This is a genomic window from Nonomuraea turcica, from assembly GCF_030718205.1.
Classification (GTDB): Bacteria; Actinomycetota; Actinomycetes; order Streptosporangiales; family Streptosporangiaceae; genus Nonomuraea.
The window spans coordinates 1-53,566 of record NZ_JAUZQF010000005.1 but is presented as its reverse complement, the minus strand read 5'-3'; the positions used below and the strand labels follow the sequence as shown (position 1 = coordinate 53,566).

The window sequence follows — 53,566 nt, the reverse complement described above, 5'->3', positions numbered from 1 at the left end:
CCAGGCCCGCATCGAGGCGTTGCTGGTGGTCGGGCCGGGCGGCAATACCGATCTGGACCGGTTGAAGAAGCCGGCGCGGCGGGCGAGTTGGTCGAAGTTCAAGGACCAGGTCGCCCACGTGGCGTGGGTGGAGGGGTTGTGCGACGCCGAGTGGGTGCTGGAGGGCATCGCCGCGGGTCGCGTTGCTGGTGTGCCTGGTGCACACCGCCCAAGCGCGGGCGCGTGATGACCTGGCCAAGATGTTGTGCAAGCGGATGGCGGCCACCGCCAAGAAGGCCAAGGCCAAACTGGAGGAGATCCATCAGCGGCAACGGCAGGTGGTGGAAAACCTGATCGGCACCTACCGGGGCGTGCTGCAGGGCCTGGTGCCGGGCGGGCCGGTCGAGGTGGCCGAGGCCGCGGCCGCGCAGATGGTGATGACGGCCTTGACGGCCATGACCGGTCAGGTCGGTGATGTGGGCGAGGACACCGACACCGGCGGCAGTACTGAGGCCGGCGGGGACACCGAGGCATCTGAACACAGGGCCCACCGAGGCATCTGAACACAGGGCCGACTTGGGAGCCGCGGTCGAGGTGTTGGTCAAGGCGGTGCGAATGCAGGTGGCGGGGATGGGGTCGGTCCGCCAGGTGGTGGAGCGGGCCGGCGGCGCGGCCGCGCAGCTGGCCGACATCGAGGAGGTCACCGCCTATCAGCACGACAACCACGAGCTGCTCATCCAGCAGTTCTTCAAAGCCGACCGGTCGACCATGCTCGCCCTGGCCGCCGTGCTGAGGTTCAAGGCGACCTCGGCCGATCGCAGCGTCTGGAGGCCTTGGATCACGCCCTCACCTACTGGAGCAAGACCCGCGACTTCATCCCCGCTCGCGGCACGGATGGCCGTCGCCTGGATCTGGGATTTGCCTCGGCCAACTGGCTGCGCGCCATCCGCGGAGGCGATGGTATTCGCCTACCTGGCCGAGGAGCTGCGCACCGGAGACATCGCGGTCGACGGGGCCGCCGAGTACGGCGACTGGAGCTCCCACCTGCTGACCTTCGATCAGTGTCGGCCCCTGCTGGCGGCCTACTGCGCCGAGGCGGGCCTGCCGGCGACGCAGGCTACGCCGACAACGAGGACCTGACGTTCGCTAAGGATGGCGCCCCGACGACTTCGACCCCGACCTGCCCGAGATCGACTTCACCACCGTGTCCGAGGCGGCGTAGCGGTGGGCCTGCTACGACTGTTGTACGGCTGTCAAAGGCGCAGCCCGAGGGGCGCCGCTCCCACGAGGCCGCCGTCGATAACGAGGTCCTGACCGGTGATGTACGACGCGTCGTCCGAGACCAGGAAGGCGACGGCAGCGGCGACATCGTCCGGATGGCCGAGCGAGCCGAGCGGCACCTCCGCCAGGATGCGGGCCTCCGCGTCGGGGTCGATGGCGGACCGGTACATCTCGGTCTCGATGTAGCCGGGGCTGACGGAGTTGACGCGGATGCCACGCGGCGCGAGGTCGGTGCCGAGCGTGCGGGCGAGATTGTGCACGGCAGCCTTGCTAGCGGCGTAGATCGAGGCCGCCGGGAGGCCGCGGTGCAGGGTCCAGGATGCGTTGATGACGACGGCGCCTCCGTCGCCCATCAGCGGCAGCGCCTTTTGGATCGTGAAGAACACTCCCCTGAAGTTGATTCCGACGGTGTGGTCGAAGTCCTTCGGGGTGAACTCTGGCCTGAAGTCCGCAATACCGGCATTGGCGAAGACCGCGTCGAGGGCACCGCGCCAGGTCTCGACGCGCCGCACGAGGAGATCGAGGTCGGCGTCAACGCTGACGTCCGCGCGGACGGGCAGGACCCGCTCGGAGCCCAGGCGTTCTGCCGCGGTGTCGAGGCGGACCTGGTCGCGACCGGTGATGACGACGTACGCGCCCTCATCGAGAAGCCTGCGCGCGGTCGCGAACCCGATGCCGCTGGTGCCGCCGGTGATCAAAACTGTTTTGTTCGTGAATCGCTTCATGCCGACGATCCTCGAGCGGCGGGAGCTTACGCGGCAGTGTTGGCTGAACCTGGGTCTGACACCACCACCAAGCGCTCCAGCAGGGCCTCCGTTCCCGTCCCAGGCGCGGGGGTGTGCAGCCACAGGCGGTGGCCGGGCAGTTCGGGCAGCGGCAGAGTGGTGGCCTCGAAGGTCAGCGTCCCCAGGCCGGTAATCTCCAGGGCCTTGGTGCCGTGAGTGGGACCGCCCACGGGGAGTTCCGCCCAAATCTCGGCGAAGGCGGGGCTCGCGGCACACATGTCCGCGGCCAGGCGGCCGAATTCGGGATCGTCGGGGTAGCGGGCGGCGTCCGCCCGGAACAGGCCGACCATCGCTCGCGCCGCGTCGTGCCAGTCCACGACTGCCGCACGGTAGCGGGCGTTGGTGAAGAAGCTGACCAGGCAGTTGTGGTCGTACTCGTTGCACTGGAACACGATCTCCGCCGCGCGGTTGGCCGCGAGGACGTTCCAGTGCCGGTCGATGACGTACGCCGGCCGCGGCAGCCAGCCCTCCAGCAGCCGCCGCACGGCATCGGGGACCCGTCCTTCGGACGGCGCCGCCTGCGGCGGGTTGAGGCCGGCGAGGAGGTACAGGTGCTCGCGCTCGGCGGGCTCCAGGCGCAGCACCCTGGCGATGGCGTCCAGGACGTCGGCGGAGACGTTGATGTCGCGTCCCTGCTCGAGCCAGGTATACCAGGACACTCCTACGCCGGCGAGCACCGCCACCTCCTCCCGCCGCAGCCCGGGCGTACGGCGGCCCTCGCCTACCGGCATGCCCACGTCAGCGGGCATCACCCGGGCCCGCCGCGACCGGAGGAACGCGCGCATCTCGGAACTGCGCCGCTGCCGCGCATCTGTGGAGAGCCGGGAAATGCCCATCAGGTCATGCTATGTCGTGATTAACAGACCTCGTCTGTACGGCGCGCCCACGCGTGTCGCTGCCCGGGGTTGCTGCCGGTCGGGCCGCCTCGTGCGCGAGCGCGCTGTGCCGCGGCGTTTTCTGGATAGAGGTTTCTGGGCGGTGTCGCGCCTGGTCGCTAAGGTGTCCGGAAAGGTAAACGTTTCTGGACACCGCCGGCAGGATGGCTAATGACCGTCGGGGCGTACGCACGAGTCTCGACGCGTGACCAGAACCCGCAGCTCCAGCTCGACGCCCTGGCGGACAGCGGCTACGACGAACTGGTCATGGAAAAGGAGTCGGGCAAGCGTGGCGTCGCGCGACCGGCGTGGGAGGCGCTCTTGGCGCTGCCCAAGGCGGGCGACACGCTGAAGTTCTGGAAGTCCGATCGGTGGGGCCGCTCGGCGGGGCACGTGCTGACCACCGTCAACGAGCTGCGCGACCGCGGCATCACGGTGGCGTCGTTGACGGAGAACTTCGATCTGAGCACCAAGGAGGGCCGGTTCATGTTCGCGGTTCTTGCCGCTGCCGCGGAGTACGAGCTGGAGCTGCGCGCCGAGCGTCAGGCGGAGGGGATCGCCGCCGCCAAGCGCCGCGAAGCCACTGGCGCCATGCTGCCCGGCAAGAAGAAGACCGGTCGGCCGCGCGTGATCGGCCCCGCCGAACTGGCCACACTGCGTCGCCTGGTCAACAACGGCGTCTCGGTCACCGAAGCCGCCCGCACTTTGAAGATCGGCCGTTCGACGGCCTACGAGGCCCTGGCGAACACGCAGGATTGATCAATCCTTACCGTTCAGTCCTGCACGGATCCTCCCCGACCCCGGACCTCGCCGGCGACCACACGCGCTGGCTGTCGTCGTACCTGCCGATCCGGCAGCTCACCCGCCCGCTGGGGGACGTTCCGTGGCTGCTCTGGCTGGGATTCGAGGTCTTCACCGGAGCCGGCTGCCTGGCCCTCCTGGCGCTGGTCGCCCTTCGACGGGGACCACGCTCACCTTCGGTGTCGCCTTGGCCGCCCTGCTCGTCACCGCCGTGGCCGGGCTCACCAGCATCCTCTCCCGTCGCTGGGGGTTCACCGTGCCGCTCGACGTCCCGCAGGTCGATCCGGCCGTCTCCCCGCTGTGGTTCACCGCCGCTTGCGTGGTCTCGGCCGGGCTGCTGTGGTGGCTGCGCCTCGCCCGCGGCGTGTGGGCCTCGGGCCTCGTCCACGTCGACATGAGAATCTGATGATGATCTCAAAAAAATTAAGATCAACATCATGAAAGTTTACTTTGAATCAGGTATAACTTTAGATATGACGGAAGAGACGATGGATTGGCAGGAACTTACGAACCTGACCCGGGGCCGGCCGTTCGTCGTCGAGCGGGTGCGCCTGGCAGACAGCGGCGTCGCGATCGAGGGCGGGTTCGAGCTGCCGCAACTGGCTCAGCTCAGCGTCGAGGATCAGGTCTTCGTCACGGCGTTCGTGCGGTGCCACGGTTCCATCAAGGAGATGGAACGCATCTTCGGGGTGAGCTATCCGACGATCAAGGCGCGGCTGAACCGGATCACACAGATGCTTGACTTCGTCGAGACCGATCCGGCGCCGTCGCGGGCCGACATCATCGATCGGCTGCGCCGTGGCGAGATCACCGCACAGCAGGCACTGTCCGAGTTGGAAGGGCCCGCGTGATGCCGCAGTTGGTGACCGTACGGGTCGAACGCCCAGACCATCGTGCCATCCGGATCTGGGTGCCGGTCCTGCCCGTGGTGCTCGTCCTTTCACCGGTCATGGTCCTAGCCGTTCTGGGTGCGGCCGTGGCCTGCCTCGTGTTCAGCATCAGCTTGGTGCGCGCGCTCGGCACTGGCTGGCGCATCGTCTCGGCGTTGCCCGGCACCCGGGTCGACGTCGAATGCCGCCGTACGGCGGTGCTCGTATCCATCCGGTAGGAGAGGTTTCGATGAACGGACAGCGCAAGGACGTCCTCGACATGCTGGTCGAGGGCAAGATCACTGCAGAGGAGGCGGAGCGGCTCCTCGTTGCGCTCGAACGAGACCAGTCGCCGGCGGCTTCGCGCCTCGAGCCCCGGCCGAAAGGCAGGGCGAAGTACCTGCGGCTGGTGATGGAGTTCCTCGAGGACGGTGAGTCAGGGCGGCTCAACGTGCGGGTGCCGCTGCAACTGCTGCGAGCCGGTGTGCAGCTCGTCGCCCTGATCCCGCCGCGGGCGCTGGATCGGGCCAACGCCGAGCTGGTCAAGGCGGGCGTGCCGATCGACCTGACCCAGCTCAAGCCCGCACAGCTCGAGGCGCTCGTGGAGCACCTCGACGAGACGATCGTGGAAATGGAGGCGCCCGATGGCCACCTGCGTGTCTTCTGCGAGTAACGGGAAACCATGACCAGCCGGCAATCCACCCGGACCGGCATGGTGCCGGTCGATGACACCGCGCTGTACGTGCGCGACACCGGCGGGCCCGGCCATCCGGTGGTCTACCTCAACGGCGCCTATGCCGACCAGGCGCACTGGCGGCGCGTCATCGCTGACCTCGGCAGCGACTACCGGCACCTCACCTACGACGAGCGCGCCCGCGGCAAGTCGAAGCGCTCGGTGGACTATTCATTCGAGGGCGCCGTCCGGGACCTGGCCACCGGCACCAGCCACCGTTCCCGATTCACTTCTGAGAAAGAGAGACCATGACCATCAAGCGATCCCCCTGGACCGGCATGCTCCCAGTAGACGATACGGCCTTAGCCGTCACCGACACCGACGGCGACGGTGTCCCCGTGATCTACCTCAACGGCCACGCCGCCGTTCAGCGGCAATGGCGGCGGGTCCTCGCCGAGCTGGGGACGGAGTGGCGGCATATCACCTACGACATGCGGGGGCGTGGTAAGTCGAAGCGTTCGGCGGATTATTCGTTCGAGACGAACATCCGAGATGTCGATGCTGTCCTCGCAGCCCGGGGTGTGGCCCGGGCGGTGGTGGTGGGCTGGTCCTATGGAGCGTTTGTCGCGGCGCACTGGGCCAGCCGGGATCCGGCCCGTACCGTGGGCGCGGTCTTGGTGGAGGGCGCGCAGCCCTACGACTGGTTCGACGAGTCCATGGAACCGGGGATGCGCAAGATATGGAAGCGCATCTGGTGGCCCATGCAGCTGCTGCGCCCGTTCGGTATGGCTCCACGGATGACCGGCGACCAGCTGGCAGACAGCAACATCGAGGTCGGCAAGATCGCCCGCGAGCGTGACCTGGGCCCCGTGCTGGACAGCATCACCGTCCCGGCGCGCTACGTGGTCGCTTCTGGGGAGTCCTTCGGAAGCCAGGGCGGGCACGAACGGGTACGCGCCAGCCTCCCCGCGGTGACTGCCCGCAATCCGAACATCCAAATCAGCGCGAAAGTCGCCAGCAACCACGGTTCGATCCTGCGTAAGGACTATCGCGCCATCGCCGAGGCCGTACGTGAGGTCGCCGCCCTCGACCACGAGGGGAACTGAAGACGCCGCCGTCACGGTGAATCCCGCACGGGAGAATCACCGACCCTTCCTGGCTAACCCCACCGCGGGGCCGCAGCGGAGGGCGGCCTATTGTTTCGATAGCGATCGAACATTTCGGACCTCGGTATGCGCGCTGTGCGAATCGACCGCTTTGGTGAGCCTGCTCGCCCATTCGGTGGCGAGATACCGGTGCGTGTCGTCGCCTCCGCCATCATCGCCCTCGCCTGGTGTGCCGGCATCCTCATCGTCGCGTACGCCTTCGCCATGAACACGTACCGCCGCAAGATCTCCTAGGCGGAAGGACTCAAGACGAACGGAGACCTGATGACGACACGCGCGATCCACGTGCAGGGTCTTGAGAAGACCGGCTCACCCGCGCTGCGCGCGTCCGACGCGGACCGCGACCGGATCATCGAACTGCTGCGCGCCGCCGTCGCCGACGGCCGGCTCGACCCGGTCGAGTTCGACGAGCGGCTGGACGCGCCCGTTTCCGCCATATTCCGGTGGCACCCCTTCTTCGGCGTCATCAACGTCGACGTCGAGGCGAAACCAGCCAAGCTCACACCAGCGGATGGTGGCCGCTGCGGTCCGCGTAAGAGCTGGGGCTGATGCCCGGAGATCGACCGCCGCGCCACCTGGACGAGGCCGGGCGAGCCGATGGCCCACGCACGGCGCGGGCCGTCGTCGTTGCCGGGCACCGGCGGGCTCCGTGACGGGGGGCCGGCGCGGCGGGTCCGGCGTTGGGTCCCGGGAGGTACATGCCGTGGCCGCCGCGGAAGCTCGCGAACGTCTCAGCTGTTCAGTGACGTCCAGAAGTCGTAGCGGTGGTCGCGGGCGAAGTCGGCGGGCTTGATGCCGTCATCGCCCGGGGCCAGGGACTGGATGGCGGCGCGCGCGGTGGTGAAGGGATGCCAGGCGGGTGCGCCGGAGCCGTTGGGGTCGCCGGTGCGGGCGAAGCGGGTCCAGTAGCCGATCATGTGGCCGGCCAGGTGGCGCTGCTGGCCGGTGAGGGGCTGGTTGTAGCCGACGTCGAACAGGTAGGGCAGTTCGGCCGCATGGTAGGCGCCCATGTCGTAGGGCTTGGGGAAGGCGGCGAACCACGGCGCGTTCGCGTCAGCGAACTCGAAGGCGTAGGTCGGCACGTGCCGTGAGAGTGCCCTGCCGGTGTCGAGGGCGGGGCGGGCGTATTCGGCGTCGGTCAGGGCGGTGGCCAGCGCCTGGCTGGGGGAGGCGTAGGCGGACAGGGGGTAGCGGGCCAGGACCTTGCCGGCGTGGGCGCCGAAGGCGGCGTGGACCTCCTCGTCGTAGCGGTCGGCGGGGATTGGGCCTTGGTACTTGGCCATCTCCAGTCCCCAGACGTGCATGCGCTGCTCGTGACGGTTGATGCCGTACAGCACCGGAACCCGGTGGAAGCGGCCGGACGCGATCGCCTGTGCCGGACTCAGAGGGAGGAAGGCGCCGCCGGTGACCGGGCCGAAGCCGGGCTGGGCGGGATCCGAGGCGGCCTTCAGCAGCTTGTCGGCCGGGACCGCGCGCAGCTGCCGGGCGGTCGGTGACGCGCCGAGGTTCAGGCGCTCGACCAGGGCCTGGCCATCGCCTTCTGCCTGCGGGCGGGGGCGCGGGTTGTTGGCCATGGCCAGGGAGGGCGACCAGGGGGCGGTGCAGGGGGCGCTCTGCAGGATCGCCCGGTGGAACAGGCCGGACGATCCGGGTGCGGTCAGGTGGGCGCAGACGCCGATGGCGCCGGAGGACTCGCCGAACAACGTGACATTGCCCGGGTCGCCGCCGAAGGCGGCCGCGTTGCGCCGGACCCAGCGCAGGGCGGCCTGCTGGTCGGCGAGCCCGTAGTTGCCGGACACACCGTCGGCGTCGCGCAGGGCCGGGTGGGCCAGGAAGCCGAAGGCGCCGAGCCGGTAGTTGACGGTCACCACGATCACCTCGCCATGGGCGGCGAGGCGGCGGGCGTCGTACAGGTGGCCGGCCCCGTCCTTGAAGCTGCCGCCGTGGATCCACACCATCACCGGCAGCTTCCGGCCGGACCGGGTGCGGGGAGTGGTCACGTTCAGGTACAGGCAGTCTTCGCTGGTGCTGCCGCCGCCCAGGTGGTCACCGGTCTGCGCGCACATCGGGCCGGGGGTGGTGGCCTGGCGCGGCTGAGTCCAGGCGGGGGCGGGGCGGGGGGCCCGCCAGCGCAGCTCACCCACCGGCGGGGCGGCGTACGGGATGCCCAGGAACGAGCGGTGGTCCTCCGCGACCAGGCCACGCACCGGCCCCCGGTCGGTGCGGACGAGTGCCTCGCTGTCCGCGGCCGCCGCCGTGGGGGTCAGGATCGCTCCCGCAACGCCCAGGGCCGTCAGCCCCGCCGCGAGCTTGCCCCTATCAGTCATCCGTCCATCTCCTCGCATCAGTGATCTGTCCGACGCCGAGAACCGTACAACCGACTTAGGCGATCGCGCAAGACGAACGAATGAGGCAGTCGCCTAAGGCGTTCGTCTGATTCTTGGGGTAGGCTTCGGCCATGGGTAACCGCGAAGATCTCATCGCCGGGGCCAAGCGCTGCCTGTACGACAAGGGTTACGCGCGCACCAGCATCCGCGACATCACCGCCGCCGCCGGTGGGGTCAGCATGGCAGCCATCGGCTACCACTTCGGCTCCAAGGAGGCGCTGCTCAACGAGGCCCTGTCACAGGCTTCGCAGGAATGGGGCGAACAGCTGGCCCAGGCGCTGTCCGCCGTCCCCGACGATCCCGGGGCCGGCCCGCTGCAACGCTTCGAGGCGGCCTGGGCTCAGATCATCAGGTCCTTCGACCTCCACCGGCCGCTGTGGGCCGCCACCTTCGACGTCATCGGGCAGGTCCAGCACGCCGAGCAGGCTCGCGCCTACTTGGCCGCCGGCCTGGAGCACGCCCGCCTCGGCCTTGCCCAGGTGCTCGGCGGCCTCGACCCGGCCAGCCCGAACGCCTGGGCGGTGGGTGGCTTCTACCAGGCGCTGCTGACCGGCGTGATGGCCCAGCACCTGATCGACCCCGAACGAGCCCCCACCAGCCACGACCTGGCCACCGCCTTGGCCTTGATCAGCGGCCGGCCTGTGACCGAACGAGACGCTCCGTGACCCCGCCCGACGTGTCCCAACTGCGCCAAAGCTCACGCTGGCGAACCGCGAGCCGCCCTCGAGGACCCGCACTGGCCCACGTGGAAGACCTCCACGGCCCGGACGGGACTCTGCGCGCGGTCGGTCGCTCGCGTGGGACGGGACGGCGGACGCGGGTGCGGCGCGGCGTTCCGCCGGAGCTGCCGGCACGGATACGGCCCGTGTCGCGATGAGGTGAGGGGAGGCCTGGTTTTACGGAGGTCTTCCACACGGAGATCGGTTGCGTGACTCTCATGACCGAGTGTCGAATGGGATCGGCACATGAGGCGGGACGTCGGCGAACCCCTGGGAGAGGCCATGAGGCCGTTGGCCATCGCATTGGTAGCGATCCTGATGGCCGCGGGCTGTTCGACGCCGAGACGAGACAAGATCACGGTGGCGTGCGGCGCGAGCGAGCGATGGTGCGCGATGATGGTCAAGAGATTCTCCGATGCCACCGGCGTGGAGGCCGACTTCGTCCGGCTGTCGAGTGGAGAGGCGCTGGAGCGGATCAAGGCGGCCAGGGCGCGGCAGGAGTTCGACGTCTGGCATGGCGGTCCTGCCGACTCCTACGTGGCCGCCAAGAGTCTGGGACTGCTCGAGCCGTACAAATCCGAAAAATCCAGTGAAATCCGGCAGGGGTGGGCCGATCGGGAGAACGCCTGGAGCGGGATCTACGCCGGCGTGCTGGCCTTCTGCAACAACACCAAGGAGCTGGCCAAGCGAGGCATGCAGCCGATCCGCTCCTGGCGGGAGCTGCTGGATGAGCGGCTGCGCGGCGGCGTCGCCCTGGCCCATCCGGCCACCTCCGGAACCGCCTACACCGCCCTGTGGACGCACGTGAGGCTCGGCGGCGGCGATCACGACGCGGCGCTCGGCTACCTGCGCAGCCTCCACCCGAACGTGCTGCGATACAACTCTTCCGGCAGCGTAGCCGCCGTGCAGGCGGCCAAGCATGAGGCCGCGGTCGGCGTCGTGTTCTCCCACGACTGCGTCGCCGCCCAGGAGCAGGGTTATCCGAATCTGCAGGTGACCTTCCCGCAGGAGGGCACCGGCTACGAGCTCGGTGGCCTGGCCGTGCTGGCCGGGGCCCACAACCCCGGCAGCGCACGCACGTACGTCGACTGGGCGCTGAGCGGGGCGTCCCAGCAGCTGGGGCCGCTGGTGCAGTTCTACGCCCTGCCCACCAACACCAAGGTGCCGGCGCATTCCAAGGCGGCCGACCCGGCGGCGGTCAAGCTGATCTCCTACGATGTGGAGGTCGCCGGGCGGGCCAAGCAGGCGCTCGTCGACCGGTTCAGCGCGGAGATCGCCCGGCCGCCCGCCTAGGAGCAGCCCTCGAACTGCGGGACCGAGACCACCGACAGGTCGATGCCTGACTTGCCGAACCACTTGTCCAGCAGCATGTGCGCCGTGCCGTCCTGGTACATCTGGGTGATGGCGCGGTTGAGCTCCTCACAGCCGTCGACGTCGCCCTTGCGCACGCCGATCGACGTGCGTTGCTCGTTGAAAGCCGCGCCCACCAGGTGCAGGTCCACGCCCGGCTTGGTGAGCAGCCCCGCCAGGATCTGGCTGTTGGTGGAGATGGCGTCGATCCTGCCGTCCTTGATCATCTCTAGGCAGACGTTGTAGTCGGGTGCCTCGACGGCGATCGCCTCGACCCGGCGCTCGTCGATGATCCGCTGGGCGATGTTCGTGCCCCGCACCCAGCAGATCTTGCGGCCCTTCAGGTCGCGGACGTCGCGGATGACGCCCCTGTCGGCCGGCCGTACCGCGATGTCCTGGAAGTCGACGTGGTACGGCCCGGCGAAGTCGATCACCTTCTTTCGCTCCGGGGTGACCGACATGTGGGCGAAGACCAGGTCGGCACGCCCGTCGGTGAGCACGGTGAGCTGGTCGCCGGCCTTGATCTCCAGCCAGCGGATCTGCTTGCCCAGCCGGGACAGCAGATCCTTGGCCACGTCGATGTTGAAGCCGTCGTAGGCGCCGTCCTGTCCTTTGAAACTGATCAGCGGAACGTCGGAGCGGATCGCGACGACCACCTCGTCGGTGTCCACGAGGGAATCGGGCCGCGCGGTGCCGCAGGCGGTGAGCAGCAGAATCAGGCAGATCAGCAGTTTTCTCACCGGTACTCCCTGAGCCGCGGCCAGACGCCGGCGAGAATGAGCAGGGCGCCGGTGGCCAGCCCGCCCGGGATCGACCGCCACAGCGTGTCCAGGGCGCCGTCGCCGCTGTCGATGGCGCGCTCGAAGTCGGACTCGTGCCGCCGCACCAGCTCCTCCAGCACCGTGTCGTAGCTTTCGTAGGCCTCGGTGAGCTCGCCGTCCCAGAACTTGATCGCCGCCTCGGCCGACATCGTCCGCATCCGCGCGTCGGCCTGCTGGAACCTCTGGTAGGCGGCGAAGAGCCGTTGCCGGTCCTGGCCCGTCAGGCTGCCGAGCAGTCCCTGGAAGTTCGCCTGCAGCTTGCTCTGGTAGTCCGGCAGGCTGGTGGACTCGACGGCTGCGATCGTCCGGGACTTGTCCAGGAAGGTGTGTTCGTAGGTGTCCTTGCGGAAGCGGTCGAGCAGGTAGCGGCTCTGGTCTCCGTGCATGCTCGTGCTGATCGCCCGTGCTCTGGTCAGGGTGAGCACCGCGTCGAAACCGCGGCGCTTGGCCTCCTCCAGCGCCTGGCCCTGCCGGGTGAGCAGGGCGGTGCCGGTCACCAGGCCTGCCGCGGTGAGCATGGTGGCGGCCACCAGAGCCGGCGCGAAGACCCGGCGGAACCTGCGGGTCAGGTAGGCCTGCAGGACCAGCAGGCAGGCCAGCGCGAGCAGCCCGGTGACGATGACGGCGGAGCGGGCCAGCGAGGTGGCCGAGCGCTCGGCGTCGTGCGCGCGCCTGACGATCGTCCCGGTTTCCAGGGTCAGGTTGTAGGCCTGGGGGAGCAGTTCGCGGTGCATGAGGTCGGTGGCCTTCTGATAGGCCTCGACCACATGGTCGGGCGGCTGTCCCGCGGTGTGCTGGGTTTGCATGTCCAGCAGCCGGGCCTGGGTGGCCAGCCGTTCGTAGCGGCCCAGCCCCTCGATCAGCGACTCGACCGTGCGTTGCTCGGAGGGGTCGTCCAGGGCCAGCCGGTAGGCCTTGAGCAGGCTCTCGGAGATCTCCAGCCGCCGCTGGTCATAGCTGGTCAGGTCGGCCTGCTGCTGCGGGCCGTACTCTCTGCCCAGCAGCAGGGTCTCGGCCACCAGCGCGTCCATCTCCGACATCTGCCGATACAGGCCCGTGGTGGCGAGCACCTGCGGCCCGGCGTCATGCCCGATGGTGCGCAGGCCGGAGCCCGTACTCGCCGCGCCGGCCAGGATCGCGGCCAGCAGCAGTGCCAGCGTGAGCAGGGACAGCCCGGCCAGTGTACGCACCCGCCCGGAGACCGACTCCGAACGCCGGACCGGCGGCCTCGCCGTCACCGTCATGGCCTGCTCCGGCGGCAGACGCCGGGATCGTTGGTGCGCACCGCGCGCCTCCCGAGATCGGCTCGTCCTGGGAAATCGAGCATGGCCGCGGGCGCGGCAGGTCCGCAAGAGGGGCCAGGCCCGAAGATCCCGTTCGGGCAGACGATCATCCGAGGACGAGCGGGAGTTTCGCGGCCAGCTCGCCCAGTGCGGCCTTCTCCGCGTCGCTCGGGGCACGCCGTCCGGTGCCGACCAGCAGCGCGTCCTTGTCGGAGAACGACGCGGGGAACGCGGCCCCGGCGATCTTCTCCAGCATCTCGCGGGACCGGCCGAGCCCCTCCGCGGGTGGTCCCGCCACCTCCGGCAGGTGCGCGACCAGGTCGAGGTGGTGCAGCGTCCACTCCAGGACGTACGCCGCGAGATAGTCGCCCGCGGTGAGGACCTCATCGCGGGTGGCGACCCGCAGGCCCGGGTCGGCGAGTTCGGCGGCGCGGCCGGCGGCGGAGCCGACGTCGTCGAGGTGGAACTTGAGCAGCCGAGGCTCCTCATACGCGGCGGCCAGCCGGACGATCAGCGCGTCGAGCGGGTCGTCCCCGGTCGGCGGCGTTTCGGCGACGTCCCAGTAGGTCACCGCGTCGCGGGTCGGTTCCGTCGCGGCGGGGGTCACCAGGGTGATCAGGACGTCCTGAGCGTCGATGACCAGATGGCACACCAGGTCCCGCACGAGCCAGCCGGCACAGCCGGACGGCTGTGCGAAGTCCTCGTCCGGGAGTTCGGCGACCGCCGTGCGCAACGCCGTCCACGAGCGTGAGAAGAGATGCACATCGGCACGGTAGTGCGGAGCCGCACGGGCGGACAAGCGCATGGGGACGGTCCGGCTCGCGTGCCCGGCCGCCGCCGGCGAATGGTGGACGGCGTCCACCGGCTCGCGCCGGCCCCTAGCGGACATCGCGAGCCGGTGGCGGGCAGCGTGCTTATGCACCGATGGAGATGCCGAACTCCGCTTGGATGATCTTGAACATGAGGTCCCAGGTCTTCCATTCGGTGTTGGTGTGGACGGCGATGGTGTGCCGGTCGTCGGGGGTGCCGACCGCGAAGAAATAGGATCCCCAGAGGCTGCCGCCGACGCCGCGCAGCGTCCGGCCGCCCGTGGCCTGCTTGTCGAACTCGAACAGGCCCAGGCCGTAGCGGGCGTGCGGCATCCAGTAACCACCCTCGGTGGAGACCGTGGTCCACATCTGCCGGTGCTGGGCGGGCGGCAGCAGGCTGCCGCCGGCCATCGCGTTGACGAAGCGGATCATGTCGCCGGTGGAGGAGACGACATTGCCGGCCGACCAGGCCAGGGAGGAGTTGAACTCGGTGACATCCAGGGGCGGCAGGCCGGGCTCCTCGATCAGTGATTCCCAGTTCTCCGAGGTGACTGTCGCCGGGTCGGCGCCGTCCTTGAAGAACAGGTTGGAGTACGCCCGCGGGTGCGGATCGGGGTATCCGGTGTCCTGGGTGGGGCGCACGCGGGTGTGGGCCAGTCCGAGCGGCTGGATGACCCTGCGCTCGACCTCTTCGGCGTAGCTGCTGCCGGTGACCTCCTCGATGATCGCCCCGGCGAGGTGGAAGCCGCCGTTGGCGTACTCGAAGCGTTCGCCGGGCTCACCGACCGGCGGCTGGGACACCGCCACCCTCAGCAGTTCCTCGGTGGTGAAGGTGTCGAAGCGATGCTGGAGGAATCCGGAGCGGGTGGCGTAGCGGTGGGACACCTCCGGCGCCAGGCCGGTCGCGAACAGCCCACTGGTGTTGCTGAGCAGGTGCCTGATGGTGATCTTGTTGCCGTCGTAGCCGTTGACGTTCACCACACCCGGCAGCCACTTGTTCACCGGGTCGCCGAGGCTCAGCCGGCCCTCGGCCTCCAGGGTCAGGACCACGGCGGCGGTGAAGGCCTTGCCGCTGCTGCCGGTGTGCACGTATTCCCCCGGCCGGCGCCGGGCGCCGGTCTTGAGGTCGGCCACGCCGGCGGTGCCGAACCAGGTCCGGTCCTCGTCCTTGACCTCGGCGACGATGCCGGGGATGCCGACCTCGGCCACCGCCCAGTCGAGCACCTGCTGCACTTTCTCGTGCGCTGCCATTGCACTGCCTTTCGGACGTTTCTTACCTACGCCCTCCACGGTGTCCACCGGCGCTTACACACCTCTTAGAACGCTCTTTTAGCCGGCACGGCGCCACTTTCACGAGCACGCGCGCCTCTGTGTCCTCATAGCCTTTGTGCATGCGGATTGAGGTGCTGGGACCGGTCCGGGCCTATGCCAACGATGGTGCGCCGATCGATGTCGGCGGCGTCATGGTTCGCGCGCTGCTGGCCCGGCTGGCACTGGCCGAGGGCGAGACGGTGTCGGTCGATGCACTCGTCGACGGCCTGTGGGGGGAGCATCCGCGCGGGGGCACCGTCAATGCGCTGCATGGGCTGGTGCACCGGCTGCGCAAGGCTCTGGGCGGGGCCGGGGTCGTGGAGAGGGCGGCCGGCGGGTACCGCCTGCACGTACGCGCCGAGGACGTCGACGCGGTCCGGTTCGAGGCGAAGGCCAAGCGGGGCGGTCGCGAACTGGCCGCGGGCGCCGCGCAGCGAGCGGCCTCGCTGCTGGACGAAGCGCTGGCGCTGTGGCGGGGAGACGCGCTGGCCGACGTGCGCGATGCGCCCTTCGCCGGTACGGCCGGCACGCGGCTGGAGGAGCTGCGCGTCGCGGCCATCGAAGACCGGTTCGAGGCGGAGCTGCGACTGGGCCGCCACGACGAGATCCTCGCCGATATGGCGGCGATGGCCGCCGGCCACCCGTTGCGCGAACGGCTGGCCGGATTGCGCATGCGAGCCTTGCACGCGGCAGGCCGCCAGTCCGATGCGCTGGCCGTGTTCGAACAGGTCCGCGGCACGCTCGCCGAGGAATTGGGCGTCGACCCGTCCGAGGAACTACGCCAAACGCACCTGGCCATGGTGCGGGGCGAGCTGACGATCCCCGAGGCGGAACAGGCTCGGCCGGAGGCGGCGCCGGGCCGTCTGCCGGCCCTGCTGACCAGCTTCGTCGGCCGGGCGGAGGAGCTGAGACTGCTGGCCGGGTTGCTGGAGACCTCCCGGCTGGTCACCGTCGTGGGGCCCGGAGGAGTGGGCAAGACCCGGCTGACCGTGGAGGTGGCGAGCCGGCATCGGGCCCATCAACGTGGCCGGGTCTGGCTCGTCCCCCTGGCCGGGGTGAACACCGCCGACGGGCTGCCCGAGGCGGTGCTGGGCGCGCTCAGCGTCGCCGATGCCCAGCCGTCTGGCACGCCACTGGATCGAGTGGTCAGTCTGCTCGCCGGTGGTGAAGGCGTGCTGGTGCTGGACAACTGCGAACAGATCTCCGGACCCGTCGCGGAGTTTGCCGGGCAGCTGCTGGAGCGCCAGCCGTACGTGACCATCCTGGCCACGAGCCGGGAACCGCTGGACGTCATGGGTGAGACGCTGTGCCGTCTGGGCCCGCTCGACCTGCCCCCGGCCCACGCGGATTCCGCTCAGGCCGGCGAATCGGACGCGGTGCGGTTGTTCCTCGATCGCGCGGCAGCCGGACAGCCCGGCCTCGTACTCGACGCGCCGACCGCGACCTCGGTCGTGGACATCGTGCGCCGGCTGGACGGGCTGCCGCTGGCCCTGGAGTTGGCCGCAGCGCGGCTGCGGACCATGAGCGCCGGCCAGCTCGCCCGGCGACTGGATGACCGTTTCCGGCTGCTCAGCACCGGCAACCGGGCCGCCCAGCCGCGGCAGCAGACCCTCCATGCGGTCATCGAATGGAGCTGGGACCTCCTCACCGATCAAGAACGGACGCTGTCCCGCCGAATGTCGATCTTTCCGGCGAGAACCGGGATCGCCGCGATCGAGGCGGTCTGTTCGGATGAGACGCTCCCCGCCGGCGAGGTCATCTATCTCCTGGACTCCCTGGTCGACAAGTCCATCGTGGAGCGGGCCGGCCACGCGTACCGGATGCTGGAAACCATCCGAGCCCATGCGGCGGACAAGCTTCGCCTCGCGGGGGAAGCCGAAGCCGTCCTGCGCAGGCTCGCGCGGCACTTCGCCGACCTGGCCGAGGAACACGAGCCGCTGCTGCGCTCGGACAAGCAGGCAGAGTCGCTGCGGCTGTTCCAGGCCGAGTACGACAACCTGATGTTCGCCCTGCAAACGGCCATCGACGGCGGCGACGCCGAGACCGCGGCCCGGATTCTCGGGCCGCTGTACTGGTACTGGGTCATGCTCCGCTACGACGCTCGGGCCGATGCCTACGTCGCCAAGGTCGCCGAGTTCGGCGACGCGCTGCCCGCGGAAGCCCGGGCCGCGTTCACCGCGATCCACCTGGTAGCCGGCGAGGGCGGGCCGATCAATGAGCCCGAACGGCTGCGCGCGCTCATCGACGACTGCGTGCACACGGGCGCGCTACGGCGTTATCCGATGCTGCTGACGACAGCGCTGATGATGGCGCTGATACTCGGGTTGGACGAGCTGGTCGACCAGGAGATCGCCCGGGTGCGCAGCGGCTCGGACCGCTGGGCGATCGCCTGCACCTTCATGATCGAAGCCATGCGGTATCGCGAACGGGGCGACCGGGAAGGCTCCGCGACCGCGATGGCGGCGGCGCTGCACGCGTTCAAGGAGGCGGGCGATCGGTGGTGGACGGCGAAGACGCTGTACGGCCTGGCGCAGATCCACGCCATCGCCGGTGACCACGACAAGGCGATCGCCGCCTACGAGCACAGCCTCGCGATCGCCACCGACCTCGGCTCGCAGGATGAGGTCTCAACCCGGCTCGGACTCGCCACCGAACGCATGCGCGCCGGCGACCTGACCGGCGCCCGGCACGACATCGAAACCGCCGAACGAGCGGCATGGGAGCGCGGTCACCGTGTGCTGGAGATCGAGGTCCTGGGCAGCCTGGCCGAGCTGTACCGCCGCTCCGGCGCGATCGAACGGGCCAACCAAGAGCTCGACCGGATGGAGACACTCGCCCGCCGGCTGCGCCTTACGGCGGAGACGATGGAGAACCTCCTCGTGCCCGCCAGGATGGCGAACCTCCTCACCGCCGGGGACGCCGCACCCGCGCGCGAGCTGCTGCCCCGTGCCATGCAGGCGGCGCAGGCGCACAGGAACACCCCAGCGGCCGCGCAACTCCTGGCTCGGCTGCTGTTCCTGGAGGACGATCCGGCCGGCGCGGCCACCGCGCTCGGCCTGAGCCAGGCCATCCGCGGCACCTTCGACCACGGCGACACCGAACTGCGCTCCCTCGCGGAGACGCTCTCGCAATGGCTCGGCCGTGCCGACTACGACACCGCCTACCAACGGGGCGCCGACATGACACCCCACGAGGCCACCGACCGGCTGACAAAGCTCGCGCTCACGGAGGTGGTCTGCCCGCCGGCCCGGCGTTAGTCGAACGTGTCGCCGGCCAGGGCGGCCAGTTTCCGCTGCGCCGGGGTCCACCTGTAGTGCGGTGGCGGCGGCCGGGACGGCGGAGGTCGCCCCTGGGTGGCCGCTATCCACCCGGGGTCACGGTCGCGCCGGGCAGTGACTCCTGCTGAGCTTCCCGCGAGCCGACGACGGCGTTGAGCCCGCCGTTGACGGGCTGCGCGACCGCGTCGCCGGAGACGAAGGGCTTCGACGTCTCCCCTTCGACCCTGATCAGTATCCTGGTGGGGGTGCAGAACAAGCTGACCTTACTCTCGCTGGAACTACCCACCGCCGGCTCCATCGGCCCGGAAAACCCTCCTTCCCGCCCCGGGTGCCCCTCGGACGTGGTCAGATCGACGTACATGCTCCAGCCGGAGTCGGACAGCCCGCACCGGCCGGAGGAGTGAATCCACGCGATCAGGTCGTGAGAGCCGACCCTGATCTGCGCCAGTGCACGCTCCGCCTCGTCGGGCAGTTTCCGGTGGCCGGTCAGGCCGTTCAGCTTGACCAACGGCCACTGGGCCGGGTTCTTCAGCAGCGGATTCGCAGGCGGCGCGGAACACGCGCCGAGGGCCGGTAACAGCAGGAACGCGACCACGGTCCGCGCCAGACGATTGATCACTGTGATTCCCTGTTCGTGACGACTCAGACGATCTTGAGTCTACGCATCTCCCCTGACGCACAAGCGCCACACGCTGCGCGAGATGCCGCCCGGCGGCATGGCCTGATCTCCGAAGTCAACAGCGCCCGGAGCGGCCGTGCCCGCCCCAGGCAGTGGCCACGGTGAGTGACACCCGCCGGCCTCAGCAGCATCGACAGGCGGCATCTGATGACACGAGGTCGCCCGTGCGGTAGAGGTCATGACTTCGGCATCGCGGCCGGTAGCGCGCCGCATGCCGTACTCGTTCGTGCATGGCCGCCCTGCCGCAGTACGGCGGCTACGTGGAGGTGTCGCGGAGCGCATCGGCGAGGGCGGCGAGGTGGTCGGAGACCGGGCCCAGCGTGAGCAGACCGCTGCCCGCACCCGCCAGCTCGCCGGCCGCCGGGGCCAGCGCGGCGCGGGCGCGGCGCATCGCCTCCCGGTCGCCGACGGCCACCGCAGCCCGCGCCACCAGGCACCACATCGCCTCCATCAGCAGGTCTCCCGGCGGTTCCGGCAGGGCCGCCAGCGCCGCCGCGGCCTCGTCGCGGCGGTCGGCGGCCAACAGCAGGGGGCGGACCCACGGCTCGTACGGTCCCCAGTCCGCCTCGCCGGTCCCGGGCGGCAGGCCGCGGCGCACGCGCGTGCAGAGCGACGCCAGCGGCAGCAACCCGCGCTCCAGGCCCGGCATGCCGGCGCCGTCCAGCTGCGCGGCCGCCCGGCGGTAGGCCGCCTCCACCTCCTCAACCGCCGGCGCCGACCCGGTCACGTCGAGGCGAAGTGCCCGGTACCAGGCGGTGAACACGCTCAGCAGCGGCAGCTCATGCCGCTCGGCCAGCCGTTCCGCGGCGGCGGCGTGCTCCTCGGCGCCCGCGAAGTCGGCCCGCGCGCACCGTGCCTGCAAGCGGATGAGATGCCCGAGCACCTCGAAGGTGACCAGCCCGTGCCGGGCCGACAACGCCACCAGCTCCGCGCCGACCTCGTCCCGGCGACCGGCCAGCCCCGCACGCGAGAAGCTCTGCATGAACACGCCGTTGAGCGCGAAGGCCAGCAACGCGGGATCGTCCAGCCGGCGCGCGATCTCCTCCGCCTGCCGGGCCGCCGCACCCCCATGCGCGGCACGCATGCCGCGCGACTCCAGCGCGATCGTGGCCAGCAGCCGTGCCCGTACCGCGTCCGGCGCGCCCGGCGGGAGCGCGGCCAGGGCGCGTTCGGCCGCCGCCACGACCTGCGCCGCCTGCTCCGCGTCATCCGAACGGGTCCAGATCGCCGGCACGTCGTAGGATCCGATCACCCGCGCCGTCAGCTCCGCCTCGCCCAGCTCCTCGGCCGCCGCGATCGCCGCCACCCGGTGCCGGCGCGCCGCCTCCAGGCCCGCACCGCCGGTCACGGCCAGATCGCGCATCAACGTCACCGTCGACTCCAGCCGCGCCCTGGCGCCCGCCGGCACACTGCGGTCGTAGGCGGCCGCCGCCCGCGCCCACACCGAGCCCGCCATACCCGACAGCGGGTCAAGATGCGGGGCATGACGCAGGATGTCGGCCTCCAGCCCGCGCAGCCGCGGCCCCGGATCCACCCCCAGCTGCTCAGCCAGCAGGCCGCGCGCCCGGCGCAGCACCGCCAGCGCGTCACCTTGGCGGCCGGTACGGTACAGCGCCAGGGCCAGCAGCCGCCAGCCGTCCTCCCGCCAGGGATTCTCGGCCACATGTGCGTCCAGGTCCGGCACCGCCTCGCCGGCCAGCCCCAGAGCCAGCAGCGCCTCGGCCCGCCGCTCGATCGCATGCAGGCGCAGCTCGGCCAGGCGCGAACGCTCCGCCCGTGCCCAGTCCTGGCCGGCGAACTCGGCGTAGGAAGGCCCGCGCCACCAGCCCAGAGCCTCCTCCAGCCGCTCGAGAGCCGGCCGCGGCGGCAGCGCCGCGGCGGCGGTGACCGCCTGCTCGAACCGCCAGGCGTCCACCGCGTCCGGGGCGGCGCGCAGCGCGTACCCCGGACCTTCGGTCACCAGCAGCCGCGGCGCGGCGCGCGGCGGCCGCTCCGGCTCCAGCGCGCGGCGCAGCGCCGCCACGAACGTGCGCAACGCCGCCACCGCACCCGGCGGTGGCTCCTCCTGCCACAGGTCCCCGGCCAGGCGCGTCACCGGTACGACGCGGCGGCGGGCGACGATCAGACGGGCCAGCACGGCGCGGTGCCGCGGCCCTTTGACGTCGACCACGCCACCGGCCTCGTCCCAGGCCGTCACCGGCCCCAGCACCCCGAACCGCACCGTTCGACCACCCTCCTCAGCCAGCCACGGTAGCGCGCTGATCGGATGCTCATTCGCGCCCGGCACGCTGAACGGGTCACCTTCGGCAAAGGAGCCCACCATCATGACGACCCCCAGCAGCGACACCAGCAACGGCACCATCGCCGGCTTCGACTACCGGCGCGTCCCCGTCGCCGAAGGCGTGTCACTCAACGTGGCCGTCGCGGGTAAGGGCAGCCCCCTCGTGCTGCTACACGGCTTCCCCCAGACGCACCTGATGTGGCGGCACGTCGCCGCCGACCTGGCCGCCGACCACACCGTCATCTGTCCCGACCTGCGCGGGTACGGCGCCAGCGACAAACCCGCCGAGAACGGCGCCTCCACTTACGCCAAGCGCACCATGGCCGCCGACGTCGTGGCGCTGGCCCGTGCGCTGGGCCATGAGCGGTTCGCACTGGCCGGGCACGACCGGGGGGCCCTGGTCGCCTTCCGCGCCGGGCTCGACCACCCGGCGGCGATCACCCACCTGGCCTGCCTGGACGTGCTGCCGACCCTGGACATGTGGCAGGTGATGCGCGGCGCGGGCGCGGCCGTCGGCTTTCACCTGTACCTGATGGCCCAGCCTCCCGGCCTGCCCGAGGAGATGATCGCCGCCAGCGCGGACACGTTCTTCGGCCACTTCCTCGACCTGTGGGCCGGCGACCCGCGGGCGATCCCGGACGGCGTGCGCGCCGCGTACCTGCGGGCCTGCCGCCAGGCGATCCCCTCGATCGTCGCCGACTACCGTGCCTCCGCCGGGATCGACGCCGAACACGACCGGGCCGACCGGGAGGTGGGCCACCGGCTGCGGATGCCGGTCACCGTGCTGCAGCAGGACTGGGGGGCGGCGCTCGGCTACGACGCGGCGGCGCTGTGGCGCGCCTGGGCGCCCGACCTGCGGCACGAGACCGTCACCTGCGGACATTTCATGGCGGAGGAGGCGCCCGCCGACGTCGTCAAGGCGCTGCGTGCCCTGCTCACCCGTTGACGGGCGCGAGCAGGGCCGTTCGTGCGGCCGCCGGTCGGGACGTACGCGGCCGCCGGTCGGTTAGACGACGGGCGGGCGTCAGCCGGGAAGCGGGAGTTCGTAGCGGCTGACCCAGGTGCGGGGGCCGTCGTCACGGCGCTGGCCGGGAGCGCCGCCCACGGGCACGTCGCCGCGGTGGACGAAGCCGCGTGCCTCGTAGTAGGCCCGCAGCCCGCTGTTGGAGGCCACGCAGTCCAGCCGCAGCACCTCCCGCCGGTTGAGGCGCACGGTGTCGGCCGCCCAGTCGAGGATGACCGCACCCAGACCGGCCGCCCGGCGGCGGACCGCCATCCGATGCACGTAGCCGGCGGAACCGGCCACATCCGACCACAGGGGGTCGGACCAGTCCAGGGTGAGTGTGCCGACGGCCTTGTCGCCGGCGCGGACCAGCCACGTCTCTCCCCGTGTGATCGCCTCGTCGATCCAGGAGGGCTCGAAACGGTCCGGCCACTGGGTGACCTCGCGCCGCCTGAGCCAGTCGGCCGCCTCGTTCAGCACGCTCAGGACCTCTGCCGTGTGGGCCGGTGACGCGCGGTGGAAGGAGAGGTTCGCGGGTGTCGGCATGCGTCGAATCCTACCGCTCGTTTGATAAGATGAACGAATGGTTCACCAAAATAGTGCGCTGCAGGATGCCCTCTACCTCGACGACACCTACCTCACCGAGATCATCACCACCGTGATCGCGGCCGGGCGGGACGAGGCCGGTGGCGCGTGGGTCGCGGTGCGCGACAACCTCTTCCACCCCCAAGGCGGCGGACAGCCCGCCGACCGCGGCTGGGTGGGGGAGCGGGAGGTCGTCCCCGTCCGCCATGCCCCCACCGGCTTGGTGGTGCTCACCGGGGGCGAGCCTGGACCGGTCGACGGCGACGTCGTCCACACCCGCGTCGACGCCGGTGCGCGCCTGCTGCACGCGGCTCTGCACACCGCCGGCCACCTCGTCGAAGCGGCGAGCAGGGCCGAGGGCTGGACCTTGGCCGGCAGCAACCACTTCCCCGGCCAGGCCCGCATCGAGCTCACCCCGTCCGAGACGGGCACGCGCCTGGCCGACGCCGAGGACCGGGACAAGGCCGCCGACCGGCTGCGCGCGTTCGTGGCCGCGGCCGTGGCCGACGATCTGCCGGTCGTCGCCGAGCACGACGCCGCCGGCCGCCGGATCGTCCGGCTCGGCGATCTGCACGCTGCCCCCTGCGGCGGCACGCACGTCCGCAGTCTCGCCGACCTGGCGCAGGTGACGATCTCCGCCGTCAAAGTCAAGAAGGGCCGCGTACGCGTCTCCTACACCGCCTCCCACCGGCCGGCGCGGTGAGCACCGCCGACCGGGACCGCCGTCCCGCCAGCAGCGCGGCCGCCGCGGCCGGCACCCAGATCCAGCGCCGCCGCCGGCAGCGCGGCATGAGCCAGGCCGAACTGGCCCGCCGCACCGGCCTGAGCAAGGCGACGCTGTCGCAACTGGAGGCCGGTATGGGCAACCCCACCCTCGACACCCTGGACGCCATCGCCGTCGCCCTGGCCGTCCCGCTCACCGACCTGCTGACCCGGGCGAACGACCCGGGCGTCGTGCACCTGCCGGCGACCGCCGCCGCCGGCGACGGTCCCACACGTGAACTGCTGCGCCGCATCAGCGGCGGCCACAGCCTGGAGATCTGGCGGCTGCGCCTGCCGCCGGACACCGCCGTCGACGGCGTGCCCCACGCGCCCGGCACGACCGAGCACCTCCTGCTCGCCTCCGGCCGCCTCGTCGCCGGCCCCGCCGACGATCTGCGCCGGCTGGAGCCCGGCGACATGCTGGCCTTCGCCGGAGACGCCCCGCACCACTACCGCACCGGCGAGGCACCCGCCGACGTCACCGTCGTCATCGCGTCCCCCGCCGCGGGCTGACCGTCCCGTCCGCCTCACTCGCCGGCCGCGTCATGCCGGGCGAGGTGATGTCCAGGCGGCGGCGTATGGACCCGGCGGCCTGCCGAACACGGCCCCGGCCAGCGCCTTAACCTCATCGGAAGAAGACCGTAAGGTCCTGACGGCAGCGTTGAGCCAGCACCGCACCATAAGCGACTTCGAAGGAAAGACATCTCATGCGCACGTTCAAGCTCCAGGTCCAGACCTCCGCCGACGGCTACATGGCCGGCCCGAACGGCGAGATGGACTGGATGACGTTCCCGTGGACCGACGACATCAACGCCTACATCGACGCGATGACCGAACCGGTCGACTGCATCGTGCTGGGCCGCCACCTCGCCGAGGGTTTCATCCCGGCCTGGGCGTCCGGCCCGGCGGGTGAGACTCAGGAGACGATCGACTGGATGAACAACACGCCCAAGGTCGTGATCTCCAACAGCCTCACCGCGTCGCCCTGGGAGAACGCCACCGTCGCAGGCGGAGACCTCACCGAGATCGTCACCAAGCTCAAATCGCAGCCGGGTGGGGACATCATCACCTACGGAGGCGGCACTCTCGTGCGAGAGCTGATCGCCAAGGAACTGATCGACGAACTCCACCTGTTCGTCAACCCGACCGCGCTCGGCGCCGGAATGCCTGTGTTCCCCGAGGCGCGCCGGCGGCTGCGCCTGGTCACCGCGCGGCCGTTCGCGTGCGGGATCACCGCGCTGCACTACGAGCCGGAGCGCTCCTGATCGGCTTCTCGGCGGTCAGGAGACTGCGGCGATGACCTGGGATGGCCTGGCCGACCGTGCGACGACTGCGGCGGATGTCGGTTTCGCTAGGGTTTGTCGGCATGGGTATGCCGAACAGAAACGTGGCAGGTCAGGGGCCGGCATGGGTGCCGCCCACCGATGTCGAGCGGGCGCTGGCCGAGGCCAAGTCCGGGGGCGACCGGGATGCGTACGTGCGCGTCCTGCTGGGGGCCGACACGTTCTCCTACAAACCGAAGGAGGAGGTCGACAGCCGCAAGCTGGTCGTGGACTGGCAGACGGAGCAGGGACCTGAGGGCAAGCAGTGCCTGGTCGTGTACACCCGGGGGGAGTTGCCCGGGAGGCGGCCCGACGTCGTCGCCTGCCCGGTCTCGTTGCCCTTCCCGCCCGAGGAGTGGTGGGGGTCGGAGGTGCAGGGGATGCTGGTCAATCCCGGGAGCCCGTCAGGGACGTACTTTCCCGACGCCAAACGCAGCCGCCGGCACTGGAAGTCGCTGAAGAAGAGCGTTCAGGACAAGGGCCACGACGCCGACCAGATGCTCACGAAATACACCGGGCCGCTGCACGGGCCCCTCGCGCACGGGCTGGCCTGCGGCGGGCACCTGGCCGTGCACAACGGGGTGATCTGGAACGAGATCGGCGACGTCTACAGCAGCTATGCCGATGACGTGGAAACCCTGCGCGAGTCGTGGGGCGTCACGGATCGGCACGGCTGGCAGACGCAGGTGACGGCGCTGCTGGAGGGGCGCAACAGCCCGGCCGAACCGGAGTTCGCGCTGCAGGTGCGCAACGATCTCGCCCGCCAGTACCCGGGCTCGCACCGGGACCTGTCCACGTGGCAGCGGGCGACGGCCGGCATGCTCACCCAGCGGGGCGTGAGCCGGCCCGGCATCGACGTGGTGATGCAGCTGATCGGGACGATCATGCGGTACGAGGAGCGCTTCCGCGCCGACGGCCTCCTGGCACCCGACGCCTTCGTCACCTCGGCCCTCGGCTACGACTTCGGGCGAGCGGTGAACTTCGCGCGGTGGGGGCTGAGCGCCCGGTTCGCCGAGCCGTACGAGACCGAGCACGTGGTGATCCAGGCCGGCGAACTGGCCCGGCGGGTGTATCGGACGTGGGAGGAGTATTCGGCGGGCTACATCCTGGGGCGGGTGTTGCGTTTCGATGAGGAGGCGTTCGGCCACATGTACGACTCCGCGCTCACCCCGCACCGGATACTCGCGCAGGATCCCGGCAGCCCATGGCGCAACATCCCCTTCACGGCCAACTGAAATCTTCATATAGGTAACATCCAACACGGTGTCGGTAGCATGCTCCGTATGGAAGACCTGGTGGCTGCCGCCCTGGCGGCGGCCCGCGAGCGGGGCCAGGACGTGGCGGAGGTGCCCATCGGCGCGATCGCCACGGCGGCCGGCATCTCGCGCAGCACGCTGCTGCGCAGGCTGGGCGGCACGCGAGCGGCACTGCACGAGGCCGTGCGGCAGGCGGGCATCGACCCCGGCGGGCGGCGTCCCGTGCGCGAACGGGCCATCGGCGCCGCCGCCGCGCTCATCGCCGAGCGCGGGCTCGGCTCGGTCACCCTCGACGCCGTCGCCGCCGCGGCCGGTTGCTCGCTGCCGAGCCTGCACGCGATCTTCGAGGGCCGCGACGGCCTGCTGGCCGCCGTCTTCGACCGCTACGGCCCCGTGCCCGACCTGGAGGCGCTGGCCGCCGATCCCCCCGACAACATCGCCAAGCTGGTCCACGAGATCTACAGCACGATGATCGTCGCGTTCGGGCAGGAGCCCCGGGTGTTGCCCGCCGTGTTCGCCGACATGTTCGGCCGCCCCGACGGCCCGGCGAGCCGGATGCTGCAGGCGACCCTTCCCCGGCTGGCGGCCACCCTGCGCACCCTGCTGATGGATCAGGTGCAGGCGGGCCGGCTGCGGCCGCTGCCGTTCCCGCTCCTCGTGCAGCTCATGCTCGGCCCGATGGTGGCGCACCTGCTGCTGCGTCCCACCCTGGAGGCCGCGATGGGAGCGGAGACGCCCTCGGTGGAGGAGACGTGCACGGTGTTCACCGACGCGTTCCTGCGCGCCGCCGCCCTTCCGGTCGCATCCGCCCGCCGAGAACCGTGAGACCGCTTCGGTAGATCTTTTGTCCGATTTGTCACAGTACGGCCACAAACGCATACACTTCTCCAATGCGTTTCGTCCCTTTTGTCGTGATTGTTGCCGCGGTGACCATCGGTGTCGCCACGCCTGCGTCGGCCATCACCAACGGCACGGCTGACGGAGACTCCCACCCCGAGGTGGGTGCCCTCATCGGCGACAAGGCCAATCCCGACGGAACGTGGTCCTACTGCACGGGCACCCTCATCTCGCCCACCGTCTTCCTCACTGCCGCCCACTGCGGTGAACGTAAGCAGAAGACCGCCCGCGTCTCCTTCGCCAGCCGCTACGAACCCGGGGCCAAGCTCTACAGCGGCCGCTACGTCCCGGACCCGCGCTACAAGGACAAGTCCGACCTCCACGACATGGCCGTGGTCGTCTTCGATGCGCCCATCGCGGGCATCAAGCCCGCCCAGCTGCCGACCGCCGGCCTGCTCGACAAACTCAAAGCCGACAAACGCCTGAAGACCACGCGCTTCACCCCGGTCGGGTACGGCTCCGTGGACCCCACCAAGACCAAGAAGGGCAACGGACAGCGTTTCCACTACACGGACACGCGTAACCAGACGTCCATCTCCTTCGAAGGCCTCTCCCACAGGTGGCTCGACCTGTCGCTGAGCGCCAAGACCGACGGCAGCACGTGCTTCGGCGACTCGGGCGGCCCCAACTTCCTGGGCGGCCCGACCTCGCACCTCCTCATCGCCACGTCGATCAGCGGGGCCGACGACGCCTGCAAGGGGACCAACTACGACTACCGCCTGGACACCGCCACCGCCCGGTCGTTCCTCGGCAAGTACGTCACGCTTCCCTAATCCCCGGCGAGGCCTCACGCTTCGTCATGGACGCTGCCCCTCTTCCGTGATGAGCACGTCCAGAGCGTGGCGGCGGTGCTCGGCGAACAGCTCCAGGGCCGCCTCGGTGTCGCGGGCCTGCAGCGCGGCGAGGAGCCGGCGATGCTCGCCGGGGATATGGGCCAGGTAGCCGTCGGAGCTGAGGCCGATCCGGGTCAGCAGGAACAGGTGGATCTGGGAACGCAGCGCCCGCCAGGCCTCGTCCAGGCGCTGATGGTGGGCGGCGGCGTAGACGGCGTCATGGAAGGCGATGTCGCAGCGCACCATCGCGTGCGCGTCCTCGGCGCGCTTCATCAGCTCGACCGTCTTGCCGATCTCGGCGAGGTCCTCGTCGGAGGCGTGGGCGACCACGCGCTGGACGGCCAGGTGCTCCAGGGCGCCGCGCAAGCTGTCCAATTCGGCGATGTCCTGCGGGGCCAATGTGATCACTGTGGCGCCGCGATGCCATGCGCTGCGAACCAGGCCCTCGCGTTCCAGCCGGAGCAGTGCCTCGCGCACCGGGCCGCGACTGACGTCCAGCGCCTGCGACAGCTCCACCTCGCGCAGCTGGGCGCCCGGGGCGTAGACGCCGCTGAAGATGGCCTCGCGGATACGGTCGGCGACCTCATCGGCCAGCCCTCGCCGGCGGGCGGGGGCCACTCTGCCCGGTTCACTCATGATCTTCACCTCCCTCCTTGTCTTAATGTTAACAAGCTTCGCTCGTTGAGGTAATGTCAACATTGCGACATGCTGATGCTCCAGAAAGGCAGCCCACCCGTCATGAGCGTTCTGGACTCCCCGATTCCGCGCTTCCACCTGGCCATGCCGGTCGACGACCTGACGGCCGCGCGCCGCTTCTACGGCGAGGTGCTCGGCCTGCAGAACGGCCGCAGCGCCGACACCTGGATCGACTGGAACATGTACGGACACCAGGTCGTCACACACCTGGCGCCGGCCCGGACACAGCAAATCCACAATCCGGTCGACGGCCATGACGTTCCGGTGCCCCACTTCGGCCTGATCCTCACGATCGAGGAGTTCCACACGCTCGCCGAGCGGCTGCGTACGGCGGGCGTCCCATTCGTCATCGAGCCCTACGTGCGCTTCGCCGGCCAGGCGGGGGAGCAGTGGACGATGTTCCTGCTCGACCCGGCGGGCAACGCCCTGGAGTTCAAGGCGTTCGCCGACGACTCCCAGGTTTTCGCCACCTGACGGCGGCGATACCCGCATCGCCGCCGTCAGGTGGGCCGGCGGGCCAGGCGCCCACGGGCGGCCAGTTCCACGGTCACCAGAATCGCCGTGGCCTCGGCCGCCAGCAGCGCCACCAGAACCACGAGCTGGACGATCCCCGCCTCGATCGGGCTCGCCCCGCCGATCAGCATGCCCACGAACGCTCCGGGCAAGGTGACCAGCCCCACCGTCCTGGTCTGATCCAGGGCCGGCACCAGCGCTTGAGCGGCCGCGGGACGGCAGATCTCCAGCGCGGCCTCGCGAGGCGAGAACCCCAGAGCCAGGGCCGCCTCCACCTCCCCTTTACGCTGGACCAGCTCGTCCATCGCCCGCCTGCCGGCCAAGGTCGTGGCCGTCAGGCAGCCGCCCAGCAGGATTCCGGCGATGGGGATGACGACGATCCCCTCCGTGGAGATCGCCCCGGTCACCAGCAGGATGGCCAGCACCGGCACGGCCCCGGCCGCGATCGGCACACCGGCCCACCACAGCCGCCTGCCGTCCGCGATGCGCTTGCCCGCGGTGAACGTGGCGACGCCGTACATCAGCAGAATGAACGCCGCGACCGCCAGGGAAGAGGCGACGACCCAGGCGATCACCGCCGACACCGCGCCGAGTTGCAGCGCCGCCCTGAGACACGCGGTCACCACGGCGTTGCCATGGCCCAGTCGCCCAGCCCAGGCCACCAAAGCGCCGAGCGCGACCAGCAGGACCAGCACGACCGGCAACCACGGTGTGAGGGAGATCAATGATGAGCTGCGCACGGCAATCAGTCTCCCGCTTCGGTGACGGATCCGGGCCGCTCGTACGCGCACGGGACATCAGGCAGTGCAGCTCTTGTCAAAGGCGTCGGCGCTCGCCGGAGGCCGACTCGACGGCGGTCTTCGAGCGCTACGGGGAGTTCGACGTGCTCGCCACTCTGCGCCACTCAGCCCGTGTAGCGGCCCCGGCGGTGCCCAAACGCTGGGCGGCGACGTACTTCACGATCTGGTCGTACTGCCGGCGGATGACGCTGGGGCTGGTCTCCTGCTGGGAGTCGGCTCGAACGTCCGGTCAGCCGGACGGCTCAGCGCCGCTCCTGGATGCGGATCATGTTGCCCGCGGGATCGCGGAAAGCGCAGTCGCGAACCCCGTACGGCTGCTCGGTCGGCTCCTGGATGACCTCGGCGCCGCTGGCCTGCACCCGCTCGAAGGTGCCGTCGAGGTCGGCGGTGGCCAGGACGATGCCGGCGTAGGTGCCCTTGGCCATCATCTCGATGATGGTGCGGCGCTCGTCGTCGGTGACGCCGGGATCGGCGGCCGGCGGCTCCAGGACGATGGAGGTGCCGGGCTGGCCGGCGGGGCCGACCGTGATCCAGCGCATCCCCTCGTATCCCACGTCGCTGCGGACCTCGAAGCCGAGGGTGTCACGGTAGAAGGCCAGGGAGACCTCCGGGTGGTCGTGCGGGAGGAAGCTCGAGTGAATGGTGATGTCCATGCTCGTCACGCTAGGTGCGGCTCGCTCGTCGGCGCTTCTCGATTCCTGACCGGTCTGGTCACCTGTTTCGCCACGCACGACGGTATCCCCGCCGTCGCGCGCGCCGCCTCGCGCCGATAGACGCTCGGCGGCACACCGACCAACTCGGTGAAGCGCGTGCTGAACGTGCCCAGCGACGAGCAGCCGACCGCGAAACAGACCTCGGTGACACTGAGGTCGCCACGCCGCAGCAGCGCCATCGCACGCTCGATGCGCCGCGTCATCAGATAGGAGTACGGCGACTCGCCGTAGGCGAGCCGGAACTGGCGGCTGAGGTGCCCGGCCGACATGTTCACGCCCCGGGCGAGCGCCTCCACATCCAGCGGCTGCGCGTACTCCCGGTCGATCCGGTCGCGGACGCGGCGCAGCAGCGCGAGATCGCGCAGGCGCTGCGTCGCGGCGGAACTGCTGGTCACATCAGAATCGTACGCCGCGCCGGAGTCGCCTGCCGCCCCCGGCGTCCCACTCCACTTACGTCCTCGACCTGTTCAGGCCCTGTACGGGGGTGTCGGGCGCGATTCAGCGACACAGCCGTCGCGGTGCGGGCGGCGGCGGCGTCCAGGGCCGACACGCTCGCCCCGCCCAACGTGTTGATCGGGCCGAGGTAGCTTCTTGATGGCGAAGGCGGCTGCGATGGCGCGTCCGCCTTGGTCAGCGGTCTCCGGCGGCGGGGTGCCACCCTAGTAAGCGCCTTTCCCCGGCGTGAACCGGCCGTCGGCATCCGGCACGTATGCAAGGAGCACCACCTCCGGATCATCCCCGTCAAGCCGCGGATGGGGCCCGATCACAACCGCGGCCCCGTCCGCAACATCCTTCCAGGACTCCAGAACCTCGTCTGCCTCCTCGTACCCGTAAGCGTCCTGCAGCTCAGGATCATCGGATCTGAGCGTCGCCATCAGCAGTTCGCCCCTGGCGCGCAGGATCGCCAGCGCCTGCTGCAGCAGTCTGGCATCGCCGGCCACCCCGCGAAGCGGGAACTGCGGACGGAGGAAGACCTCGAGCCGGTCGTTCGGCCGTAGGTCTTGACCCAGGACGGCGTCGAACTGATCGACACTCTGGATGAGAAACCACTCCTTGTGCCCCGCCGCGTGCGTGGGGCTGTAGCAGACGAGTAGTTCCGGCCGACGCGCGAGCTCCTCGGCGACAGCAGCACGCAGGCGAGGATCGGCGGTGGAGTACGGCACGCCCATGCCCCAGTATCCCTCGGATCCGCGGCCATCTCGGCTTTGTCCCGAGCATGGGCGTAGACCACGACGCGGCCGGGGTACGCCCGGCGGCCGCGGCGATCCGCAAGGCGGTGCAGGCCGGACAACCTCGCCGATCCGATCAACGTCGCGCTGGAGCGCGTTCAGGGTGCCTGCCGCGACGGGAGTGCCTGGGCTACCTGCCGCGGCTGGGTGAATCGCAGCATGTTGCCGGAGGGATCGAGGAAGGCACAGTCGCGGACGCCGTCGGGCTGGTCGATCGGTTCTTGCATCACCTCAGCGCCCGCGGCCTCGATGTGCGCGAAGGTGGCGTCGCAGTTGCCGGTCACGAAGACAAGGCGGCCCAGCAGGCCCTTGGCCATCAAGTCGGCGATCGCCCGCCGGTCGGCCGGCGAGACACCCGGGTCCGCGCCGGGGGAGGTGAGGACGATCTGCACGTCCGGCTGCGATGGCGGGCCGATGCTCACCCGTCGCATCCCCTCGGATCCGTCGTCGTCGCGTATCGCGAAGCCGAGCACGTCACGGTAGAAGCCGAGCGCCTCGTCAACGTCGTGGACGGCGAGAGTGCACGTCGAGAGGTTGAGATCCGCGGGGGTCAACGCCGCTCCTTGTCGCCGGCGGGAAGAAAGACGATGTCGAGGTCGCGGAGCCGGTCCGGGTCGGTGTCGATATCGATGCGGGTGATCTTCTCGTCGTTGATGGCGAACGTGAAGACGGCCATCGGCCGGCCGCGGTGCGACCAGACGGCCGCCGGGACGCCGTCGACCAGAGCGAGCCGGGCGGCCTGAGCCCGTCCGGTGAAGAAGGTCGCCACCGCGTGGCCGCCGCGGATTTCGCCGACCACGGCGTCCGGATCGAGTAGGTCGAGCAGGGCGGTGAAGTCCCCGCCCCGGGAGGCGGCCAGGAAGGCGGCGACGATGTCCCGCTTCGCCGATCGCGCGACGTCGGATGCGCCGGCCGCTCCTTGCACTCGGCGCCGGGCCCGGCTGGCGAGCTGCCGGGCCGCCGCCGGGGAGCGGTCGATGATGGTGCCGATCTCGCCGAACGACACGGCGAAGACGTCGTGGAGGACGAACGCGAGCCGCTCGGCGGGAGTGAGTGTGTCCAGCACCACCATCAGCGCGACACCGACCGAATCGGCCAGCAATGCCTCGTCCTCGGGGCCGGCCTGGCCGGTGGGGTGGAGGCTCGCGTGCGGCGCGGCCGGCTCGGGCGGCAGCGCCCCGGCCGAGTCCTCACGCCGGTTGCGGCGTGCCTCGAGCATGTTCAGGCAGACCCGGGCGACGACCGTGGTCAGCCACCCTCCAGGGTTCTCCACCTGGCCGGTGTCGGCGCGGCTGACCCGCAGCCACGCCTCCTGCACCGCATCCTCCGCCTCGCCGGGTGAGCCGAGCATCCGGTAGGCCACCGCGTGCAAGCGGTCCTGGTGCTCGGTGAACCGCTCGCTCAGTCAGTCCTGCTCGGCCATCTGTCACATTCCTCCGTTTCGCCGGTCATATCGATTGACCGGCGAACCCATGCCGATGTGACATCCGGGCCCGGCCCGGACGTCCGGCCTGCCGGTTCAGCCACCTCAAGTACAAAGGAGACAAGGCGTGAAAGCGCACGTGAGCTCGATCCTCCTCGGCGTCCGGAACATGGAGCGGGCCAAGCAGTTCTACACCGAAGGGCTCGGCTGGAAGGTCAAGCACGACTACGGCGTCTCGGTGTTCTTCGAATCGGACGCAGGCTCGCTCGTCGGCTTCTACGGCCGCGAAGGCCTGGCCGACCAGGTGGGCACGAGCCCGGAAGGCAGCGGCTTCAGCGGGCTGGTCCTCACCTACGTCGTCCGCAGTGAGGCGCGGGTCGACGAGATCATCGCCGAGGCCGGGAAGGCCGGCGCCACGATCCTCAAGCCCGCCGGCGCCCTGCCGTGGGGCGGGTACGGCGGCTCCTTCGCCGATCCCGACGGCTACATCTGGAGTCTCGCCTACAGCGCCCAGGGAACCGACCAGCCCTACGCGGAATAGCCGCCGAGGACCCTCTGGCGCGTGCGGGTGACGCGGCCATCGCCTGGCACGCTCGCCGGACTCCTCTGCACGGATGGTCCCTCACCATGACCGGCGACGTGACCGGCACCGAGGACTAGGTTCGGCGTCGACGCGGGATCGTGTCGACGCCGAATCGTTTGACGAGGCCTTTGCGCCGCTCCCAGCCCGTGGTGGGGGGAACACCGCGACCGCGCTCGTCCATGACCGCGCGCGATGCTTGATCACTGTTGCCGCGGCCATCCGGGCACGGCGATTGCCTTGGCGAGGAGCGTGGGACCGGTACTGGGCAGCGTGAGTCACGAACCGCGGCGCGCGCGGGCCGACCTGGGACGGCCGGCGGCCCGCCGGCATTACACCGGGCCGCGGGGTGGATCGGAGGCGCGCCACCTCTGGTCCGGTCACGCTATCGGGGAGTCAACACGCAGAACTCATTGCCATCGGGATCGGCCATCACGACCCAGCTGACCTCGCCCTGGCCGATGTCGATCCGAGTCGCTCCGAGGGAGATGAGACGGTCGACCTCCGCTTGCTGATCACCGTCGACCGGTGGAGCGAGGTCGAAGTGCAGCCGGTTCTTCCCGGTCTTCGGCGCCACTGGCGGACCGCCCCAGGTGATCTTCGGACCGCCGTGCGGCGAGCGGATCGCGGTCTCTTGGTCCTGGTCCCAGACCAACGGCCAGCCCAGCGCTTCGCTCCAGAAGTAGCCGACTTCCTGCGAACCGTCGCTCGCAAGCGCTCCGATGAATCCGCAGTCGGCGAGGAATTTGTTGCCCGGCTCGATGACGTCGAACTCGTTGCCTTCGGGGTCGGCGAGCACCACGTGACGCTCTTCCGGGAGTTGCCCGACGTCGATGTGCCGCGCACCGAGTCCGAGCGCCCTCTCCACCGTCTGCTGCTGGTCCTCGAGGGACGTGCTCGTCAGATCGAAGTGCATCTGATTCGGGCCGGTCTTCTTCTCCTGGGTCGGAAGAAATCGGAGCCGGAACCCGGTGTCATCGCTCGGCAGGAGCACGATGCCGTCTCGAGAGTCGTCGGCCATCTCCCAGCCCAGGACTCCGGCCCAGAAGCGCGCGAGACCGAGCGGGTCGTTCGCATCGAAGCAGAGCGCGACGAGCTGAGAAGTCATCCCGCATCTCCAATCTGCCTACTCACAGGCCCAGACAGGGCACGTCCTCCTGGCGCATGACGGACGCAACGCTAGCCCGCTCGAGGACTGCGACGCCAACGCTTTATGGGCCCGTCCTGCGCGACCTCAAGTGGCGGTCTCGGTCGTCTCCCTGATGTGCGCGTTACGCAGCAGAATCAGCTTGGTCATGTAACGCCGCAGGACGAGAGCCTCGGCGAGGGTGCCCAATGAGCCAGCGGGCGCGGCGAAGTCGACGATGTCTTTCATAAGGGTGGCCTCGACACCGCTGTCACCGTCGTGTGTGGATTCGAAGGCATGCGCGTGGCGCCAATACCGAAATGGGCCGCTTACTTGTTCGTCGACGAAGTACGAGGGCCGGATGTAGGCGCTGATCGTCGAGGTCAGGCGCCAGGTGAGGCCGAAGTGCCGCGCGCGCCACGTGACGTGATCACCTAGGGAGAGCTGTCCGGAAGTGACCCCTGCGACTGCTTGCTCGCGCGAGCCACGCATGGAGGAGGCGTGCAGCTCGACAGATAAGGACGCGTCGAAGACGACCGGCGGCGGCGCGAGAACCAAGGTGGCCACCTCAAAACGAGACATACGCGGATGTTAGTCATCGTGTGAAAGGCGTCACCGCGCGGGCCGCCAAAGCCACCGCCTGACAGCACGGCGGGTCAGCGCCGCAGGTCGCGCCCAGCAATGTTCAGCCAAAGGTACGGCAGGGGGAGCATCGCCAGCCAGAACAGGTGCGCCTGGTCCCAGTACCCGAACCCGTAGGTCGGCGGCCAGAGCCGGACCTGCTGCGGCAGCAGGATGGTCCCCAGCACCATGGCCGGCTGGACCACCGCCGCGGCCATGGCGGCCTGCCGTCCGGGTGCGAACCGCACGGCGGTGGCCGCGGCCGCCAGCGCGATGCCGAGGCAGACGCCCACCTTGATGATCAGATCGCCGACCGGGAACAGGGTGTCTTCCAGCGCGAGCCGCTGCCGCGCAGAGCGGAGATCAGACGGCGGACGGCCATCGTCCACAGCCAGCCGGCCGGGTTGTCGCCGCAAACGCCGCACGCCGCACGGCCAGAAACGTCTCCTGCAGCGCGTCGTCGACGACGTCCGCGTCGGCGCAGTGGCGGGCCAACCGGGCGCGCAGCCAAGGGGCGTGGCGCCGTTGGAGGATGCGCAGGGCGACGGTGCTCCGCGCGGCGACAGCGGTGACGAGCTCGGCGTCACTGCTTTCCGCGGTGACGTCAGGGCCGCGCGCCGCAGGAAGGGAAACAAGCTCACGGTGTATCTATCGCACGATCCGGACGCGCCGGTTCTCCCACTCAGCTCCTTTCGCGATTTGGACGCACGCACCCTTCGCGGGAACCGGCACTTCACCAATGGCGTTGCCATGCCCGCGTCAGGTGCCTACGCTACTTCGTAATTACGGACTAACGTAGGAGAGTGTGATGAGCGAGGACAGGCTCGCCGAGCTCGAGCGCCGGATCGCCCGCCTGGAGAGTCGGGTCGACGCCGTTGGCCCACCGCGACGCCCTCCGGAGTCGCCGTCTCTCACCGCAGCAGCCACCGGCATGCTCCGCCAGGCGAAGAAGGACGACAAGCTCGGGACGGTGGGTTACGTCGGAGCCGCGCGGGTGGCCGGTGGCGAAAGCCTCTGGGACAGGCAACTCTCTCTCGCGGAGTTGCTGTCGGCCGATTGGGCGCCGGTGGCCGACATCCTGGAGTCCCTGGGCAGCCGGCCGCGGCTGGCGCTGCTCGCCGCACTCGTACGACAGGGCGGGTGCACGAGTGCCGACCTCCAAGAGTCCCTCGGCGCAGACGGCGAGCAGACCACCAGCGGCCAGCTCTATCACCACCTACGCGCGCTGCAGAGCGCCAGGCTGATCACACAACGGCGGCGCGGCGAGTACGAGTTGGCCCCTCAGGCCATGATTCAGGTCCTCACCATCCTCGCCGCGGCGTTCGACCTGGCCAACGACCCCCCGCTCGGCCCACCTACCGATCTCCCCAACCCGGAATGACCAAGCGGGCAACAAGGTGAAGGCAAGATCCGAGGGAAGTGGCGGCCGGCTCCCCTCAGAACACCCTGGCCGCCGCGTTGAAGGAGTGGGGGCGGATGCGCCGCACCATCCACGCCCGCTACCTTTCGGATCCGGTCTATCGACGCACGATCTCAAGGCAGCTCAACAAGGGCGAATCGCTGCACGCGGACCACCCGAGGCGGCTACGCGACCGCCTTCTCGGCGGACGCATCCGGCGCGGCGGCGGCCAGGCGGCGCTTGCGCTTGGGCAGGCCGAAGGTCGGGTGCGAGATGCCCCACAGCGAGATCTTGAGGATGCCCGCCTTGACCCGCGCGGCCTTCCGGCCGCCCACATACGTCGCCTTTGCTTGCCCTTCGTCGTCGACCAGCTGCAGGATCCCGTCCCGGCGCCCCAGGCTGATGTGGTTGCACGATTGACGTGCTCCTCCCTTTGATTGGGGAGGATTCTCATGGCCGCTACGCTGCTGCGCCTTGCGGGGTGGTGCGGGTGGTCCCGCCATGAGGTGCTTGACGCTTCACCGGCCCCAGTGGTGCAGGGCCTCCACATCCGGTGACCGCCTGTCCGGCGGCTGAGTTGTACCGGTACAACTGGGTGCGGGCGGCGTTGACGTCGGCGTTGCCGATCCACCCGCAGGCTGGGTTCTTGCACACGAACCGGGACTGCGTCTCCCTCGACCCCTCGACGATCGTGTGGCAGGCGTGGCATTCCTGGCTGGTGCCCGGTGCTGGGATGTAGACGACCTTGCCGCCTTTGTCGGTGGCCTTGTAGGTGAGGAACTCGGCGGTGCGTCCCCATGCCTGCCCGGCGATGGCGCGGTTGAGGCCGCGTTTTTGGGCGACGTTTCTGCCCGGCTGTTCGGGGGTGCCGGCGGCGCTCGCCATCATGTTCGTGACCTTGAGGTCTTCGAGCACGATGACGCTGAACCGGTCGGTGAGCTCGGCGGTGGTCTGGTGCTGCCAGTCGATGGCCCGGCGCTTGGCTGTCGCGCGCAGGCGGGCGATCTGGTCGTAGGTGTGCTTCAGCCGGTTACTGGTCGGCTGTCCGGGTTTCGCTGCTCGTTTCTGGCGGGCGGCCTTGCGCTCCAGGCGAAGCAGGCGCTGCTGCTCCCCGCTGGTCAGCCACTGGTCACGGTGGAAGATCTTCTCCCCGGTGGCCAGCGCCAACGGCACGGCGATGCCCCGGTCGATCGCGGTGTGCGGTCCCGGATGCGGGGCGGGCACCGGCTCCTCGGTCTGGGTCCGGAAGACGATGTGCCACCCGGTGGCCTCCTTCACCAGCCGCGCTCCGGTGATCTTCCCGTGTGGGCTGCCCTTCGTGAGGCCGGGCAGGTCTTTGGTCCATCGGAAGCGGACCTGGCCGAGTTTGGGGATGGTGACCGCGCCCCACCGCCGGTTGATCCGGGTGATGTTCAGGTCCCGCGCCTGGGGGACGTCCACGGCCATCCGGGAGCGGAATCGGCTCTTGAACGTGGGGCGCCTGGCGGGGTCGGGGTTGAAGTAGTTCGCCCACGCCTGCCGGTAGGTCTTCAGCACGGCTTGCGCTGCTTGGGCGGGCAGGTCGTTGAGCCAGTTGATCTCTTTGCGGGCGGCCCGGATGGCTTCGTCGCATTGGGCGAGGGAGGCGAACCGGCCCTGCCGGAAGGTGAAGAACTCGTGCAGCAGGTTCCACAGCGTGCGCGCGTTGTGCGCCTGGCCGTCCAAGGCGGCGCTCTGCCGCTGGTCCAGCTCCAGGCGGGCGACCTGAGCGCGGTTGCGTTTCTCCCGCTCCACGCGCCTCATTCTATCGTTTGGTGTATGTCACCGCGATGGGAACCGAACCCCGATATCAGAACAGGACGTCACTGCGTCCACGACCTGTCCGCGCATTTGGTGTTTGTCACGAAATATCGGCGGGACGCACTCACCGGCCCGATGCTGGAACGCTGCGAACAGATCATGAAAGAGGTGTGCGAGAAGTTCGACTGCGAACTGACCGACTTCAACGGCGCCGACGACCACGTCCATCTGATCGTGCGCTATCCGCCCAAGGTCGCTCTGTCCTCCCTGGTCAACTCCCTCAAGGGCGTCTCGGCCCGCTACCTCCGCCAGGAATACAGCGTCCACGTCCGCACACACCTGTGGGGCGGCCACTTCTGGTCCCGCTCCTACTACGCGGGCTCGACCGGCAGCACGAGCGAGGCCGCCGTCCGTGCCTTCCTCCAGTCCCAGGACCGGCCCCAGAAATGAGACAAGACCAGACGCGGTCACGCCGGGTTCCCAGAACGCGGGTTGCGACACGCTCAGGCCCTTGGGGCCTTCCCGCGCGGGCCTTCACCTCCCGCCGAAGGCGGGAGGTGAAGGCCCGCACCTCGGTAGACCAGCTTGGTCTTCGCAATCTTGCCGCCGGTGTCGCCGATGGCGTAGGAGCTGTCGCCGGCGGCGTAGACGTTCGGGTGCGAGACCGACCGCATGGTGCCGGGCTGAAGGTCACCGAGAACGGTCAGATCGTCGTCGATCGTTGACCGCGAACCCGGCCGTCCACACGGTTGCGTCGGACGCCAGGGCGGTGCCGTCGGCGCACAGCACCCGCGTCGCTCCGACGGCTTCGACGCTGGTGTGCTCCAGGACGGTGATGCCCAGCCGGTCGCAGGCCTGACGCAGGTGGCTCCGGCGGAGATCCGGGCGCCCAGCTCGCCGCGGGCGGCCAGCGCCACCGACAGGCCGGGGCGGGATTCGGCGATCTCGGTGGCGGTCTCGATGCCCGTCAACCCGTCGCCGACGACCAGCACACTCCCGCCTTCGCCCCCCTGCCCAGGCTGTCCAGGCGCTCGCGCAGGCGCAGTGCCGAGGGTCGGCCGGTGACGTCGAAGGCGTGCTCGGCCACGCCGGGGACGCCGCAGTCGGCGACGTGGCTGCCGAGCGCGTCGAAAAGCGTGTCGTAGCCGAGCTCGGCGCCGCCGCCGCTGTCGGCGTCGGCCACGGCGACGGCGACGACCTGGCGCTCGGGGTCGACGGCGGTGACACGGGCCAGGCGCAGCCGTATCCCCGTGCCCGCGAAGACGTCGGCGAGCTGCCGAGCCTCGATCTCCTGGCCGGTCGCGAGCTGGTGCAGCCGCAGCCGCTCGACGAAGTCCGGCTCAGCGTTGACCACGGTGATCTCGGTCTCCGCCGGGGACAGCCGGCGGGCCAGGTTCTCGGCCACATAGGCCCCGGCATAGCCGGCGCCGAGGACGACGATGCGGTGCTTCACGTGTTGCTCCTGTCGGTTCGCTGGCTCCCGGTGAGCTGACGCGGCCCTGGGTCACCGACTTTCTTGATCGAGATTGCCGTGAGCCTCCGCCGAAAGGTCCTGCCAGTCGGCCCAGGTCTTGAGCCGGTCGGCGTAGACCTGCTGGAGCATCGGGTAGAAGCCCTGCCCGAAGAGCACCCGCAGGGGGCGGGTTGTCGGAGTCGACGATCTTGAGGAGTGCCTGGGCAGCGGCGGCCGGGTCACCGGCGGGCTGCTTTCCCGCGATCCCGGCGATGCGCCGGCGGAGACCGTCGTAGATCGGGTTGGTCTCGGCCAGGTGGCCGTTGGCTAGAGGATCGGGGTTCTTGCCGGATCGGGTGGCGAAGCCGCCCGGCTCGACCACGGTCACCTTGATGCCGAAGTCGGCGACCTCTTGGGCGAGGCTTTCGTTCAGGGCTTCCAGGGCCCACTTGGAGACGTGGTACGCGCCGCCGAGCGGCATGGCGATGAGCCCGGCGGCCGAGGACAGCTGGATGATGTGCCCTGTGCCCTGCGCGCGCAGGTGGGGCAGCGCGGCCTGGATCACCCACACCGCGCCGAAGACGTTGGTCTCCAGCTGGTCACGCAGTTGCTGCTCGGTCAGCTCCTCGATTGCGCCGATCATGGCGTAGCCGGCGTTGTTCACGATGACGTCGAGCCGGCCGAAGTGCTCCTTGGCCCGCTTGACGCTGTCGAAGACGGCGGCCTTGTCGGTCACGTCCAGCTCGAGCGGGAGCACCGCGTCGCCATAGGCGGCGATCAGCTCATCAAAGCTTCCGGTCGTGCGGGCGGTCGCGGCCACCTTGTCGCCGCGGGACAGGGCGGCCTCGACGAAGTTGCGGCCGAGGCCGCGGGACGAACCGGTGACGAACCAGACCTTGCTCATGACGTCTTTCCTTCTTTCTGCGGTGGCGGATTTTCCACGGTGGACACCACTCGTGGGGCCGCGTGCCGTGCGGATGGTTCGCGCGGCATCCTGTCGGCCATGGAGACACCGGCGTCCCAACCCCTGTGACGGTGCGGCTGTGTGACATACGCCACCGGCCGCAGGTGTCACAAAGCGGTGGCGACCGGTGTTTTGTGCGTGTCACACCCTCGAGAACCAACGGGCGGGAGCCAGGCATGAGCGAGCGGACCACGGACCCAGCCGAGCCGTCCGCTCGCGGCGAGGGCATGGACTGCGCCACCGAGACGTTCGTCGCCTACCGCAACCTGCTGTTCACCGTCGCCTATGAGATGCTCGGCTCGGCCACCGACGCCGAAGACGTCCTGCAGGAAACCTGGCTGCGGTGGATGAAGGTCGACGTGGCGCAGGTGAGCGACCAGCGCGCCTACCTGGTGCGGATCACCACCCGGCAGTCGCTCAACCGGCTGCGCACCATGAAGCGCCGCAAGGAGGCCTACGTCGGCCCCTGGCTGCCCGAGCCGCTGCTCACCACGCCGGACGTGGCCGAGGACGTCGAGCTCGCCGAGAGCGTGTCGATGGCGCTCATGCTCGTCCTCGAGACGCTGTCGCCGACCGAGCGCGCCGTCTTCGTGCTGCGCGAAGCCTTCGATGTCAGTTACAACGAGATCGCGGCCGCCGTCGGCAAGAGCCCCGCGGCCGTCCGCCAGATCGCCCACCGCGCCCGGCACCACGTCGAAGCCCGCCGCCCTCGCGAGGCGGTCTCTCCCGGCGAGGCCCGGGCGGTGTTGGAGTCGTTCCAGCGCGCGCTCCAAACCAAGGACCTGCAGGGCCTGCTTGACGTGCTCGCCCCTGAGGTCGTGGTCATCAGCGACGGCGGCGGTGTCAAGCAGGCCGCGCCGCGTCCGATCATCGGCGCCGACAAGGTGGCCCGCTTCATCGTCGGCGGCCTCGGCAAGGCCCAGGTCGCGGTCACCGGTGACCCCACCGTGATCAACGGCAACCCTGCCCTCCTCGTCCGCGTGGACGGCGAGATCGACGGCGTCATCGCGATCCGTGTTGAGGACGCCCGCATCACCGGCCTCTACTACGTCGGCAATCCGAAGAAGCTGACCCACCTCCAAGCCGAAACCCCGCTCACCCTGAGATGAACAGCCCCTGTCGGGTACTTCGACCGCACCCGAAATGCTGCCCGGCTGGTCCGGCACGCTTGGCCAGCGACCTGCGCGCATCGTGCCGCCACCGTTGCGGCGGGACTATTGAGGGCGCCCGAATCACCGGCCCCTACTACGTTCGCAACTCCAACGAACTGACCCGCATCGAATCCGCGACCCCACTCACTCTCGGCGGAAGCCAGACGCGGTGCCTGGTCAGCCGCGGCTGTTCCGCCGCTGGTGTTCACCGCAGAACAAGCCCGAAAAGCCCCGAGCAAACTCAACCAGATCTCTTACTGGGAGGTCATTCATGACGAAGAATGTCGCCGGCGAACTCGCCGGCCTGGAACTGCCGGTCGAGCGGGGCTGCCCGTTCGCCCCGCCCGCCGCCTACGAGCGGCTGCGCGAGCAGGCGCGGATCAACAAGGTGCGCCTGACCAGCGGCGGCGAAGCGTGGTGGGTGTCCGGGCATGAGGAGGCCCGTGCCGTCCTCGCCGACGGCCGCTTCTCCTCCGACAAGCGCAAGGACGGCTTCCCGCTCTTCACCCTCGATGCGGCGACCCTGCAGCAGCTCCGCAGCCAGCCGCCGTTGATGCTCGGCATGGACGGCGCCGAACACTCTGCGGCCCGCCGCCCGGTGATCGGCGAGTTCACCGTGAAGCGGCTGGCCGCGCTACGCCCGCGGATCCAGGACATCGTCGACCACTTCATCGACGACATGCTCGCCACCGACCAGCGGCCGGTCGACCTGGTGCAGGCGCTGTCCCTGCCGGTGCCGTCCCTGGTGATCTGCGAACTGCTCGGCGTCCCCTACACCGACCACGACTTCTTCCAAAGCCGCACCACCATGATGGTGCGCCGGACCTCGCTGGAAGACCGCCGGCGAGCCCTTGCCGAACTGCGCGCCTACATCGGCGACCTGCTCACCCGCAAGGAGTCCGAACCCGGCGACGACCTGTTCAGCCGGCAGATCGCCCGGCAACGCCAGCAGGGCGCCCTCGACCACGCGGGCCTGGTGAGCCTGGCCTTCCTGCTGCTGACCGCCGGACACGAGACCACCGCGAACATGATCTCGCTCGGCGTGGTCGGGCTGCTCACCCACCCGGAGCAACTGGCCCTGATCACGGCCGACCCGGGCAGGACGCCCATGGCCGTGGAGGAACTGCTGCGCTACTTCTCCATCGCCGACGGGGTCACCTCCCGGCTGGCCACCGAGGACGTGCAGATCGGCGGGGTGAGCATCAAGGCCGGCGAGGGCGTCATCGTCTCCGGCCTGTCGGCGAACTGGGACCCGGCGGCGTTCAAGGACCCGGCCGACCTGGATGTCGAGCGCGGGGCCCGCCACCACCTCGCCTTCGGCTTCGGCCCGCACCAGTGCCTTGGCCAGAACCTGGCCCGGATGGAACTACAGATCGTCTTCGACACGCTGTTCCGCCGCATCCCCGCCCTGCGGCCCGCCGTACCGGTCGAGGACTTGTCGTTCAAGACCGACGCCGTCATCTACGGCGTTCACGAACTCCCGGTCACCTGGTGAGCGGGACATGATGCGGATCAAAGCCGACACTGACCTCTGCGTCGGCTCCGGCCAGTGCGTCCTGACCGAACCGGCCGTCTTCGACCAAGACGACGACGGAATCGTGACCCTGCTGACCGACCGCCCCGACAACAAGACCGTGGCACAGGCGCGCGACGCCGTCACCCTGTGCCCGTCCCGAGCCCTGTCCATCCTGCAGGAGTAGGCACAACCCGGGTGGACGACGCGTCTGCGCCAGTGGAGGGCGACCGGTCGCATCGAGCCCGGGCGCTGGCGGCGCTGTAGGTGTCCACCGGCCCCGAGCCGGGTCAGGGAAGCTGCAGGTCCCTGAGCTGCCGGCGGGAGGTGATGCCGAGCTTGCGGAAGATGCTGCGCAGGTGCGCGTCGATCGTGCGCGGGCTCAGGAACAGCTGCGCGCCGACCTCCTTGGAGGTCGCCCCAGTGGCTACCAGGCGTGCCATGCGCAGCTCGTGGGCGGTGAGCTCATCGGCCGCCTGGACGATCCGCTTGCGCGGTTGCTCGCCGGTGGCGCGCAGCTCGTGGGCGGCGCGCGCCACGAACGCCTTCAGGCCCATCTCGGACAGCAGCGTGTGGGCGGTGCGGAGCTGTTCGCTCGCGTCCTTGCGCCGGCGTTCGCGGCGCAGCCACTCGCCATAGACCAGGTGGGCGCGGGCGAGGTCGGGCACCCTCCGGCAGTCGCCGAGCCGCTAGATCGCCTCGCGATACAGCTCCTCAGCGGCCGGGCCGGTGCTCATCAGCGCCCGCGAGCGAGCCTCCAGTCCGAGCGCTTTGCATGCAGGCGAGGCGTGCTGTGATCATGCCGCTCATAAGCTGCACCTTCTGCCGCATCGTCGCCGGCACCGAGCCCTCGCAGACCATCCACGAGGACGAGCACGCCATCGCCTTCCTCAACCTCGCGCAGGCCACCAAGGGGCACACGCTGGTCGTCCCCCGAGCGCACCACCGAGACCTCGGGGAGATCCCGGTGGAGACGGCGGCGCACGTCATGCGGACGGCGGTTGAGGTGTCCCGGCGGCTCGCCGGCGCGCTCGGCTCCTGGCGTGAATCTCTGGCACGCCAGCAGCGAGACGGCCTGGCAGAGCGTCTTCCACTTTCACCTCCACGTGGTGCCGCGCTTCGAGCCCACTGACCTCACGCCGCCGTGGACGGAGGTCGAGCACCCGGTCGAGTCCCTCGCGGAGTTGGCCAAGGAGATGAGGGCCTGAGGCTGACGCCGCATCCACCTACTTGCCTTAACGACCTTCAAGCGGCTGACCAGCTAGTTCGCTTGAGCTACCCCAGATAACGATGGCATGGCGATCCGCCGGATGCCTCTTGATCTGCGGAGACGCCTTCCGGCCGGCGACCGATGTTAAGAATCGTTGACACGATGTCTGCTGTGCTTTACGTTAGACCGTGTTAAAGGTTCTTTACATGGAGCGATCCGGCGCCCACCGCACCTCCACTCGAGAAGGGACACCCCATGAGAGCAGTGACTTACTACAAGTACGGCGCCCCCGACGTTCTGGGCATCGAAGAGGTCCAAACCCCCGCCCCCGGCGACAAGGACGTGCTGGTGAGAATTCACGCCGCCCTGGTGACCGCGACGGACGCCATCTTCCGCGTAGGTAGCCCGTTCTTCGCGCGGATGTTCACCGGTCCCATCAAGCCGAAGGCCAAGACGCTGGGCGGCGAGTTCGCCGGCGAGGTCGTGGCGGTCGGCAAGGACGTGACCTGCTTCAGCGTGGGCGATCAGGTTTTCGGGGACACCGGTCCGGCATTGGGCGCCCACGCCGAGTATGTGTGCGTGCCCGAGGATGGAGCACTGGCCGTCATGCCGGCCGGCCTGGACTACGCTCAGGCCGTCGCCGTCCTGGACGGCGTACTGACCGCCCTGCCGTTCCTCCGGGACAACGCGCATCTGCGCGAGGGGCAGGAGATCCTCATCAACGGCGCCGCCGGCGGCGTGGGTGCGGCGGCGGTGCGACTTGCCAAAAAACACTTTGGGGCGCGGGTCACCGGAGTGTGCAGCACCGCCAAGCTGGAGCTGGTGAAATCGCTGGGCGCCGACGAAGTCGTCGACTACACCAAAGAGGACTTCACCCGCGCCGGCCGCACCTATGACGTGGTCTTCGACGCCGCCGGCAAGAGCTCGTTCTCGCGGAGCAGGCGCGTGCTGAACAGTGGCGGCGTCTACCTGTCGACCGTCCCCTCCCCGGGGATTCTCCTGCAGTCGTTCTGGACGCGGAAGTTCGGTGACAAGCGGGCGGTCATCGCCTTCACCGGCCTGCGTCCCACCACTGACAAGGCCGAAGACCTGCGCTTCCTCACTCAGATCACCGAAGCAGGGCAAATGAGGCCGGCCATCGACGGGCGCTATCCGCTGGCAGAGGCCGCCGAGGCGCACCGGCGCGTCGATTCCGGCCGCAGGCAGGGCAGCGTCCTGATCATCATGGAGCACAACGGCAACTGACCGAGGTCCGGAAGGCTTCAGCGGGTCAGCAGAACCAGGGCCAGGCCGATCAGCGCGGGAACCGTCTGCACGAACAAGATCTTCCTGCTGGCCGTGGCGGCCCCATAGAGGCCGGCCACACCGACGCAGACCAAGAAGAAGATCTTCGCCTGGAACCCGACCGGGTCGTCGGCGATCAGACCCCACGTCAACCCTGCTGCGAGGAAGCCGTTGTAGAGGCCTTGGTTCGCGGCCAGCGTCTTGGTCTGCTCGGCGAAATCCCGGTCCGTTCCGAAGGCCTTCAGCGCTCGAGGCGTCGTCCAGAGCAACATCTCCAACACCAGGATGTAGGCGTGCAGGAGCGCCACCGCCGCCACCACGACATCCGCAAGCACCTTCACGGCGGGCTCTCCTCAATAGCTCGTGCCCGAGAATGGAAGCATAGAGTCACACCAAAGTGAGCGCGGGCCGGCCCCTCGCGCGAAGGGAACGCGACCCGGCTCGCACTCTGACTCACACGGTGAGAAGGCCCCAATAGGCCGCCCAGGGAATAAAGATCACTCCGCCTGTCAGGAGAAGGCCGAGCCGGATCCCGCCGCCAGACTCGCGCCAGCGGGCGGCGAGTGCTGCTCCCGCGGCGATCACCCGACCGTCAGCACCTGCAAGAGCAGCCAGAGCGGCGGCCTGCCGAACAAGGTGCCGCTCACGCCGGTGGCGCCGCTCGCGACGATCCAGAACAGGTACGCCAGGGTGCCGAGCACGGTTGCCAGTCCGCCGAGAGCCATTGGCCCGGCCAGCGGGCGGACTGACAGCGGCATGCGGCGGAAGAACCCGCTCACGAGGTAGCCGGCGAACGCGACGCACCCGCCCCCCGAACGACCAGCCAGGAGCCCCACCATGACCACGCTCGAACGCACCCTCGCCAAGGCCCTCACGGAGATCGTCATCAGGCTTGATCTCAGCGACGACGACGCCATCGCGCCCGAGGCCAGCAATGGAGGTGCTCCAGCCGGTGATCGCTCTCCTGCAAGACCTCCCCGGGCAGGACTGGCAAGCCCTCGCCGAGCTGATCAACCAGTTCGCTCAGGAGGAAACCACCCCTGAGCGGCAGCTGACGGCCTGGGAAGCGCCCGAAACCCTGGGCCTCCTCGCCTGAGAGCATGACCGCACACCAAGACCCCGCCCGGCACAGTCGACGCTCTTGACCTCAAGCAACCCCAAGGTTCTATCGTCCATCGTTATGAGCACAACGAACATTGCTGACCAGACGAGCCAGACCGACATCGAAGCGATCAAGCAGGTAGTGGCCGCGGTTGAGCACTCCCAGAACAACGAACTCCCTGACGAATTCGTTGCGCTGTTCCGCGCTGACGCGATCTGGACGGCGGGCGGCGGCAAGCGCCTCTTCGGCCGTGATGCGATCTCGACGTTCGCGCATCAGGTGCTTCCCGGAGGAATGCAGGGTGCGACGGTCACGTTCGAGGTCGAACACGTTCTGTTCATCCGTCCCGACGTCGCAGCTGTGAAGGTGCGCCAGGTCTATCGGAACCCCGACGGGACGGAGGAGGTGGGCACGCCACTGTTCGTCATGGCAAAGGAGGACGGGCAGTGGCGCCTGACCGCCTGCCAGAACACCAGCGTGCTCACCAGCGACTGACCGCATTCGACGGCGACACACCTCCAGCGACAAGACGCTCGCCAAGCCGCCAGCCCGCACACGGCTGACAGGCCTTCAAGCCTCTGACCAGCTAGTTCGCTTGAATACCCCAGATAACTGTCGTCTCAGCGGGCCGCGCCGAGGCAGAAGCCGCGGTCGCTGCCGCACGCACCGCGTTCGACACCACCGACTGGCCCCGCAACGCGTCGCTGCGAGCCCGGGCACTCAACGAACTGGCCGACCGGCTCGCCGAACGCGTCCCCGCCATGGGCCGTGCTCTGGCCCAGGAGAACGGCAAGCTGCTCCAGCAGACGACCTGGGAGGTGTCGCTCTCCGTCGATTGGCTGCGTTACAGCGCCGCCTCCGCGCTCACCCAGATCGCGGGCCGGGCCGGTGAGCCCCAGCCGGGCGTCCACTTTCACTCGACCCCCGAGGCGATGGGGGTCGCCGGCATCATCGCACCGTGGAACTCCCCGGTGATCCTGCTGGTCCGTGACCTCGGGCCGGCGATCGGCGCCGGCTGCACGGCGGTGGTGAAGCCGCCCGGGCAGACCGGGCTGACCAACGCTCTGTTCGCCGAGGCCGTCGCCGCCACCACGTACCTCAAGCACCTCGCCCACCGGCACAGCGACGAGATCGGCCTCCTGCTGGTCGACAAGTTCGTCTCCTTCGACATCACCGACGACCCGGACCCCAGATCGCCGAACTGCACCGGCGTCGTTACGAAGAGGACCCGGCCCTCGCCAAGCTCGTGTCCAACCTGAACTCCTGCACCGGCAGCAGCGCCCCCGGGCCGCATGCCAAGTGACGGCTGAGCCACGGCCGGTGACCGTACCGCAGACAAGCCATGTCCGAGGGTCGTGGAAGGGCCGTCTGTGGCGGGGCCACTCGCCACAGATGGTCTGCACCGGCTCGGCATCACCGGCGAGGTGCGCCTGGTCGGGCACGACATCGGCGGCGTGGTCGCCTTCGCCTACGCCCGCCGCCATCCGCAGGAGGTCGCACGGCTGGCCCTGGTGGAGCAGGCTCTGCCCGGATTCGGGCTGGAAGGCGCCCATGAACGCCGCCACAGGCGGCTCCTTCCACTTCGGCCTGGACGGACCAACCAGGCATGGGCCGAGAGCGGGGCCGGCCTGCCGATGCCGGTGCCGGCCGTCGGTGGCGAGCACGACGTGGGCACCCGGCCGGCCAAGGCCCTGCGCCCGATTCGCACCACACCTGTCGGCGGCGGTCATCAAGGACAGCGGGCACTTCGTCCCCGACGAACGCCCCGAAGCCTTCACCCAGCGACTGATCGCTTTCCTGACCTGAGGGAGACACCATGAGCATTCCGTACCTGGCCCAGCCCGAACAGCAACAGAAGCTGGAATGGCTGGACGGGAGCACCTTCTCCGTCCTGCTTGACGCCGCCACCACCGGCGGGCAACTCGCCGTCGGGCGGTTCGACGCCCCCAAGGGCGAGGCTCCGCCGTTCCACATGCACACCCGGGAAGACGAAGTCTTCATGCTGATCAAAGGCGCCGCTCTGCTCTGGGTCGGCGAGGAGGAGCTGGAGCTGTCCGAGGGCGGCATCGTCTACCTGCCCCGCAACATCCCGCACGGCTACCGCATCACCTCCGACCGCGCCGACCTGCTGCTGATCGCCACACCTGCCGGCATCGAGGACATGTTCCGGCAAGCCGGACGCGACCTGTCCACCCCGAGACCCGAGGGCTTCGAGATCTCCAAGGACGTACTGGCCGCCGCGGCCGACGCCCACGGCCAGATCGTCATCGGCCCGCCCCGATAAGCACCATGAAGGCAACCGGGTCATCGTCACCCGCTCCCTGGCCCGCGAGATGGGCCGCTCTCCGACGCCGCTGCGCCTGGCAGTCTGGCCTGTGCGCCATGGAGGATGAAGTCGGCCACCCGCTCGAGGAAGTCGTCGTCCAGCGGGTGGCCGAGCATGAGCCAGTGGAAGTAGAGCGGCCCGGAGATCATCTCCAGCAGGAAGTCCGGGTCGGTGTCGGCAGGTAGCTCGCCGCGTTCGATGGCGCGCTCGAAGAGAGCTCCTGAGACCTTGAATCGGGCCGGCCAGAACCTGTCGAGGAGTTCGTACAGGTCGGCATTCGCGGCAGTGCGCGGGCCGGCTTCGCGCTGCAGCGCGACGACCCAGGGGACGCTGAGGCCGAGCCGGATTTCTTTGAGCAGCTCGATGAGATCCCCGCGCAGGCTGCCGGTGTCGGCGGGCGGGGCCAACTGGCCACGGCGCTCTATGAGGGCTGCGGACACCAGGCCGACCTTGTTGCCCCAGCGGCGGTAGATCGTCGTCTTGTTGACACCCGCGCGCTCGGCCACCGCATCGACGCGCAGCGCGGCGTAGCCGACCTCGCTCAACTCCGCGATGGTGGCATCGATGACGGCTTCGCGCACGCGCGCCGTCCGGCCGCCCGGCCGAACTGTGGCGGCGTCGGCGTACAGAGGCTGAACGTCTTGCGGCGGTTGTCCTGGCACACGGCCAGGTTAGAGCGGCGCCACTCCTAGATACAACTTCTGGGTGCGTTAAGCGGGGAATTAAGGCAACAGGTGGTTGTGTTAAGAGGATAGTTGAGCCTACAGTCCCTAAGAGCAACAAGTCATTGCATCAAGGTTCGTTCGGAGGAGAACCGCCATGATCTACCACCAGGTCCGCATCGCCATGAAGCCCAACGCTCCCGAAGACCAGGTTCAGCACGCGCTCGACCTGATGCGCAAGCTCGGCGACATCGACGCCGTCGAGTTCTTCGCGGTCGGCCGTGACTTCGGCGGCGAGTTCCACTACGGCGCCATGTACGCGCTCAAGGACATCGACGCCTACCGCACATACATGTACGACCCGCTGCACCGCCAGATCGACGCGATCGGTCTGCCGCTCGCGGCCAACATGGTCTCCCTGGACCTCACCGACGACCCCGACCCCGAGATCGGCGACAAGATCGCCCAGGTGCACAGCGACCGGTTCACCGACCACCCCGAAATCCTCGATCTGGTCGAGAACCTCGACTCGTACGAGGGCAGCGGCGTCCCCGGCGACGACTCCAAGCCCGCATGAGGCGGCGCCGCCGGGAGGCGGCCGCCACCGCCTTCGCCATGCTCCCTCCCTCATCACCTCGATGCCCCGGATGACCTCGTCTTCATGACCACCCAGCCCAGGCGCACGCTGTTGCTCGGTACGCCGGCCGGCCGCGGACGACGAGCTACTCAGCCCGCCCTGGAGGCCGGTCGCAGCCCGGAGACTCACCTGCCCTCGGAGCCGAGCCGGCGCAGAAAGCCTCGGTAGTCCGCTCCGCAGGCCGCGCCGGCGCCGCGTGCCGATTCGCGCACGGCGGGCGCGTGTAAGCAGGCGTAGCGTCCGGATGAGTGAGGGCGGGGGATGGCCGCGGGCCGGCACCGACGAAAGCCCGCCGCTGTCGCTCACCGGACGGGACGCGTGAACGCGGTTGCCGTTGATCCGCGGCTGCGCGAGACCGCGGCTGAAGAGAGGGCGACTAACGCCGGCACACGCACCACACCAAGGAGAACTCCATGCCGAGCAACACACCCATGATCACGGTCAGTGACGAAGAACTGAACGAGCTCCGCGCTAGGTTGACGGCCACGCGATGGCCCGAGCCCTGGCCTGTGAACGGCTGGGAGGCCGGCACCGACACCGCGGAACTCCGCCGCCTCGTCGCGTACTGGGCCTCCGGCTACGACTGGCGCGCCCACGAATCCGCCATCAACGCCCTCCCGTCACATCTCGCGGACCTCGACGGAACACCGGTGCACTACCTTCGCTTCGACGGCGAGCACCCGGACGCGCTGCCGATCATCCTCACGCACGGCTGGCCCAGCTCCTTCCTCGAACTCATCCCCCTCGCCGACCGGTTGGCCACCCCATCCCGGTACGGAGGAGCAGCCGAGGACGCCTTCACCGTGATCGTTCCCTCTCTGCCCGGATTCGCTTTCTCGCCCCAGCGGCCCACGCTCATGGATGCGCAGCAGACACACGACCTCTGGCACCGGCTGATGCGCGACGAACTCGGCTTCGAGCGGTACGCGGCGCACGGTGGGGACCTGGGCGCCGGCGTCACCTCACGGCTCGCAGAGGCCCACCCTGAGGCGCTGGTCGGCATCCACCTGCTGGCCGTGGCAGCACCGGCCGACTACGACCCGGACGGCCTCACCCCGCAGGAGCAGGCCCACCTCGCCTCCGTGGCGGCCTGGGAGTCACAGGAAGGCGGATACCAGCATCAGCAGAACACCCGCCCCCTCACCCTGGCCCACGGCCTGGCCGACTCTCCCGCCGGCCTGCTCGCCTGGATCGTCGAGAAGTACCGTGCGTGGAGCGACAGCGGAGGCGACCTGTCCTCGCGCTTCAGCGACGACTTCATCCTGACCCAGGCCTCCCTCTACTGGTTCACCGGCACGATCTCGACGTCCTTCAGGCCCTACTACGAGTACGCCCACGGCCTGACCAGACGTGTGGAGCGGGTGAGGGTGCCCACAGCCGTCGCCCTGTTCCCCGCAGACCTGAGCCGGCCCCCACGGAGCTGGGCCGAGCGCACCTACAACATCACGCGCTACACGCCCATGCCCCGGGGTGGACACTTCGCCGCCCACGAAGAACCCGACCTGTTGGCCCACGACGTCATCGAGTTCTTCCGCGCCCACCGTCCCGCTCCGTCTTCAGCCCCGGTCGTTTTCCGGGAGAGAGAGGCTCCATGACGCCGGCGAGGCAGCCTGGACCGGGCGTCCGATCGCAGCCGGGCCCATGCCCGCCGCGGCGCGACACACGCGCGTTTCACGCCCTGAGAGGGCGTGTCGCTGGTCGCCAAGCACGCGACGATGACCCGCTTGCCGCCGGAGGCCGCGCCGAGTGCGTCATTCAGGCGGGGATCAACGCACATTGCCGGTCGGCTGGGGTGGGCTCCGGAATGCCGGTTCACCGACAATCCGACCGGCGCGTCCGAGATTTCGGACCGGCACTCAACAGCGATATCGACCGGTGCTCGGAGAGCGATTAGGGATATGTCATCGGGGAGTAGCAATAAGTCGGCTTTGCTGGGATCGCGCCTGCAAGCAGCGCGCGAGAGGGTGTTCGTGGGCCGGGAGGAAGAGCTCGCGGTTTTCGACGCGGCGTTGTACGGCGGCGGCTGCAGCGTTCTGTACGTGCACGGTCCCGGCGGCATCGGCAAGTCGGCTTTGCTGCGGCGGTTCGCGCACGAGGCCGCGCTGGCCGGGCGGCCGGTGTCCACGGTCGACGGGCGCACGCTGGAGCCGTCGCCGGCGGCGTTCGAGGCCGAGGCCGGGCTGGTGCTTCGTGATGCGGACGCGGTGCTGGTGGTCGACGGCTTCGAACGCATTCAGGGCTTGGAGGGGTGGCTGCGCGAGCGGTTCCTGCCGCGGGTGCCCATGGGGGCGCTGGTGGTGATCGCGGGGCGATACCCGCCGGATATGCGCTGGCAGGCGGATCCGGGATGGGCGGGGGCGCTGAAGGTGTTGCCGCTGCG

General features: G+C 69.6%; 67 protein-coding genes and 1 pseudogene (1 of these 68 cut by a window edge). 39 read left to right on the top strand and 29 right to left on the bottom strand.

What is annotated here, in order from left to right; genetic code table 11:
* The 3 genes in view from Q9G87_RS14695 to Q9G87_RS14685 are tightly spaced (at most 46 nt apart) and all read left to right on the top strand, a layout consistent with a single transcriptional unit that may run on beyond the window.
* On the top strand, positions 1-226 hold the final stretch of the coding sequence (locus Q9G87_RS14695; protein WP_305916885.1) for a DUF4158 domain-containing protein. The gene continues 587 nt to the left of window position 1, outside the view; only the last 226 of its 813 coding nucleotides appear in the window; its start codon lies off the left edge, out of view; it ends in the stop codon at positions 224-226.
* A complete protein-coding gene (locus tag Q9G87_RS14690; RefSeq protein ID WP_305916884.1) occupies positions 198-542 on the top strand; it encodes a hypothetical protein in 345 nt (114 codons plus the stop codon). The genes Q9G87_RS14695 and Q9G87_RS14690 overlap by 29 nt, the downstream gene beginning before the upstream one ends.
* A 46-nt stretch (positions 543-588) precedes the next feature.
* Positions 589-1,119, top strand: a complete 531-nt coding sequence (locus Q9G87_RS14685; protein ID WP_305916883.1) for a hypothetical protein — start codon at positions 589-591, stop codon at positions 1,117-1,119.
* Positions 1,120-1,232: 113 nt separating this feature from the next.
* Here Q9G87_RS14685 and Q9G87_RS14680 read toward each other — a convergent pair whose 3' ends face one another.
* Both Q9G87_RS14680 and Q9G87_RS14675 read right to left on the bottom strand, forming a co-directional pair.
* Positions 1,233-1,985, bottom strand: a complete 753-nt coding sequence (locus tag Q9G87_RS14680; protein ID WP_305916882.1) for an SDR family NAD(P)-dependent oxidoreductase — start codon at positions 1,983-1,985, stop codon at positions 1,233-1,235.
* Positions 1,986-2,011: 26 nt separating this feature from the next.
* Positions 2,012-2,881: a helix-turn-helix transcriptional regulator gene (locus Q9G87_RS14675; RefSeq protein WP_305916881.1), complete on the bottom strand. Its 870-nt coding sequence runs from the start codon at positions 2,879-2,881 to the stop codon at positions 2,012-2,014.
* A 210-nt stretch (positions 2,882-3,091) separates the two neighbouring features.
* Between Q9G87_RS14675 and Q9G87_RS14670 the strand changes: the two genes are divergently transcribed.
* The 8 genes from Q9G87_RS14670 to Q9G87_RS60665 all read left to right on the top strand — a co-directional run bounded on the left by Q9G87_RS14670 (position 3,092) and on the right by Q9G87_RS60665 (position 6,978).
* The gene (locus Q9G87_RS14670) at positions 3,092-3,679 is read left to right on the top strand and encodes a recombinase family protein (RefSeq protein ID WP_305916880.1); all 588 of its coding nucleotides are present in this window, start codon (positions 3,092-3,094) and stop codon (positions 3,677-3,679) included.
* Between the two features lie 229 nt (positions 3,680-3,908).
* Complete coding sequence (locus Q9G87_RS14665; RefSeq protein WP_305916879.1) at positions 3,909-4,127, top strand: hypothetical protein; 219 nt, start codon at positions 3,909-3,911, stop codon at positions 4,125-4,127.
* Between the two features lie 67 nt (positions 4,128-4,194).
* Complete coding sequence (locus tag Q9G87_RS14660; protein WP_305916878.1) at positions 4,195-4,572, top strand: DUF2089 domain-containing protein; 378 nt, start codon at positions 4,195-4,197, stop codon at positions 4,570-4,572.
* Positions 4,572-4,829, top strand: coding sequence for a hypothetical protein (locus tag Q9G87_RS14655; RefSeq protein WP_305916877.1), 258 nt, complete (start codon positions 4,572-4,574; stop codon positions 4,827-4,829). Before Q9G87_RS14660 ends, Q9G87_RS14655 begins: the two co-directional genes overlap by 1 nt.
* An 11-nt stretch (positions 4,830-4,840) precedes the next feature.
* On the top strand, positions 4,841-5,263 hold the full coding sequence (locus tag Q9G87_RS14650; protein WP_305916876.1) for an SHOCT-like domain-containing protein: 423 nt from the start codon (positions 4,841-4,843) through the stop codon (positions 5,261-5,263).
* 9 nt (positions 5,264-5,272) lie between these two features.
* The gene (locus tag Q9G87_RS14645) at positions 5,273-5,575 is read left to right on the top strand and encodes an alpha/beta fold hydrolase (RefSeq protein WP_305916875.1); all 303 of its coding nucleotides are present in this window, start codon (positions 5,273-5,275) and stop codon (positions 5,573-5,575) included.
* Complete coding sequence (locus Q9G87_RS14640) at positions 5,572-6,369, top strand: alpha/beta fold hydrolase (protein WP_305916874.1); 798 nt, start codon at positions 5,572-5,574, stop codon at positions 6,367-6,369. The genes Q9G87_RS14645 and Q9G87_RS14640 overlap by 4 nt, the downstream gene beginning before the upstream one ends.
* Before the next feature lie 324 nt (positions 6,370-6,693).
* The gene (locus Q9G87_RS60665) at positions 6,694-6,978 is read left to right on the top strand and encodes a DUF1707 SHOCT-like domain-containing protein (RefSeq protein ID WP_371825774.1); all 285 of its coding nucleotides are present in this window, start codon (positions 6,694-6,696) and stop codon (positions 6,976-6,978) included.
* A 182-nt stretch (positions 6,979-7,160) separates the two neighbouring features.
* Here the strand turns inward: Q9G87_RS60665 and Q9G87_RS14630 are convergent, their stop codons facing one another.
* A complete protein-coding gene (locus tag Q9G87_RS14630) occupies positions 7,161-8,756 on the bottom strand; it encodes a carboxylesterase/lipase family protein (RefSeq protein ID WP_305916873.1) in 1,596 nt (531 codons plus the stop codon).
* A gap of 131 nt (positions 8,757-8,887) precedes the next feature.
* Between Q9G87_RS14630 and Q9G87_RS14625 the strand changes: the two genes are divergently transcribed.
* Positions 8,888-9,481: a TetR/AcrR family transcriptional regulator gene (locus Q9G87_RS14625; protein WP_305916872.1), complete on the top strand. Its 594-nt coding sequence runs from the start codon at positions 8,888-8,890 to the stop codon at positions 9,479-9,481.
* A 336-nt stretch (positions 9,482-9,817) separates the two neighbouring features.
* Positions 9,818-10,828 (top strand): ABC transporter substrate-binding protein, encoded by a 1,011-nt coding sequence (locus Q9G87_RS14620; RefSeq protein WP_305916871.1) that lies wholly within the window; start codon positions 9,818-9,820, stop codon positions 10,826-10,828.
* Here the strand turns inward: Q9G87_RS14620 and Q9G87_RS14615 are convergent.
* From Q9G87_RS14615 to Q9G87_RS14600, 4 genes are all read right to left on the bottom strand, one after another.
* On the bottom strand, positions 10,825-11,625 hold the full coding sequence (locus tag Q9G87_RS14615; RefSeq protein ID WP_305916870.1) for a substrate-binding periplasmic protein: 801 nt from the start codon (positions 11,623-11,625) through the stop codon (positions 10,825-10,827). The genes Q9G87_RS14620 and Q9G87_RS14615 overlap by 4 nt on opposite strands.
* Positions 11,622-12,950 carry a hypothetical protein gene (locus Q9G87_RS14610; protein ID WP_305916869.1) on the bottom strand — a complete coding sequence of 443 codons (1,329 nt, stop codon included), beginning with the start codon at positions 12,948-12,950 and terminating at the stop codon, positions 11,622-11,624. Before Q9G87_RS14610 ends, Q9G87_RS14615 begins: the two co-directional genes overlap by 4 nt.
* A 145-nt stretch (positions 12,951-13,095) precedes the next feature.
* Complete coding sequence (locus tag Q9G87_RS14605; protein WP_305916868.1) at positions 13,096-13,752, bottom strand: maleylpyruvate isomerase N-terminal domain-containing protein; 657 nt, start codon at positions 13,750-13,752, stop codon at positions 13,096-13,098.
* 151 nt (positions 13,753-13,903) lie between these two features.
* Positions 13,904-15,049 (bottom strand): serine hydrolase domain-containing protein, encoded by a 1,146-nt coding sequence (locus Q9G87_RS14600; protein WP_305916867.1) that lies wholly within the window; start codon positions 15,047-15,049, stop codon positions 13,904-13,906.
* A 140-nt stretch (positions 15,050-15,189) separates the two neighbouring features.
* Here Q9G87_RS14600 and Q9G87_RS14595 point away from each other — a divergent pair, with 140 nt between their 5' ends.
* Positions 15,190-18,366, top strand: coding sequence for a BTAD domain-containing putative transcriptional regulator (locus tag Q9G87_RS14595; protein ID WP_305916866.1), 3,177 nt, complete (start codon positions 15,190-15,192; stop codon positions 18,364-18,366).
* Between the two features lie 103 nt (positions 18,367-18,469).
* Here Q9G87_RS14595 and Q9G87_RS14590 read toward each other — a convergent pair whose 3' ends face one another.
* Together Q9G87_RS14590 and Q9G87_RS14585 are read right to left on the bottom strand one after the other, a co-directional pair.
* The gene (locus tag Q9G87_RS14590) at positions 18,470-19,006 is read right to left on the bottom strand and encodes a hypothetical protein (protein WP_305916865.1); all 537 of its coding nucleotides are present in this window, start codon (positions 19,004-19,006) and stop codon (positions 18,470-18,472) included.
* A gap of 316 nt (positions 19,007-19,322) precedes the next feature.
* Complete coding sequence (locus tag Q9G87_RS14585) at positions 19,323-21,428, bottom strand: AfsR/SARP family transcriptional regulator (protein ID WP_305916864.1); 2,106 nt, start codon at positions 21,426-21,428, stop codon at positions 19,323-19,325.
* On the opposite strand from Q9G87_RS14585, the gene Q9G87_RS14580 reads away from it, so the two are divergent.
* Entirely contained in the window at positions 21,391-22,293 is a 903-nt protein-coding gene (locus Q9G87_RS14580) for an alpha/beta fold hydrolase (RefSeq protein ID WP_305916863.1), read from the top strand. The genes Q9G87_RS14585 and Q9G87_RS14580 overlap by 38 nt on opposite strands.
* A 78-nt stretch (positions 22,294-22,371) precedes the next feature.
* Here the strand turns inward: Q9G87_RS14580 and Q9G87_RS14575 are convergent, their stop codons facing one another.
* Positions 22,372-22,896: a GNAT family N-acetyltransferase gene (locus tag Q9G87_RS14575; RefSeq protein WP_305916862.1), complete on the bottom strand. Its 525-nt coding sequence runs from the start codon at positions 22,894-22,896 to the stop codon at positions 22,372-22,374.
* Positions 22,897-22,933: 37 nt separating this feature from the next.
* On the opposite strand from Q9G87_RS14575, the gene Q9G87_RS14570 reads away from it, so the two are divergent.
* The 6 genes from Q9G87_RS14570 to Q9G87_RS14545 all read left to right on the top strand — a co-directional run bounded on the left by Q9G87_RS14570 (position 22,934) and on the right by Q9G87_RS14545 (position 27,945).
* On the top strand, positions 22,934-23,638 hold the full coding sequence (locus tag Q9G87_RS14570; protein ID WP_305916861.1) for an alanyl-tRNA editing protein: 705 nt from the start codon (positions 22,934-22,936) through the stop codon (positions 23,636-23,638).
* Positions 23,635-24,210: a helix-turn-helix domain-containing protein gene (locus tag Q9G87_RS14565; RefSeq protein WP_305916860.1), complete on the top strand. Its 576-nt coding sequence runs from the start codon at positions 23,635-23,637 to the stop codon at positions 24,208-24,210. Before Q9G87_RS14570 ends, Q9G87_RS14565 begins: the two co-directional genes overlap by 4 nt.
* 194 nt (positions 24,211-24,404) lie before the next feature.
* On the top strand, positions 24,405-24,962 hold the full coding sequence (locus Q9G87_RS14560; protein WP_305916859.1) for a dihydrofolate reductase family protein: 558 nt from the start codon (positions 24,405-24,407) through the stop codon (positions 24,960-24,962).
* A 101-nt stretch (positions 24,963-25,063) separates the two neighbouring features.
* Positions 25,064-26,254: a DUF1266 domain-containing protein gene (locus tag Q9G87_RS14555; RefSeq protein ID WP_305916858.1), complete on the top strand. Its 1,191-nt coding sequence runs from the start codon at positions 25,064-25,066 to the stop codon at positions 26,252-26,254.
* A 48-nt stretch (positions 26,255-26,302) separates the two neighbouring features.
* A complete protein-coding gene (locus Q9G87_RS14550) occupies positions 26,303-27,100 on the top strand; it encodes a TetR/AcrR family transcriptional regulator (RefSeq protein WP_305916857.1) in 798 nt (265 codons plus the stop codon).
* 65 nt (positions 27,101-27,165) lie between these two features.
* A complete protein-coding gene (locus tag Q9G87_RS14545; protein WP_305916856.1) occupies positions 27,166-27,945 on the top strand; it encodes a S1 family peptidase in 780 nt (259 codons plus the stop codon).
* A gap of 24 nt (positions 27,946-27,969) precedes the next feature.
* On the opposite strand, the gene Q9G87_RS14540 is transcribed toward Q9G87_RS14545, so the two are convergent.
* Positions 27,970-28,641 (bottom strand): GntR family transcriptional regulator, encoded by a 672-nt coding sequence (locus tag Q9G87_RS14540; RefSeq protein ID WP_305916855.1) that lies wholly within the window; start codon positions 28,639-28,641, stop codon positions 27,970-27,972.
* Between the two features lie 102 nt (positions 28,642-28,743).
* Between Q9G87_RS14540 and Q9G87_RS14535 the strand changes: the two genes are divergently transcribed.
* Positions 28,744-29,175 carry a VOC family protein gene (locus tag Q9G87_RS14535; protein ID WP_305917266.1) on the top strand — a complete coding sequence of 144 codons (432 nt, stop codon included), beginning with the start codon at positions 28,744-28,746 and terminating at the stop codon, positions 29,173-29,175.
* Between the two features lie 26 nt (positions 29,176-29,201).
* Here Q9G87_RS14535 and Q9G87_RS14530 read toward each other — a convergent pair whose 3' ends face one another.
* From Q9G87_RS14530 to Q9G87_RS14505, 6 genes are all read right to left on the bottom strand, one after another.
* Positions 29,202-29,954 carry an ABC transporter permease gene (locus Q9G87_RS14530; RefSeq protein ID WP_305916854.1) on the bottom strand — a complete coding sequence of 251 codons (753 nt, stop codon included), beginning with the start codon at positions 29,952-29,954 and terminating at the stop codon, positions 29,202-29,204.
* A gap of 302 nt (positions 29,955-30,256) precedes the next feature.
* Complete coding sequence (locus tag Q9G87_RS14525) at positions 30,257-30,667, bottom strand: VOC family protein (protein ID WP_305916853.1); 411 nt, start codon at positions 30,665-30,667, stop codon at positions 30,257-30,259.
* 5 nt (positions 30,668-30,672) lie between these two features.
* Positions 30,673-31,122, bottom strand: a complete 450-nt coding sequence (locus Q9G87_RS14520; RefSeq protein ID WP_305916852.1) for a helix-turn-helix transcriptional regulator — start codon at positions 31,120-31,122, stop codon at positions 30,673-30,675.
* A 264-nt stretch (positions 31,123-31,386) separates the two neighbouring features.
* Entirely contained in the window at positions 31,387-31,896 is a 510-nt protein-coding gene (locus Q9G87_RS14515) for a hypothetical protein (protein ID WP_305916851.1), read from the bottom strand.
* A gap of 158 nt (positions 31,897-32,054) precedes the next feature.
* Complete coding sequence (locus Q9G87_RS14510; protein WP_305916850.1) at positions 32,055-32,510, bottom strand: VOC family protein; 456 nt, start codon at positions 32,508-32,510, stop codon at positions 32,055-32,057.
* Entirely contained in the window at positions 32,507-33,361 is an 855-nt protein-coding gene (locus Q9G87_RS14505) for a sigma-70 family RNA polymerase sigma factor (RefSeq protein ID WP_305917265.1), read from the bottom strand. The genes Q9G87_RS14510 and Q9G87_RS14505 overlap by 4 nt, the downstream gene beginning before the upstream one ends.
* Positions 33,362-33,506: 145 nt before the next feature.
* On the opposite strand from Q9G87_RS14505, the gene Q9G87_RS14500 reads away from it, so the two are divergent.
* On the top strand, positions 33,507-33,920 hold the full coding sequence (locus tag Q9G87_RS14500; RefSeq protein WP_305916849.1) for a VOC family protein: 414 nt from the start codon (positions 33,507-33,509) through the stop codon (positions 33,918-33,920).
* A 424-nt stretch (positions 33,921-34,344) separates the two neighbouring features.
* On the opposite strand, the gene Q9G87_RS14495 is transcribed toward Q9G87_RS14500, so the two are convergent.
* From Q9G87_RS14495 to Q9G87_RS14485, 3 genes are all read right to left on the bottom strand, one after another.
* A complete protein-coding gene (locus tag Q9G87_RS14495; RefSeq protein WP_305916848.1) occupies positions 34,345-35,067 on the bottom strand; it encodes a VOC family protein in 723 nt (240 codons plus the stop codon).
* 126 nt (positions 35,068-35,193) lie between these two features.
* Positions 35,194-35,652: an SRPBCC family protein gene (locus tag Q9G87_RS14490; protein WP_305917264.1), complete on the bottom strand. Its 459-nt coding sequence runs from the start codon at positions 35,650-35,652 to the stop codon at positions 35,194-35,196.
* An 89-nt stretch (positions 35,653-35,741) separates the two neighbouring features.
* Positions 35,742-36,122 (bottom strand): hypothetical protein, encoded by a 381-nt coding sequence (locus tag Q9G87_RS14485; protein WP_305916847.1) that lies wholly within the window; start codon positions 36,120-36,122, stop codon positions 35,742-35,744.
* Positions 36,123-36,514: 392 nt separating this feature from the next.
* On the opposite strand from Q9G87_RS14485, the gene Q9G87_RS14480 reads away from it, so the two are divergent.
* Positions 36,515-37,087 (top strand): ArsR/SmtB family transcription factor, encoded by a 573-nt coding sequence (locus tag Q9G87_RS14480; protein WP_305916846.1) that lies wholly within the window; start codon positions 36,515-36,517, stop codon positions 37,085-37,087.
* A 38-nt stretch (positions 37,088-37,125) separates the two neighbouring features.
* A pseudogene (locus tag Q9G87_RS60660) lies at positions 37,126-37,263 on the top strand (Tn3 family transposase); the annotation flags it as partial.
* Positions 37,264-37,290: 27 nt separating this feature from the next.
* On the opposite strand, the gene Q9G87_RS14475 reads toward Q9G87_RS60660, so the two are convergent.
* Together Q9G87_RS14475 and Q9G87_RS14470 are read right to left on the bottom strand one after the other, a co-directional pair.
* Positions 37,291-37,440, bottom strand: coding sequence for a hypothetical protein (locus Q9G87_RS14475; protein WP_305916845.1), 150 nt, complete (start codon positions 37,438-37,440; stop codon positions 37,291-37,293).
* 124 nt (positions 37,441-37,564) lie between these two features.
* Positions 37,565-38,878, bottom strand: a complete 1,314-nt coding sequence (locus Q9G87_RS14470) for an RNA-guided endonuclease InsQ/TnpB family protein (RefSeq protein ID WP_305916844.1) — start codon at positions 38,876-38,878, stop codon at positions 37,565-37,567.
* A 24-nt stretch (positions 38,879-38,902) separates the two neighbouring features.
* Between Q9G87_RS14470 and tnpA the strand changes: the two genes are divergently transcribed.
* Entirely contained in the window at positions 38,903-39,334 is a 432-nt protein-coding gene (tnpA, locus tag Q9G87_RS14465) for an IS200/IS605 family transposase (RefSeq protein ID WP_305916843.1), read from the top strand.
* Positions 39,335-39,387: 53 nt separating this feature from the next.
* Here tnpA and Q9G87_RS14460 read toward each other — a convergent pair whose 3' ends face one another.
* From Q9G87_RS14460 to Q9G87_RS14450, 3 genes are read right to left on the bottom strand one after another with little or no spacing between them, the layout of a single operon-like run.
* Positions 39,388-39,876 carry a hypothetical protein gene (locus Q9G87_RS14460; RefSeq protein ID WP_305916842.1) on the bottom strand — a complete coding sequence of 163 codons (489 nt, stop codon included), beginning with the start codon at positions 39,874-39,876 and terminating at the stop codon, positions 39,388-39,390.
* Complete coding sequence (locus tag Q9G87_RS14455) at positions 39,852-40,337, bottom strand: FAD-dependent oxidoreductase (protein ID WP_305916841.1); 486 nt, start codon at positions 40,335-40,337, stop codon at positions 39,852-39,854. The genes Q9G87_RS14460 and Q9G87_RS14455 overlap by 25 nt, the downstream gene beginning before the upstream one ends.
* A complete protein-coding gene (locus tag Q9G87_RS14450; RefSeq protein ID WP_305916840.1) occupies positions 40,225-41,241 on the bottom strand; it encodes an SDR family NAD(P)-dependent oxidoreductase in 1,017 nt (338 codons plus the stop codon). Before Q9G87_RS14450 ends, Q9G87_RS14455 begins: the two co-directional genes overlap by 113 nt.
* A 236-nt stretch (positions 41,242-41,477) precedes the next feature.
* Here Q9G87_RS14450 and Q9G87_RS14445 point away from each other — a divergent pair, with 236 nt between their 5' ends.
* The 3 genes from Q9G87_RS14445 to Q9G87_RS14435 all read left to right on the top strand — a co-directional run bounded on the left by Q9G87_RS14445 (position 41,478) and on the right by Q9G87_RS14435 (position 44,152).
* Positions 41,478-42,410 (top strand): RNA polymerase sigma-70 factor, encoded by a 933-nt coding sequence (locus Q9G87_RS14445; RefSeq protein ID WP_305916839.1) that lies wholly within the window; start codon positions 41,478-41,480, stop codon positions 42,408-42,410.
* A 313-nt stretch (positions 42,411-42,723) separates the two neighbouring features.
* Positions 42,724-43,947: a cytochrome P450 gene (locus tag Q9G87_RS14440; RefSeq protein ID WP_305916838.1), complete on the top strand. Its 1,224-nt coding sequence runs from the start codon at positions 42,724-42,726 to the stop codon at positions 43,945-43,947.
* A gap of 7 nt (positions 43,948-43,954) precedes the next feature.
* Positions 43,955-44,152, top strand: coding sequence for a ferredoxin (locus Q9G87_RS14435; RefSeq protein ID WP_371825773.1), 198 nt, complete (start codon positions 43,955-43,957; stop codon positions 44,150-44,152).
* Between the two features lie 103 nt (positions 44,153-44,255).
* Here the strand turns inward: Q9G87_RS14435 and Q9G87_RS14430 are convergent, their stop codons facing one another.
* Entirely contained in the window at positions 44,256-44,633 is a 378-nt protein-coding gene (locus Q9G87_RS14430) for a helix-turn-helix domain-containing protein (RefSeq protein ID WP_305916837.1), read from the bottom strand.
* Between the two features lie 131 nt (positions 44,634-44,764).
* On the opposite strand from Q9G87_RS14430, the gene Q9G87_RS14425 reads away from it, so the two are divergent.
* The gene (locus Q9G87_RS14425; protein WP_305916836.1) at positions 44,765-45,097 is read left to right on the top strand and encodes an HIT domain-containing protein; all 333 of its coding nucleotides are present in this window, start codon (positions 44,765-44,767) and stop codon (positions 45,095-45,097) included.
* 333 nt (positions 45,098-45,430) lie between these two features.
* Positions 45,431-46,420: an NAD(P)-dependent alcohol dehydrogenase gene (locus Q9G87_RS14420; protein ID WP_305916835.1), complete on the top strand. Its 990-nt coding sequence runs from the start codon at positions 45,431-45,433 to the stop codon at positions 46,418-46,420.
* Between the two features lie 17 nt (positions 46,421-46,437).
* Here Q9G87_RS14420 and Q9G87_RS14415 read toward each other — a convergent pair whose 3' ends face one another.
* Both Q9G87_RS14415 and Q9G87_RS14410 read right to left on the bottom strand, forming a co-directional pair.
* Positions 46,438-46,800: a DUF1304 domain-containing protein gene (locus Q9G87_RS14415; protein WP_305916834.1), complete on the bottom strand. Its 363-nt coding sequence runs from the start codon at positions 46,798-46,800 to the stop codon at positions 46,438-46,440.
* A 240-nt stretch (positions 46,801-47,040) separates the two neighbouring features.
* Complete coding sequence (locus Q9G87_RS14410) at positions 47,041-47,346, bottom strand: hypothetical protein (RefSeq protein WP_305916833.1); 306 nt, start codon at positions 47,344-47,346, stop codon at positions 47,041-47,043.
* Between the two features lie 65 nt (positions 47,347-47,411).
* On the opposite strand from Q9G87_RS14410, the gene Q9G87_RS14405 reads away from it, so the two are divergent.
* From Q9G87_RS14405 to Q9G87_RS14385, 5 genes are all read left to right on the top strand, one after another.
* Positions 47,412-47,555, top strand: a complete 144-nt coding sequence (locus tag Q9G87_RS14405) for a hypothetical protein (RefSeq protein WP_305916832.1) — start codon at positions 47,412-47,414, stop codon at positions 47,553-47,555.
* Between the two features lie 84 nt (positions 47,556-47,639).
* Positions 47,640-48,056, top strand: coding sequence for an SgcJ/EcaC family oxidoreductase (locus tag Q9G87_RS14400; RefSeq protein ID WP_305916831.1), 417 nt, complete (start codon positions 47,640-47,642; stop codon positions 48,054-48,056).
* A 104-nt stretch (positions 48,057-48,160) separates the two neighbouring features.
* Positions 48,161-48,820, top strand: coding sequence for an aldehyde dehydrogenase family protein (locus Q9G87_RS14395; protein ID WP_371825779.1), 660 nt, complete (start codon positions 48,161-48,163; stop codon positions 48,818-48,820).
* A 111-nt stretch (positions 48,821-48,931) separates the two neighbouring features.
* Positions 48,932-49,381 (top strand): alpha/beta fold hydrolase, encoded by a 450-nt coding sequence (locus Q9G87_RS14390; RefSeq protein ID WP_305916830.1) that lies wholly within the window; start codon positions 48,932-48,934, stop codon positions 49,379-49,381.
* Positions 49,378-49,845 (top strand): cupin domain-containing protein, encoded by a 468-nt coding sequence (locus Q9G87_RS14385; protein ID WP_305916829.1) that lies wholly within the window; start codon positions 49,378-49,380, stop codon positions 49,843-49,845. The genes Q9G87_RS14390 and Q9G87_RS14385 overlap by 4 nt, the downstream gene beginning before the upstream one ends.
* A gap of 26 nt (positions 49,846-49,871) precedes the next feature.
* Here the strand turns inward: Q9G87_RS14385 and Q9G87_RS14380 are convergent, their stop codons facing one another.
* Complete coding sequence (locus Q9G87_RS14380; protein WP_305916828.1) at positions 49,872-50,468, bottom strand: TetR/AcrR family transcriptional regulator; 597 nt, start codon at positions 50,466-50,468, stop codon at positions 49,872-49,874.
* Between the two features lie 238 nt (positions 50,469-50,706).
* Between Q9G87_RS14380 and Q9G87_RS14375 the strand changes: the two genes are divergently transcribed.
* The 3 genes from Q9G87_RS14375 to Q9G87_RS14365 all read left to right on the top strand — a co-directional run.
* A complete protein-coding gene (locus Q9G87_RS14375; RefSeq protein ID WP_305916827.1) occupies positions 50,707-51,126 on the top strand; it encodes a Dabb family protein in 420 nt (139 codons plus the stop codon).
* A 473-nt stretch (positions 51,127-51,599) separates the two neighbouring features.
* Entirely contained in the window at positions 51,600-52,781 is a 1,182-nt protein-coding gene (locus tag Q9G87_RS14370; RefSeq protein WP_305916826.1) for an epoxide hydrolase family protein, read from the top strand.
* A 375-nt stretch (positions 52,782-53,156) separates the two neighbouring features.
* The coding region (locus tag Q9G87_RS14365; protein WP_305916825.1) for an ATP-binding protein at positions 53,157-53,566 on the top strand (410 nt) is incomplete at its 3' end.

Bases quoted from the DNA above. Each gene is read 5' to 3' on its own strand.
- Q9G87_RS14420 (WP_305916835.1), top strand. From the start codon at position 45,431: ATGAGAGCAGTGACTTACTACAAGTACGGCGCCCCCGACGTTCTGGGC.
- Q9G87_RS14660 (WP_305916878.1), top strand. From the start codon at position 4,195: ATGACGGAAGAGACGATGGATTGGCAGGAACTTACGAACCTGACCCGG.
- Q9G87_RS14640 (WP_305916874.1), top strand. From the start codon at position 5,572: ATGACCATCAAGCGATCCCCCTGGACCGGCATGCTCCCAGTAGACGAT.
- Q9G87_RS14550 (WP_305916857.1), top strand. From the start codon at position 26,303: ATGGAAGACCTGGTGGCTGCCGCCCTGGCGGCGGCCCGCGAGCGGGGC.
- Q9G87_RS14450 (WP_305916840.1), bottom strand. From the start codon at position 41,241: ATGAGCAAGGTCTGGTTCGTCACCGGTTCGTCCCGCGGCCTCGGCCGC.
- Q9G87_RS14630 (WP_305916873.1), bottom strand. From the start codon at position 8,756: ATGACTGATAGGGGCAAGCTCGCGGCGGGGCTGACGGCCCTGGGCGTT.
- Q9G87_RS14545 (WP_305916856.1), top strand. From the start codon at position 27,166: ATGCGTTTCGTCCCTTTTGTCGTGATTGTTGCCGCGGTGACCATCGGT.
- Q9G87_RS14480 (WP_305916846.1), top strand. From the start codon at position 36,515: ATGAGCGAGGACAGGCTCGCCGAGCTCGAGCGCCGGATCGCCCGCCTG.
- Q9G87_RS14540 (WP_305916855.1), bottom strand. From the start codon at position 28,641: ATGAGTGAACCGGGCAGAGTGGCCCCCGCCCGCCGGCGAGGGCTGGCC.
- Q9G87_RS14385 (WP_305916829.1), top strand. From the start codon at position 49,378: ATGAGCATTCCGTACCTGGCCCAGCCCGAACAGCAACAGAAGCTGGAA.
- Q9G87_RS14400 (WP_305916831.1), top strand. From the start codon at position 47,640: ATGAGCACAACGAACATTGCTGACCAGACGAGCCAGACCGACATCGAA.
- Q9G87_RS14525 (WP_305916853.1), bottom strand. From the start codon at position 30,667: ATGGACATCACCATTCACTCGAGCTTCCTCCCGCACGACCACCCGGAG.
- Q9G87_RS14570 (WP_305916861.1), top strand. From the start codon at position 22,934: ATGGTTCACCAAAATAGTGCGCTGCAGGATGCCCTCTACCTCGACGAC.
- Q9G87_RS14435 (WP_371825773.1), top strand. From the start codon at position 43,955: ATGATGCGGATCAAAGCCGACACTGACCTCTGCGTCGGCTCCGGCCAG.
- Q9G87_RS14555 (WP_305916858.1), top strand. From the start codon at position 25,064: ATGGGTATGCCGAACAGAAACGTGGCAGGTCAGGGGCCGGCATGGGTG.
- Q9G87_RS60665 (WP_371825774.1), top strand. From the start codon at position 6,694: ATGACGACACGCGCGATCCACGTGCAGGGTCTTGAGAAGACCGGCTCA.
- Q9G87_RS14535 (WP_305917266.1), top strand. From the start codon at position 28,744: ATGAGCGTTCTGGACTCCCCGATTCCGCGCTTCCACCTGGCCATGCCG.
- Q9G87_RS14580 (WP_305916863.1), top strand. From the start codon at position 21,391: ATGACGACCCCCAGCAGCGACACCAGCAACGGCACCATCGCCGGCTTC.
- Q9G87_RS14625 (WP_305916872.1), top strand. From the start codon at position 8,888: ATGGGTAACCGCGAAGATCTCATCGCCGGGGCCAAGCGCTGCCTGTAC.
- Q9G87_RS14445 (WP_305916839.1), top strand. From the start codon at position 41,478: ATGAGCGAGCGGACCACGGACCCAGCCGAGCCGTCCGCTCGCGGCGAG.
- Q9G87_RS14575 (WP_305916862.1), bottom strand. From the start codon at position 22,896: ATGCCGACACCCGCGAACCTCTCCTTCCACCGCGCGTCACCGGCCCAC.
- Q9G87_RS14425 (WP_305916836.1), top strand. From the start codon at position 44,765: ATGCCGCTCATAAGCTGCACCTTCTGCCGCATCGTCGCCGGCACCGAG.
- Q9G87_RS14495 (WP_305916848.1), bottom strand. From the start codon at position 35,067: ATGACTTCTCAGCTCGTCGCGCTCTGCTTCGATGCGAACGACCCGCTC.
- Q9G87_RS14585 (WP_305916864.1), bottom strand. From the start codon at position 21,428: ATGGTGCCGTTGCTGGTGTCGCTGCTGGGGGTCGTCATGATGGTGGGC.
- Q9G87_RS14650 (WP_305916876.1), top strand. From the start codon at position 4,841: ATGAACGGACAGCGCAAGGACGTCCTCGACATGCTGGTCGAGGGCAAG.
- Q9G87_RS14675 (WP_305916881.1), bottom strand. From the start codon at position 2,881: ATGGGCATTTCCCGGCTCTCCACAGATGCGCGGCAGCGGCGCAGTTCC.
- Q9G87_RS14595 (WP_305916866.1), top strand. From the start codon at position 15,190: ATGCGGATTGAGGTGCTGGGACCGGTCCGGGCCTATGCCAACGATGGT.
- Q9G87_RS14670 (WP_305916880.1), top strand. From the start codon at position 3,092: ATGACCGTCGGGGCGTACGCACGAGTCTCGACGCGTGACCAGAACCCG.
- Q9G87_RS14620 (WP_305916871.1), top strand. From the start codon at position 9,818: ATGAGGCCGTTGGCCATCGCATTGGTAGCGATCCTGATGGCCGCGGGC.
- Q9G87_RS14610 (WP_305916869.1), bottom strand. From the start codon at position 12,950: ATGACGGTGACGGCGAGGCCGCCGGTCCGGCGTTCGGAGTCGGTCTCC.
- Q9G87_RS14655 (WP_305916877.1), top strand. From the start codon at position 4,572: ATGCCGCAGTTGGTGACCGTACGGGTCGAACGCCCAGACCATCGTGCC.
- Q9G87_RS14560 (WP_305916859.1), top strand. From the start codon at position 24,405: ATGCGCACGTTCAAGCTCCAGGTCCAGACCTCCGCCGACGGCTACATG.
- tnpA (WP_305916843.1), top strand. From the start codon at position 38,903: ATGTCACCGCGATGGGAACCGAACCCCGATATCAGAACAGGACGTCAC.
- Q9G87_RS14375 (WP_305916827.1), top strand. From the start codon at position 50,707: ATGATCTACCACCAGGTCCGCATCGCCATGAAGCCCAACGCTCCCGAA.
- Q9G87_RS14645 (WP_305916875.1), top strand. From the start codon at position 5,273: ATGACCAGCCGGCAATCCACCCGGACCGGCATGGTGCCGGTCGATGAC.
- Q9G87_RS14600 (WP_305916867.1), bottom strand. From the start codon at position 15,049: ATGGCAGCGCACGAGAAAGTGCAGCAGGTGCTCGACTGGGCGGTGGCC.
- Q9G87_RS14440 (WP_305916838.1), top strand. From the start codon at position 42,724: ATGACGAAGAATGTCGCCGGCGAACTCGCCGGCCTGGAACTGCCGGTC.
- Q9G87_RS14370 (WP_305916826.1), top strand. From the start codon at position 51,600: ATGCCGAGCAACACACCCATGATCACGGTCAGTGACGAAGAACTGAAC.
- Q9G87_RS14410 (WP_305916833.1), bottom strand. From the start codon at position 47,346: ATGACGATCTCCGTGAGGGCCTTGGCGAGGGTGCGTTCGAGCGTGGTC.
- Q9G87_RS14680 (WP_305916882.1), bottom strand. From the start codon at position 1,985: ATGAAGCGATTCACGAACAAAACAGTTTTGATCACCGGCGGCACCAGC.
- Q9G87_RS14515 (WP_305916851.1), bottom strand. From the start codon at position 31,896: ATGGGCGTGCCGTACTCCACCGCCGATCCTCGCCTGCGTGCTGCTGTC.